This is a genomic window from Micromonospora sp. MH99 (genome assembly GCF_021442385.1).
Taxonomy (GTDB): domain Bacteria; phylum Actinomycetota; class Actinomycetes; order Mycobacteriales; family Micromonosporaceae; genus Micromonospora.
Genome location: NZ_MUZA01000007.1, coordinates 114,061 through 160,109 on the forward strand (window position 1 = coordinate 114,061; position 46,049 = coordinate 160,109).

Here is a 46,049-nt window from a genome sequence, read left to right on the forward strand (position 1 = left end):
GGCGGCCCGACCGGTGGGACGAGGCTGCCCGGCACCGAGCGCAGCGCGTCGTACCAGCGGGCGGCCATCTTGTCGTACCCGCCGGCGTTGGGGTGGACGCCGTCGGCGAGATCGGCCGTGCTCAACGCCTCGTGCATGTCGACCAGGTGCACCCGGCTGCCCTTCTGCGCCACGATCCCGGGGATGGCCGCGTTGTACGTCCGCACCCGGGCCTCCAGATTCGGGTCGGACTCCGGGACGATGGTGGCGACGAAGAGCTCGGCCTCGGGCGCGGTCGCCCTGATCTTGTCGATCAGCGCGGAGAGCCGGGCCGGCGCGTTGGCCAGGTCGTAGTTCTGGTTCATGTCGTTGGTGCCGATGTGCAACAGGACCGTCCGCGGGTCGGTGGCACGCAACCAGGTGACGATGTTGGCGTCGAGCTGGTCGATGCGCCAGCCCGAGTGGCCCTCGTGGTCGTGGTCGCCGAGGCTGGCCGGCCCGTTGAACTGCGAGCCGACGAAGTCGACTGTGTAGCCGCCGCCGGCCAACCGCTGCCACAGGTTGACGCGGTACCCACCGGGCACGTTGAAGCCGTCGGTGATCGAGTCGCCGAGCGGCAGCACGCGTACCCCGCCGTTCGACTCGGCCTGGACGGGTGCGACCTGGGCCAGCGCCAGTACGGCACCCAGTGCGAGCCCGAAGACCGCGGCGGCGGCCCGTCGTGCGTTCCCTCGCATGGTTGATCCCTCTCCTCGTGGGTCGTTCGGGACCGTCGTGGCACGCCGTCCGCCCCAACGGCGACCACATCCGAACCGATCCATCGATGATCGACTATCAGCCAGGTGCGCCGGACCCGGCCCGGCACGGCCACGAGCCGAACGCCGTGGTGGCTGCGCCGAACGGTTTCCGGGGACCGGCGCCGCCACCGGACCTGTCGTACCCGTAGTCCATGATCGTGTCGTCGTAGCGGCACCGGCACCGGCCGGCGTGCGCACCATCCTGGATTCTTCTCGATGTGGGAGGCCGTGACGTGACGAACGCCGACGGAGCCGACTGGCGGCGGCGCAGCGTGGTGGCGGTGGTGCCGCCGGCCCGCCCCCGCAAGCTGGCCAAGGTGCCCTTCGTCGAGCTTGCCGACGGGCGGTTGCAGGGCGTGGTCTCCAGCGGATCGGACGTCGAGCGGGTCTACGTCTCGTCGGTCGCCGCCGGCACCCACGCCTACCAGTGCAGCACCAACAACAACCGGCCCTGCGGCGGCCTGCGCGGCATCCCGTGCAAGCACCTGCACGCGCTCGCCGACGAGGCCGTCCTGCAGTACGGCGTCGACCGGGTGGCCCGCTACCTGCGGGTCGACGTCGGCGACGGGGTGGCCGACGGCAGCGGGCTGCTGTCCCGGCTCGACGGCCAGCCCGAGCCGGCCTCGGCGGCGGTGGTGTTCAGCCGCTTCCTGCGTCACCTGGCCTACCTGGAGCTGCCCGTCAGCACTGTCGCGCTGCCCGAGCTGCACTGGTTCCCGGCCACCGGGGCGGGCCGCTGATGCGCGGGGCCCAGGTCGCGCGCCTGCACGCGGTCCCGGCCGGGTTGAGCGACGCGCTCGACGTGGTCGCGGGCTTCGACGACGCCCTCGCCGACGGCTTCGGTCGGATCGGCGAACGGGGCGCTGCGGCGCTCGCCGCGCTCGCCGACGCGGTGGCCGGCACCCCACTGGGTGACCCGGTGACCGCAGCGGTCGACGCGGTCACCGCCGGGTCGGTCGCCCCGGAGCACCTCGCCGCGCTCGCCGGGGCGCGCTCGGCGCTGCTCGGCGCGGCACACGACGCCCTGCTCGGGCAGCTCGACGAGGCGGTGGGCCGCACCCGGTCGCCGTGGACGACGCCGACCAGCAGGCCCGCCGAGACGCCGCCCGCGCTCGCCGGAGCGCGGGCGTGGTGGCACGAGGTGGCGGTCACCGGCTGGCGTGGCGTCGACCACGAGTTGCTCTCCGCAGCCGCCGGGGTCGTTGAGGCCAGCCTGGCCGTTCCGGAGCTGCGCCGGATCGCGGTGCTGCTCGACGGTCTCGCGGCGGAGCTGCGGGCCTGCGTGCCGGTCGCCACCATGGCGCAGGTGCCGGCCCGTCGCTGGGCCGACCTGTGGGCCCGGGGCGTCCTGCTCACCGAGGGCGCACCGTCGACCGGCGAGGCGACGGCGGTCTCCGGGCGGCTGTTGCCGCTCGGTGTGGACGTGCACAGTCACGACACCGCCGTGCAGGTCCAGCTGCACGGCGTCCTGGAGCCGGCGGACGGCGGGCCGGCGCTGCTGGTCCGCACGGCGGTCGCCGCCGCGAAGGTCGACACGATCGTCGGGCCGGCGATCTGGCGGCTGCTGTCGGCACACCCGCTGCTGCTCACCGCGCTGGCCGAGCGGCGGGCACTGGTCGTGACCGACCTGCCGCTGCGCGGCGGCGACCTGGGCTGGGTCGACGACCGGGTCCAGCTCGACGAGCCCGCCGACCCGTTCGCCACCGCCCGCGTGCTGTTGCCCGCCGCGAGCACGGCCGCTACCGACCCGCTCGACCGGCACCCGACGGGCATCGCCGAGCCGGTGCTCGTCGAGGGCCCCGCGAGCCGCGACGAGGACGGCACGCTCGGCATCGAGGTGGACGGCGAACGGGTGGCGCTCGCCGTCGACCGGCTGCCCGCCGCCGGCCCGCTGACCGCCGACCTGGTCGCCGCCGCGTCGGCCTGCCTGGGCCTCCTGCGCTGGGACGACGGCCGCTGGCTGCTCCAGCCGTTGGCGGTCCGGGCCACCGTGAAGCGGCGGACGGTGCAGGCACACAACGGCGACTGGGCGTGCGGCGTCACCGATCCGAAGGTCGCCAAGGAGGAGGCCCGGGCGGGCGATGCCGTGGCCGTGCTGCGTGAGCGCGCGGGACGGTTGCTGCGCCGATGACCGCACCGATCCCCACCGGCGGGTACGCCGACGCCAACCGCCGTCAGGTCCTCTACTGGCGGCTGCTGTCCCGCCTCTTCGACCGCGACGAGCAGCCCGGCCTGGAGTCGGCGAGCGTGGCAGTGGTCGACGACCTCGGGCTGCCCGCCGCCCTGCTGGACCCGTCGGTCTCGGTGGACACCATCGTGCAGCGCTTCCCGGCGCTCGCGGCGGAGCTGCGCGGCCTGCTCACCTCCGCCGACGCCCCGCCGGACGCCGGCGAAGCGCGGCCTTCCGCCAGCGAAGCCCCGGCCGCCGCCGGTCCGGATACCGCCGGGCCGGAGGGCGCCGAGGCGCACGCCGCCGAGCCGGAGGGCGCCGGGCCGGGTGGGTCGGAGGACGACGGCTCGACCTACCGGCCGGGTGCGGCCGAGGTGCGCCGGGCGGCGCTGGTGTCGAAGGTGCTGCTGAACGTGTTCGCCACCGGCTCCGGTCCGGTCAGCGCCACCCAACTGGCCCGCTGGCAGTCCGACGCCGGCTGGTTCGAGCAGGCCCTCGGGTGCGAGCCCGGGGAGCTGCGCCGCCAGGGCGGCGGGCTGGGCGGCACCCTGGCCGGGCTGGAGGGTGACCTGGTCCGGCGGATGCACCTGCGGGAGGTGCTCGCCGATCCCGCGCTGGCCAGTCAGCTGACCCCGAGCATGTCGCTGATCGAGCAGTTGCTGCGCGACAAGGCCAACCTGTCCGGGGTGGCGCTGGCCAACGCGAAGGCGCTGATCCGGCGCTTCGTCGACGAGGTCGCCGAGGTGCTCCGCACGCAGGTGCAACAGACAAGTGTCGGCGCACTGGACCGGTCGGTGCCGCCCAAGCGGGTGTTCCGCAACCTGGACCTCGACCGGACCATCTGGCAGAACCTGACCAACTGGAGCCCGGACGACGAGCGGCTCTACGTCGACCGGCTCTACTACCGGCACACCGCGCGGCGTACGACGCCGTCCCGGCTCATCGTCGTGGTCGACCAGTCCGGTTCGATGGTCGACGCGATGGTCAACTGCACGATCCTCGCCTCGATCTTCGCCGGGCTGCCGAAGGTCGACGTGCACCTCGTCGCGTACGACACCCGGGCACTGGACCTCACCCCGTGGGTGCACGACCCGTTCGAGGTGCTGCTGCGTACCCAGTTGGGCGGCGGCACCGACGGCACGGCGGCGCTGACGCTGGCCCGGCCCAAGATCGCCGAGCCGAAGAACACGGTGCTGGTGTGGATCTCCGACTTCTACGAGGTCAACCACCAGGCGGTGTTCGACGGGCTCCAGTCCGTGCACCGTTCCGGCGTCAAGGTCATTCCGGTCGGCTCGGTCAGCAGCTCCGGGCAGCAGAGCGTCAACCCCTGGTTCCGGCAACGCTTGAAGGACCAGGGCACCCCGGTCATCTCCGGTCACATCCGCAAGCTCGTCGTCGAGCTGAAGAACTTCCTCACCTAGGAGAGCAACCCCTCATGTCCGAGATGCTGCGCGCCCCCGCCGAGGTCACGTACGCCGACGAGCTGGACTTCCTGGAGTCGGTCGACACCGGCCCGAAGCCGTTCTCGTGGCGCCTGAGCCCGCGCATGGTCCGGCTGTTCGTCCTCGGCTCGGAGCGGGCCGACGGCCTGTCCCGCGAGATCCCGCAGAAGTGGTTCGGCGACCGCAGTTTCGTCGAACGGGCCATCGTCACCCTCGCCTCGGACCGGGGCCTGCTGCTGATCGGCGATCCCGGCACCGGCAAGAGCTGGCTGGCCGAGCTGCTGGCCGCCGCGATCTGCCGCAACTCGACACTGGTCGTGCAGGGCACCGCGGGCACGACGGAGGACCACATCAAGTATTCGTGGAACGTTTCCATGGTGATCGCCAAGGGCCAGTCCCGCGAGTCGATGATCCCCTCACCGATCATGACGGCGATGGAACGTGGCGTGGTCGGGCGTTTCGAGGAGTTGACCCGCTCCACCAGCGACGTGCAGGACGCCCTGATCTCGATCCTGTCCGAGAAGTACGTCGCCATCCCCGAACTGGACCAGGACAACATCGTCTTCGCCCAACCCGGCTTCTCGATCATCGCGACCGCCAACAGCCGGGACCGGGGCGTCAACGACCTCTCCTCGGCGCTCAAGCGGCGGTTCAACTTCGTGCGGATCCCGGTGGTGACCAACAAGCGCAGCGAGGCGGAGATCGTCCGGTTCCGCACCGAGGAGCTGCTACGCCGGCACCGCATCGAGTTGGACGTCCCGCCGACCCTCCTGGACATCCTGTTGCAGAGTTTCGCCGACCTGCGCGCCGGGGCGGCCGCAGCGACCAGCGACGACGAGAAGTTGGAGTCGGCGCTGTCCACCGCCGAGCAGATCGGTGTGCTGGAGGACGCCATCCTGCACAGCCAGTTCTTCGGCGACCGTACGCTGCGCGCGGCGACGCTCGCCGGGTCGCTGGTGGGGTCGCTGGCCCGGCGCAGTCCGGAGGACCTGGCGATCCTCAACAAGTACCTGCACGGTGTGGTGGAGCCCCGGGCCCGCAAGGACGACGACGGGTGGGCGGGCTTCCTCGACGGCGGTCGTCAGGCGATCGCGTCCCTGTCGTGACCGCGCCCACCGTCGCCGGCCCGTTCGGCGCGCTCCGCGAGCAGCTCAGCGACGCGGCGGCAGCGTTCGCGGGCTCCGCCGACGCGCTCGGCGCGATCCTCGCCGGCATGGTCGACGACGTCGACCGGGCACTCGGCGAGCGACTGGAGATCTTCCCGGTCTGCCACCACTCACCGGCCTCCGCGCTGGCCATGGTGCGCCGGTTGCGGGCCAAGCAGCCCCGGGTGATCTACCTGGAGCTGTGCGAAGATCTCCAGCCGCTGCTCGGGGAGCTGCGCAACTGCCGTCTGCCCGTCGCGGTGCAGGCGTTCGCGTCGGAGCTGTCCGGCTTTCCCGCCGACGCCGGGCCGCTCAGTGTCGTCGCGCCCGTCACCGAGGCGTCGGCGGAATACCAGGCCATCGCGTACGCGCTGGAGACCCCCGGCGTCGAGCTGGTGCTGGTGGACCGCTCCACCGACCACGTCTTCCAGTGGTCGCCGCGCGACCGACCGAGCGACGGGAGCGGCACGGCCGGGGCTACCGACGGGGGCGGCACGGCCGGTCCGACAGCCACCGGCGAGGAGTCCGGGCTGCACGGTGACGCCGTCGGGGTGGAGATCGGCGACCTGCGGCCGCGGTTCGCGGAGCTGGAGGCGTACCTGCTGCACCACGGCAAGGTGCGGCACTGGTCGGAGTGGTGGGACCAGTACGTGGAACGCCCGCTTGCCGACGCCGACCACGACACCTACCGGCAGGTGATGGTGCTGATCGGCAGCCTGTTCCGGCGGCTGCGCCCGGCCGGCGAGGATCGGCTGGACCGCGACGAGGATCGCGAGCGGTACATGTGGACGAGGATGCGCCAGCACCTCGCCACCTCCGGCGTCGATCCGGCCGACTGCCTCTACGTCTGCGGCGCGTTCCACGCCGCCAGCCGGGTCGAGCAGTTCGGGCTGGGCTCCACCGCGCCCGACTTCGAGATCACCCCGCGCACCGACACCCGCTGGCGGTACGGGCTGATCCCGTCCAGCCACTCGGCGATCGAGGCCCAGTTCGGGCTGGCACCGGGCTCGGTGTCGATCGCCGCGGCGACCTGGACGAAGGCGGTGAGCCGGCACAACCTGTCCCCGTACCGGCTGGACGGCCAGCGCACCGGAACCAGCCGGGGGCGGCGGGGCCGGGCACCGACGGCGCCTGTCCCCACCGGGCCGGTCAGTGACCGGCTCACCGGCTTCCTCGCCGCGGCGCCCGACCTGGACGGCCTGGACGAGGCGGAGCTGCGCGGCTGGTGCGTGGACATCGTCCGACTGGCCCGGCGCAACGGATACCTGGCCAGCACCGCCGACGCGATCGCCGTCTTCGAGACCTCGGTCCTGCTGGCCGGCATGCGCAACCGGGCCCGGCCCACCCCGTACGACTTCGCCGACGCGGCGGTCACCTGCATCGAGAAGGACGTGGTGCCCGGCCGGCGCGACGTCCGGCGGCTCTGCGAGATCCTGCTGGGCGGCGACCGGATCGGTCAGGTCGGCTACGACGCCCTCCCGCCGCTGGCCCGCGACGTGCTCGATCGGCTCCAGCCCCTCGGCCTGGCCCTGGAGAAGCGGACGGTGCAGCGGGCGTTGCTGGATCTGGCCGCCCAGCCGGAGCTTGGCCGCTGCTCGGACCTGCTGTGGATCCTGCGGCACCTGCTGCCCCCGGCCGCGGTCCGGCCGATCATGGGCGAGCGGCGGCTCGGGCACCGCTCGGTCCAGGAGAGCTGGGACCTGGCGCTCGGCCGCCACCAGCGGGCGCTGATCGAGCTGGGCTACGAGGGCGTGACGGTCGAGCAGGTCCTGGAGCAGCGACTGCGGCGTGCGGTACGCGGCCCCGACGCGACCGCCGCGGGTGCGCTGGCCGCGGTCGAGGACGCCATCCGGTTGCTCGACAGCCCTCGCCTGGTGGACGAGTTGGGGGCGCGCGCGGTGGACCTGCTCGCCGCCGAGCGCACCGTCGACGACGCCCCGGACGTGCTGCGCCGCATCCGGCGCCTGCTGGCCCACTACCGGGCCTCCGCGCCGACCCTCCCGAGCTGGTGCGCGGCCTTCGTGACCACCGGGTACGCGCACTACTGCACCCTGCTGCCGACCGCCATCGCCGCCGAGGAGACGGGCGTCCGGCAGGTCGGCGCGATGCTCGGCTTCCTGTTCTCGATGGAGGGTCTGGCGCTGTCGCTGGGCTGCGACCGTTCTCAGCTGGAGCTGGCGGTCGGGCAGTCGCACCCGACGGCGCCGGCGAAGGTCGCCCTGCTCTGGGCGGCCCGACACCAGCTCGGCCTGCTGCCGCTTGCCGAGTTGCGGGCCCGGTGTGCCGAGCTGCTGGCCAACCCGCTGGTGGTGCCGGCCTTCCCGCAGTATCTGGCGGGCTTCGTGCACGCGCTGGAGCCGGTGCCCACGCTGGCGCCGTTCGTCGTCGAGACGATGTCGACCGCCTTCGCCCGGCTGCCCGATCCGGTGCTGCTGCCGTGGCTGCCGACCCTGATCACGACGCTGCGGGACCAGGGGCCGGAGCTGGTCCCGTTGCTGATCCGCGAGGCGGGGCGGACCTTTCCGGAGGCGCTGCCGGAGCTGGATTCCTGGGTGCCCCCGTGGGTGGCGCCTCCGTCTCCCGCGCCTCCGTCCGCGGTGCCAGCGGCCGCCGTCTCCGTACCGCGGCGGCGCGTGGGCGTGCTGCTCGCCGCCCACCCGGAGGCGGTCGACGCGGTCGCCGCCCTGCTCGGTCACGACGGCCGGTGGCAGCCGATGCCCGACCCGCCCGTCGACCGGTCCCGGGCGTCCGCCCTGCTGACCGGGCATCCCGAGACCGCTGCGGCGGTGTCCGTTCTCCTGGGGGTGTGACCGCGTCCCGGCGCATGCCACGGCTGAGGCGTGGATGGCGGGGCGAGGCGTGAGTGCCGCGACGGCGGGTAGGCAGCGGCCCGGCGGGCTGTTGACACCCGCCGGGTGGGAGGCTCCGATGAGCACGTACCGGGATGAACAGGGCGGAAGGATTCCTCCTCCGGAGGCGGACGCCCTTGAGCAACGACAGGACGCGTTCGACGTCGGCCCGCCGGACCGGGTGTCGGGTGACGTCGACCCGGAGGCGGCCGAGGCCGATCTTGCCGAGCAGGGCGCCTTCCCGGCGGGCACGCTCGAGGAGGTGACGTCGCTGCCGGCCGACGCCAACGCGGCGGACGCCCTCGAACAGCGCCAGGAGATCCCGGCCCGCGACGAGGGTCGTCGCACCTGACCCTTCCCGTTCCCGTCCAGGTAGCCGCCCCCGCGCCAGCCGCCCGAGACGGCGTTGCGGGTGATGCCTGTGGGTCATCAAGATGACTCACAGGCATCACGCTCGCAGGAGTGCCCGGACGCAGGCGGCCGGCCCGCTCAGCCGGCGACGACCTGCCACAGCAGGAAGGCGTTGAGCGCCACGACCAGGACGGCCACCAGGGCTGCGGCGGCGGTGGTGAGCGGGTGGTTGACCAGGTTGCCCATGAGGTCGCGGCGGCGGGTGAAGGCGACCACCGGGATCAGCGCGAACGGGATGCCGAAGCTGAGGATGACCTGCGACAGCACCAGGGCGCGGGTGGGGTCGAGGCCGATGGCGAGCACGGCCAGCGCGGGTGCCAGGGTGACCAGCCGGCGCAGCAGCAGCGGCACCCGGCGGCGCAGGAAGCCCTGCATGATCACCTCACCGGCGTAGGTGCCGACGCTCGTGGAGGCGAGCCCGGAGACGAGCAGCGCGACCGCGAACCCGAACGCGGCGGCGGTGCCGATGCTCTGACCGAGGCCGGCGTGCACCCCCTGGAGGCTGTCGGCCCCCACCGGGCCGCCGCCCCGGAAGCTGGCCGCGGCGATCAGCAGCATGGCGAGGTTGACCGCGCCGGCCGCCGTCAGGGCCAGCAGCACGTCGGTGCGCTGGCCCCGAAAGAGGGTCCGACGCTCGCCGTCGTCGGTCGCGGGGATGCGGTCGCGGGTCAGCGCGGAGTGCACGTAGATGACGTGCGGCATGACTGTGGCGCCGAGGATGCCGGCGGCCAGCAGCACGCTGTCGGTGCCCTGGAGTCGGGGCGCCAGGCCGGCCATGGCGGAGCCCGGATCGGCGCCGGCGGCGAGCAGGTTGGCCGCGAAGGCCAGGACGATGACGCCGAGCAGCACGGCGATGGCGATCTCGAACGCGCGGAATCCGCGCGAGCGCAGGGCGAGCACGACGAAGGCGGCGGCGCCGATGATGAGCCCGCCGGGCAGCAGCGGGATGCCGAAGAGGAGGTACAGGGCGACCGCGCCGCCGATCACCTCGGCCAGGTCGGTGGCCATCGCGACGAGTTCGGCTTGCACCCACATCATCCGGTTCACCGGGCGGGGCAGGCGCTCGCGGCACAACTCGGGCAGGCTGCGGCCGGTGGCCAGGCCCAGCTTGGCGGTGAGGGTCTGCACCAGCATGGCCATCAGGTTGGCCACGACCACGACCCAGACGAGCAGGTAGCCGTAGCGGGCGCCGGCAGCCGAGTTGGTGGCGAAGTTGCCCGGGTCGACGTACGCGACGGCGGCGACGAACGCCGGACCGAGCAGGATCAGCCGCCCGCGCACGCGACCCCGGGCGCGTGCGACCTGCAACGGCGTCGCCCTCGTCGTCGTGAGTTCGTTGGTGACCACCGAGCACCTCCCCCTGCACACGGATCGCGTGCCTGTTCCCTTCCCGGCGGGTTGGCCCGTCGGTGCCAATCGCTGGCCCCGGGGTGACAGGTGGGTCAGCCGCTTGACAGGGGCGTCGCGTCCCACCAAGCTGTCTATTAGTCCTACTGTCGTAGGACAACAGGAAGGATCATCACGAGTGATCGAGTTCGTGCTGGACAGCCGGTCGAAGGTGAACACCTACATGCAGCTCGTGCAGCAGGTGAAGCAGGCGCTGCGCGTCGGTCTGCTCACACCCGGGGACCAGCTGCCGAAGGTCCGGGACGTCGCCCAGTCACTGGCGATCAACCCGAACACGGTGCTGAAGGCGTACCGGGAGCTGGAGATCGAGGGCCTGGTCGGCGGCCGACCGGGGGTGGGCACGTTCGTCCAGCGCACCCTCGCCGGCGCGTCCCTGCCCAATCAGGCCGAGCTGCGCGACGACCTCGTGGCGTGGCTGCACCGGGCGCAGGCCGCCGGCCTCACGGCCGAGGACGTCGTCGCCCTGGTGGAGACCACGCTGCGCGCCACCCTCACCGACGACACCCCACAGAAGGAACCCGCGTGAGCGGTACGAGAGGACAGAGGATGGAGATGGTCTTGGAGGCCGACCGGCTGGGCAAGCGGTACGGCAGAACGTGGGCGTTACGGGACTGCTCGCTGCACCTTCCCGCCGGCCGGATCGCCGCGCTGGTCGGGCCCAACGGCGCGGGCAAGAGCACGTTGCTGCACCTGGCCGTCGGGCTGCTCAAGCCCGACGAGGGCGCGGTGCGGGTGTTCGGCAGATCGCCGTACGGCGACACGGACGGGCTCGCCGACATCGGGTTCGTCGCCCAGGACACCCCGCTGTACCGGGACTTCACCGCCGCCGAGCTGGTCATCGCCGGCGGCAAGCTGAACAGGCGGTGGGACGCGGCGCTGGCCCGGACCCGGTTGGCGCAGCTCGGGATACCGCCCGACAAGCCGGTCGGCAAACTCTCCGGCGGCCAACGGGCCCAGGTGGCGCTCGCCCTGGCGCTGGCCAAGCAACCCCGGTTGCTGCTGCTCGACGAGCCGGTGGCCAGCCTCGATCCGCTGGCCCGGCGGGAGTTCCTCCAGTCGCTGATGGGCAGCGTCGCGGACTCCGGGACCACGGTTCTGCTCTCCTCGCACCTGCTGGCCGACCTGGAGCGGGTCTGCGACTACCTGATCGTGCTCAACGCCGCCCAGGTGCAGCTCACCGGCTCGGTCGACGACCTGGTGGCCGCGCACCGGCAGCTCGTCGGCCCGCGGCACGACGGCGGTCCGATCGGCGGCGTCGCGCACGTGGTCCGGGCCAGCCACACCGACCGGCAGTCCACGCTGCTGGTGCGTACCGACGGCCCGGTCACCGACCCCGGCTGGACGGTGCGCGACGTGAGCCTGGAGGACGTCGTCCTGGCCTACCTGGCCGACGGCGTCGCGCAGACCAGTCACAGCGAGTGGGGGGTGGCGGCATGATCTGGCTGACCTGGCGGCAACACCGCAAGCTGGCGTTCTACACCCTCCTGGGGTTCCTGGTGCTCGCCGCCGTGCTGGTGCCGATCGGCCTGTCGATGCGGCACACCTTCGCCGACCTCGGGCTTGCGGGTTGTCTACGTCCGTCCGAGCTCAGCGACGCTGCCGCGCAGACCTGCGACGTGGGACTGCGCCGTTTCAGCGACCGGTACGACAGTTTGAACCTGGTGGCGGTACTGCTGATCACCCTGCCGGTGCTGGTCGGTCTGTTCTGGGGCGCACCGCTGGTGGCTCGCGAGGTGGAGCAGGGCACGCACCGGTTCGTCTGGACCCAGGGCATCGGCCGCACCCGCTGGGCGCTGGTGAAGTTCGGGCTGGTCGGCGGTGCCGTCGTGCTCCTCGCGGTCGGCTACGGACTGGGCATGTCGTGGTGGGTCGAACCGCTCACCCGGGCCGCGCACGAGGGCCGACTCGGTGTGATCGTCTTCGACCTGCAGGGCATCGTGCCGATCGGCTACACCCTCTTCGCCGTGGCGCTCGGCATCTTCGCCGGCACCGTCTTCAAGCGGATGCTGCCCGCCATGGGCATCACCCTGGCCGGGTACATCGGCGTACGGGCGGCGGTGGAAATGCTGGCCCGACCGCACTACCAACCAGCCAAAACCCAGACGTTCCCGATCGAGGGGGGCGGGATTCCGGAGGGCGACCGGGGCAACTGGGTTCTCGCCGTGGGAATCCGCGACGCCGACGGGACGATGGTCGCGGAGAACACCCGCATCCAGTGCCCGCCGGGCGGCAAGGGCCCGGACGGCCGAGCCTGCGGTGCCGATCTGGGCCTGGGACCGGGCGCGTACAACTGGGAGCTGTATCAGCCGGCGGACCGGTTCTGGCTGTTCCAGAGCATCGAGACGGGCATCTTCGTCGCCCTTGCCGCGCTCCTGCTCTACCTCGCCGTGCGTCGGGTCCGCCGGATCGCGTAGCCCGGACCGGCGACGGTCGAGTCGATCGTTGGCGGCTGAGCCGCACGACACGCGGATGGTCGTGCTGCTCAGCCGCCAACGATCACGGATTACGCCGACTGGCCCACCACACCGACGTTCAGCGGATCGGCCAACAACTTGTCGAAGGCCAACTCGGCCGCCCCGATCAGGACGGCGTCGCGGCCGAGAGCCGCAGCCCGCAGCCGCAGGTGCTCGCGGGAGGCCGGCAGCGGCATGGCGTCCAGCCGCCGACGCACCGTGTCCGCGCCGGCGATGAAGATGTCGCGCAACGATCCACCGAAGACCACGGCGTCGGGATTGACCACGTTGACCAGGTTGGCGACGCCGAAGCCGAGCCAGTCGGCGACCTGTTCGACGGCCCGGCGGGCGGCCGGATCGCCGTCCGCCGCAGCGCGCAGCACCTCGGTCACGGCGGCGCGGTCGTCAGGGTCGCGCCCGGCGTGGCGCAGCAGCGCGGCTTCACCGATCTCGGTCTCCCAGCAGCCACGAGAGCCGCAGCCGCAGGGCAGGCCGTTCGGGTTGACGACCATGTGCCCGACCTTGCCGCTGTGACCCCGGTGGCCGATCATCAGGCGGCCGCCGACGACGATGCCGGCGCTGATGCCCAGGTCTCCGTGCAGGTAGATGAGGTCGTCGATGCCGGGAGCCACGCCCCGGATGTGTTCGGCCAGGCCCGCGATGTCGGCGAGGTCGCCGGCCACGAACCCCGGGCCGGCGGTGAGTTCGGCCTCCAGCGCCACGCTGAGGCCCTCGTCGACGCCGACGATCCGGAGACGGCCGTCCGCGTCGCGGGTGGTGTCGGTGACGGCTACCGCTCCCCCGACCAGCAGCGCGCCGGAGGCGACGCCCCGTTCCATGTCGCGAACGAGATCGGCCAGCGGGCCGACGGCGTCGACCGCCGACATGCCGCTGGGACGGGCGACCTCGCGCCGGTCGAGGATGCGGCCGCCGAGGCCGACCCGCGCGGCGCGCAGCCGGTCCGCGTCGATGCTGAGCGCGTGCGCGTAGACCCGCTCGGAGCGGGGGCTGACCACCAGGGAGGGGCGGCCGGCCCGTCGGGCGGTGGTCGGCGCCTCCTCGGTGACGAGGCCGCTGGCGGTCAGGTCGGCGGCGAGCGCGCCGATGGTGCTGCGGTTGAGGCCGAGGCGGCTGGTCAGCTCGGCCCGTGACGTCGGCCCGTGCAGGTGCACGTAGCGCAGCACGGCGCCGAGGTTCTGCCGCCGGATCTCCTCCTGGCTCGCGCCGGGGAGCGGTGGCAGCGAGGAATCAGGGTTACGACCGGCGCCGGCTGGTCTGGACCGTACGGGCGTCTCCACGGTCAGACCTCCTTACAGGATCGGTGCCGGGTGGGGCGAGGAGGCACGGACGACGATGGGTCCCGGAAGAGGAGATCCCGGGACCCATCGGCGTTGCTGCCTACCGTGTGGTGATTACTTGGTGAGCGGCGCGAGCTTCGGGTCGTTCGCGTACGCCTCGGCCGCGTTCGCCTTGGTGACGGCGACCGGCGGGAGCAGGAACGTGTCGACGACCTTGCTGCCGTTGTTGTAGGACTTGGTGTCGTTCACCTGCGGGGTGTTACCGGCCTGGAGAGCCTTGACCATGTTGATGGTCTCCTTCACCAGGTTGCGGGTGTCCTTGTTGATCGTCATGTACTGCTCGCCCTTGACGATCGACTTGACCGACTCCACCTCGGAGTCCTGGCCGGTGACGACCGGGATCGGCTTGCCGGCACCCTTGACCGAGGTCAGGATGGCGCGGGCCAGGGTGTCGTTCGGGGAGAGGACGCCGTCCAGCTCCTTGCTGCCGTAGGTCGAGGTCAGCAGCTGGTCCATGCGGGCCTGCGCACCCTCGGCCTTCCAGCCCTGGATGGCGGTCTGCTTGACGTCCTTCTGACCCGAGGCGACGACGACGTTGCCCTTGTCGATCTCCGGCTTGAGCACGTCCATCGCGCCGTTGAAGAAGACACCGGCGTTGTTGTCGTCCGGCGAACCGGAGAACAGCTCGATGTTGTACGGGCCGTTCGGCTTCTTGGCCTTCATGCCGTCCAGCAGGGCCTGGCCCTGGAGCTGGCCGACCTTGAAGTTGTCGAACGCGACGTAGTAGTCGAGGTCCGGCGTGTTGGTGATCAGCCGGTCGTACGCGATCACCTTGGCGCCGGCGGCGTGCGCCGCGGCGACCTGGGTCGCCAGCTGCGCGGCGTCGGTCGCGCCGATGACGATGACCTTGGCGCCCTTGGTGGTCATGGCGGTGATCTGGGCCTGCTGGTCGGCGACGGTGGTCGACGCGCCGGCGTACTGCACGTCAGCCTGGAAACCGGCCTCCTTGAGACCGTTGGTGAACAGGTCACCGGCGAGGACCCAGTTCTCCGAGGTCTTGGCCGGGAGGGCCACACCGATCAGGGAGTTGGCCGCGAAGCCCTTGGCTGCTTCGCCGCTGGAGCCACTGTCGCCGTCGCGGCCGGAACCGCAGCCGGCGAGGGCCAGCATGGCGGCGGCGCTGACCGCGACCACCGACGTGCCGAAGAATTTACGCATGGTGAGGACTTGCCTTTCTGGAAGGTGGAACCGGGTGGAGAGAGTCGGTGGCCGTCAGCCGGACACCGCTGCCTTGGCGGGCTCGCGCTCCGCGTCCGGCGGTGAGGCGGGTGGGGCGGAGTCGTCGCGGCGGAACGGCCGCATCAGGCTCCCGATGATGGAGAAGCGCCCCTGGCTCTTGTTGTAGACGTCGATCGCGACGGCCAGCAGCAGGACCAGGCCCTTGATGATCTGGACCTTGTCGGTGCCCACGCCCTGGAGCTGAAGGCCGTTGTTCAGCACGGCCATCACGAGACCACCGACGATCGAGCCGCTGATGGTGCCGATACCGCCGGCGACTGCCGCGCCGCCGATGAAGACCGCGGCGATGGCGTCCAGTTCCCAGCCGTTGCCGTCCTGCGGGCCGGAGGCCTGCGAACGGGCCACGAAGATCATGCCGGCCAGCGCGGCCAGGACGGACATGTTCATCATGACGAAGAAGTTGACCCGCTTGAGCTTCACGCCGGACAGCTCGGCCGCCCGGGAGTTGCCGCCCACCGCGTAGATGTGCCGGCCGCCTGCCGTGTTGCGGGTGTAGAAGGAGTACGCGATGACCAGCGCCACCAGGATGATGCCCGAGATCGGGAAGCTGGTGCCGACGCGACCGCTGGCGAAACGCAGCGCCGCGAAGGCGATGACCCCGACCATGACTGCCATCCGCAGGATCGAGATCCACATCGGCGCCGGGTCGGCGTCCATGGCCCGACGGGTGTTGCGGGCCCGGATCTCGCGCCACACCACCGCCACCGCGGCGGCCAGACCGAGCAGCAGCGTCGCGTTGTTGTAACCGGTGTTCGGGCCGAACTCGGGCAGGAAGCCGGAGCCGATCTCCCGGAAGCCCTCCGGCACCGGGATGCTCTGCGCGTTGCCGATGAACTGGTTGCCACCGCGGAACAGCAGCATGCCGGCCAGGGTGACGATGAACGCCGGCACCCCGATGTACGCCACCCAGAAGCCCTGCCACGCGCCGATCACCGCGCCGATGGCGAGGCCGAACACGATGGCTGCGGGCCAGGGCAGGTTCCACTCGGTCATCGACTTGGCGACCAGGATGCCGGTGAAGGCCGCGACCGAGCCGACCGAGAGGTCGATGTGCCCGGCGACGATCACCATGAGCATGCCGATGGCCAGGATCAGGATGTACGAGTTCTGCTGGAACAGCGCGATCAGGTTGTCCGACCGCAGCGTCAGCCCGTTGGTCCAGATCTGGAAGATCAGGACGATCGCCACCAGGGTGAAGATCATCCCGAACTGGCGGGCGTTGGAGGTCGTGCCTCCAAACAGGTTCTTCTGAAGGTCTTTGATACGGCTCATCGGGAGGCCAACTTCTTCGTCGAGGTCATCTGCTTCATGAGGGTCTCCGGGTCCGCGTCCGCCCGAGCGATCTCGCCCGTGATGGCGCCCTCGAACACGGTGTAGATGCGGTCGCAGAGCCCGATCAGCTCAGGCAGCTCCGAGGAGATGACGATGACGCCCTTCCCCTGGTCGGCGAGCCGCTGGATGATGCCGTAGATCTCGTACTTGGCGCCCACGTCGATGCCGCGGGTCGGCTCGTCGAGGATCAGCAGGTCCGGGTCGCTGAACATCCACTTGGCCAGGACGACCTTCTGCTGGTTGCCGCCGGAGAGCTTGGAGACGCCCTCGTCGACAGTCGGGGCCTTGGTCCGCAACTCCTTGCGGTACGCCTCGGCCGCCTGGTACTCCTCGACCTCGTTCAGCACGCCGTGGTGCGAGATCTTGGACAGCTTGGCGGCCACCGTCGACGTCTTGATGTCGTCGAGCAGGTTGAGGCCGAGCGCCTTACGGTCCTCGCTGACGTACGCGAGCCCGTTGTCGATGGCGTCCGCCACCGACTTCAGCACGATCTCCTTGCCGTCCTTGATGATGGTGCCCGACTCGTACACCCCGTAGGAGCGGCCGAAGACACTCATCGCGAGTTCCGTGCGGCCCGCGCCCATCAGGCCGGCGAAGCCGACGATCTCGCCGCGGCGCACCACGAAGCTCTCGTTCTTGCAGACCTGCCGGTCGGCGGAGATCGGGTGCCGGACGTTCCAGTCGCGGACCTCGAAGAAGACCTCGCCGATCTTCGGGGTGTGGTCCGGGAACCGACTGCTCAGCTCGCGGCCGACCATGCCCCGCACGATCCGGTCCTCGTCGACCCCGTCCGCCTTGACGTCGAGGGTCTCCACGGTCCGGCCGTCGCGCAGGATGGTGATCTGGTCGGCGATCGCCTCGATCTCGTTCAGCTTGTGCGAGATCATGATCGAGGTGATGCCGCGCGAGCGGAATCCACGCAGCAGGTCCAGCAGGTGCTTGGAGTCCGCCTCGTTCAGCGCCGCCGTCGGCTCGTCCAGGATGAGCAGCTTCACGTCCTTGGCGAACGCCTTGGCGATCTCCACGAGCTGCTGCTTGCCGACACCGATGTCCTTGATCAGGGTGTCCGGGTCCTCCTGGAGGCCGACCCGGGCCATCAGGTCCAGCGCCATCCGGTTGGCGGCCTTCCAGTCGATCGCGCCGTGCTTGCGCGGCTCGTTGCCGAGGAAGATGTTCTCGGCGATCGACATGCCCGGGATGAGCGCGAGCTCCTGGTGGATGATCACGATTCCGGCGTTCTCACTGGCCCGGATGTCGGAGAACCTGCTCTCCGACCCCTGGTAGATGATCTGGCCGTCGTAGCTTCCGTACGGGTAGACCCCGCTGAGGACCTTCATCAGCGTGGACTTGCCCGCACCGTTCTCGCCGCAGATGGCATGGATCTCGCCGGCGCGAACCTTCAGGTTGACGTCGGAGAGGGCCTTGACTCCGGGGAACTCCTTGGTGATGGAGCGCATCTCAAGGAGGGTGGGCACGTCGTTCATCGCTCGTACCACCTCGCCAACGTCATCGTTGCCTCCGGAAGGTTGAACCTTCACTTGGTTTTGTTGTTGACGGCAACGTATTGCGGCGAACAGGCCATCCGCAAGGCGAGGGCCTGTTGAAAATGTAACAATCCGGCAATATAGACGAAGCAGAGTATTCGCCCGTCACAGCCGTCCCCGCAGTACCTCCTGGCACCATCGCCTGTCGGTGGCAACGTTGTCAAATGCCGGGCCGAACGATGATCAGCTCCGGTCGCTGCCACCAGGCCCGCCACCAGGCACGATCCGCGTCGGCCGGGCGAAGGGCGACCTACCCGCGAGTACGAAACTATCGAGCGATCGTGATCGCGCGGCGCAGCCGGCACCGCCTCGGAGACGCGACGACCACCATCGGCGGCCGATGTGACCCACGCCTCCCCTGGCGGCCCGGATCGACGACGGTGATCTCGGCACGCGCGCCACCAGGAGGCGGATCAACGCTGAACGTCCCTTAAGTGTGGATCGAGCCCCGAAGGGCACGATGACCCGCCGGCCGGTCAACTCGGGCGCAGCACCGCCTTGATCACCCCGTTCTCCCGCCGGTCGAAGCTGCGGTACAGCTCCGGCGCGTCGGCGAGGGTGCCGTGATGGGTCACGATCACGCTGGGCCGGGCGCGACCGGCGACGACCAGGTCGCGCAGCAGCACCGTGTAGCGGCGGTCGTGCGTACGGCCGAACCGGACCTGGACGCCTTTGCTGAACAGCGTCCCCCACGGCGCGACCAGCTCCTCGCTCGTGCTCGCGCCCGGCCGGGGATGCAGGTCCTTCTCGGGGTAGACGCCTGCGACGCCGATCGAGCCGGCGGGGTTGACCAGCCGGGCCACGTCGGCGATGACCTGGTTCGGACGCTCCTGGTCGGGGCGCTCGCGGTCGCGCGCCTGGAACCCGACCGCGTCGATGACCCGGTCGATCCCGCCCAGCTTCTCCTCGCCGAGCGGCAGACCGGCCCGCGCGCGGTCGGCGCGGATCTGTTCGACCGGGTCGCCGCGGCGGAAGTCGACCGGAACGGCCCCGATCTCACCGGCCTTGTCGAGCCGGGCGTCGACACCGTCGACGCAGTAGACGACCCGCGCACCCCGCAGCAGCGCCGAGTACGCGCCGAGCAGACCGACGGTGCCGGCGCCGAACACGGCAACGGTGTCGCCGGCCTGGACCCCGGCGAGGGTGGCCGCGGCGTGCCAACCGGTGACGAACGCGTCGGCGAGCAGCACGAAGTCGTCCTCGTACGCGTCACCCGGCTCTCCCGGCACCGGCACGCAGTTCGCGTCGGCCCACGGCACGCGCAGCAGGTCGGCCTGGGCGCCCCGGTACGGGCCCATCCCGGCGTAGCCGTACGCGGCGCCCGGCCCCTCGGCCCGGGCCCGCAGGCAGGCCGCCGAGAGCCCGCGGGCGCACATCACGCAGGTGCCGCAGAACAGGTGGGTGGGGATCACCACGCGGGTGCCCGGACGCACGGTCTGCACCGCCGAGCCGACCTCCTGCACCACGCCCAGCGGTTCGTGGCCGAGCACCAGCCCGGGGTCGGCGCCGGTGCGCCCGTCGTACATGTGCAGGTCGGTGCCGCACAGCGCGCTGGAGGTGATCCGCACGAGCGCGTCGGTCTCCGCCTCCAGCGTCGCGTCGGGCACCTCCCGCACCTCGACGGTCCGGACGTCCGCGTAGACGACGGCTCTCATCGGATCCCCCTGTTCGGCACGGAACGACGGGTCTTCCCAGGACCGGGCCGTCCATGCCCGCACGGTGCTTGCCGACCGCCCCGGTCGGTCAGCGGGTGATCCGTTCGCGCAGCCGCGCGACACCGTCGCCGGACAACTCGCCGAGGACGGCGGGCCGGCCGGTGAGCGCGAGCATCACGGCCTCGGCCGCGCCCTGGACCGCCCTCCCCCGCCCCGACGCCCAGCCGATGTCGGTCGCCTCGAACCGCAACCCGTCGGTGAGGCCCCGGGGGACGAAGAACCCGATCGCGCGACGGTGCACCAGGAAGTCGAGCGACGTCGCGAGCCGGTCCGGACGCAGGTCGTGCGGCAGGCCCAGCGGGCGGCGGATGTCCTGCCCGTGCACCTGAAGGTCGGTGAGCTGACCGACATATCCGACGCGCGGCGCCCGGAACGGCGTCTCGGCGTTCTCGCGCAGCAGCGCCGAGATCTGCCCGGCGGGCCGACGGGCGACCATCTCGGCAAGCTGGGCGTTCGCCGTGTGCAGGTTGAACCGGCTGCGCAGGATGATCGGCAGGAACCAGCGGCGACGCGCCGCGAACGGGGCGACCAGGTGCGCGGCCACCTGCCGGACGGTCCAGGCTCCGCACAGACTCGGCGCATCGAGTTGCTCCGGCGTGAGCGAGTCGACCAGATCGGCGGCACGTCGCCGCTCATCGCTGATCATGGCCATGATCTCGGTGGCCGTCGGACCTGGCACACCATCGGACATCGCGGTCATCGGCGTCCTCCCCGTGGGACACAGCTACCACCATGACAGGTAGACGTCCGTCAGTATGCCGCGCGCGGGCACGCCGGACTGCCCCCACGAGGGCGAGCGAAGGCGTCATGGGCGATCAGCGGTCCACACCGGACCTGTCGCCAGCGGGGACGATCGGCGCACCTGGTGAACCGACGCGCGGTGGACCAGCGGCGCATCGCCTTCGTCGAGGCGTCCCACCTCGACCGGGACGCCGCGCCTGCGCTGCTGACGCGCCTCGGGGTCAGACGGCCTGCGGCACCGACGCCGGGCGGTGCTTGATCTCCTCCATGAACGCGAAGCGGGCGGTCAGCTCGGCGAGCGTCAGCCCGGCCCGCCAGGCCGAGGCCACCTGGGCGACCTGGAGGAGGTCCATGCAGTCACCGCGCGCGAGCACCTCACCCGCGGACCGGACGTCGATCATGAAGTATCGGGCCTGCGAACCCAGCCCGATGCAGACCACGCCCTGATCGGAGTGCAGCTCCGCGCAGGTGAATTGGGCCCGCCCCTGCTCGGGGGCGGTCACCCGCCCGATGTCGAGCTGGTGGCGGGCAGCGGTCTCGATGAGCGCGGGGGCGAGGCCACCCCGCTCGACCAGGTCCGGGTAGAGGCGCACACCCAGCGCCGTCGACGCGTCGCTCATGACTGACTCCCACTTCCTTGTGACAGAGACCAGCAGCACGCAGGTTACGGGGAGGTTTCCTGCGGACCTCGTCATCCTGTCCCGCGTGGACGCTCCACGGCAATAGGAAGGGTCGATTCGACAGCTATCGAGGGGTGCGATCCGCCGGGTAACGGACCCGCCGTCGCATTGGAAACACTCTTGACAGTAACCCGTTAAATCGACATGCTTCGTCATAGAGAGCGCTCTCTGTCTCTCCGGCGCCGCCACCTCCGCCACCTGAACCGAGGAGCCTCCCGTGTTCACAACCCGTCCCGCACCCCGCCTGCGGCCCCTCGCCCTCGCGGCGGTCGCCCTCGTCACCACCCTCGCCTCCCTCACCCTCCCGGGGCAGTCCGACCGGGCCGAGGCCGCCATCGGCCCGATCACCTGGCAGGACGAGTTCAACGCCCCCGCCGGCACACCTGTCGACCAGAGCAGATGGCGCTTCGACATCGGCGGTGGCGGCTGGGGCAACAACGAGCGGCAGTACTACACCAACAGCACCAGCAACGCGGTGCACGACGGCCAGGGCAACCTCGTCATCACCGCCCGCCGGGAGAACCCGGCCAACTACCAGTGCCACTACGGTCGCTGCGAGTACACCTCGGCCCGGCTGCTGAGCGCGGCGACCTTCACCCAGACGTACGGCCGCTTCGAGGCCCGCATCAAGATTCCGCGCGGCCAGGGCATCTGGCCGGCGTTCTGGATGCTCGGCACCGGCGGCGGGTGGCCCGACGCCGGCGAGATCGACGTCATGGAGAACATCGGCCGGGAGCCGAACACCGTCTACGGCACGGTGCACGGGCCCGGCTACTCCGGCAGCGGCGGCATCACCGGCAGCCGGACGATCGGCAGCCCGCTCGCCGACGGCTTCCACGACTACCGGGTGGACTGGGAGCCGAACGCGATCACCTGGTACCTGGACGGGGTGCAGTACCACCGGGTCGATCCCGCCCGGCTCGGCGGGAACCGGTGGGTGTTCGACCACCCGTTCTTCATGATCCTCAACGTGGCGGTCGGCGGTAACTGGCCCGGCTACCCGGACGGCTCCACGCAGTTCCCGCAGCAGATGCTCGTCGACTACGTCCGGGTGTCGAGCTACACCTCCGGCGGCGGCGACCCGGCGCCCGGCACCACCCGGATCAGGGGGGCGCAGAGCGGGCGCTGCATCGACATCCCGAGCGCCAACCCGGTCGAGGGGGCCAAGCTGCAGATCTGGGACTGCAACACGACCGCGGCGCAGGCGTGGACGTTCGCCTCCGACGGCACCGTCCGCGCGATGGGCAAGTGCATGGACCCGGCCTGGGCCGGCACCGCCAACGGCACCGAGGTCAACCTGGTCAGCTGCAACGGCAATCCGGCCCAGCGCTTCACGCTCAACGGCGCGGGCGACCTGGTCAATCTCAGCGCCAACAAGTGCGTGGACGTGCGGGAGGCCAACCCCAACAACGGCGGCAAGCTGCACCTGTGGGACTGCCTCGGCGCGGCCAACCAGAAGTGGTCCCGCTTCTGACGAGGCCGGCACCAGCGGTGGGTCGTCCGGGAACCGCTCCGGACGGCCCACCGCCGCGTGCGACAGCAGCGTTCACCAGCCCGGCCTGATTCGGTCGATGGACCGGGCAGCCGCATCCCGCCCGCTATGTTCGTTTTAATCCGAATATAGCCGTTACGGGAGTGAGCCCATGTCGCACCACCTTGACACCCCCCTCGCCGCCCAGGGCGGCCAGCTCTACATCGACGACCTGTTCGTCTTCAATGGCGACCGCGCCACCGTGTTCATCATGGACGTCAACAGCTCGGTGACCAGGGCCGACATCAAGCGCGGCTTCCACGCCGAGGCCCGCTACGAGTTCAAGATTCACTTCAACGGCTCCGACATGGAGGAGCTGACCTACCGATTCGCCTTCGGCGAGCCGGACGGCAACGCCACGCAGACCCTGGAGCTGTACGAACTCACCGGCGCGGACGCCCGCGACGACGCCGCCATGGGAACCCCCATCGCCCAGGGCAGGACCGGCGAGGTGACGACCGGGCAGCGCGTCCGGATCTGGGCGGGCCGGATCACCGACCCGTTCTACATCGACCTCGACGAGCTCGCCACGATCAACGGCGCGGTCAAGAACGGCGCACGGGTGGACCGCTCGGCGTGGCGGGCGGACCAGGCCAAGAACAGCTTCGCCGGCACCACCGTCGAGTCGATAGTCCTGGAGGTCTCGCACGACGAGCCGCTGCTGCGCGAGGGCACCGAGATCGGCGTCTGGTGCCGGACCCTGCTGGCCACCGACGCGGGCGGATGGCGGCAGATCAACCGTGCGGGCCACCCCATGATGTGGCCCGTCTTCTGGCCCCACGACACCGACTTCTCCGACCCGGCGAACGTCCGGCACCCCAGCCAGGACCTGTCCGAGGACGGGGAGGAGATCGCCAAGGCCGTCGCCGGGGTCGTCGCCGCGAACGGCACCGCGCCGGACCCGCAGGCGTACGGCTGGAGCGTCGCCCGGGTGCTCTACCCCGATGTGCTGTCGTACACGGTCGGCACGGCAGCCAACTACGGCTTCGCGGTCCACAACGGCCGCACCATGGCCGACAACGCGCCCGAGGTGATGTTCTCCCTGGTCCTCAACACCGGCACCACCTCGGGCCTCACGCCCGAGGTCACGAAGGCCGCCCGCGCCGACACGTTCCCGTACGTGGTGCCGGCCTGACCGCGACAAAAGGCCAGGTCACAGGCGTGTCCCGGGTGATGTTGAGGCTTTTGCCGGTTTTCGGGGTTTTTGCGTAGATACGCTCTGAACCGCATCCCATGGGCGATTCAGGACGAAGGAGACTTGATGCGCAGGAAACTTCTGGCGGGCGTGGCCGGCATCGCCGCCGCCCTCGCTCTCGCAGCGCCGGCCGCCGCCGACACGACCGGCGAAACGGTCGTCACCCTCACCGTCGACGCCGCCGGTGGCCTCTCGATCACGGTGCCCGCGACGGCGAACATCGGGCACGGCGTGGAAGGCTCGAGCGTCTCAGGTCAGCTCGGGCCGGTCACGGTGCTGGACCAGCGGGGGTCGCTCACCCCCAACTGGACCGCCACCGTCATCTCCACCGACTTCGTCACCGGTGGCGGCACCTCGGGAGAGACGATCCCGAACATCAACGTCCAGTACTGGTCGGGCCCCGCGACGGCCACGGCCGGCGGCGGCACCTTCACGCCCGGTCAGCCGACCTCGGCCCAGCAGGTGATCATCAACGTCCCGCAGACGGCGATGACCCACACCGGCGGCACGGGCAACAACTTCGCCACCTGGAACCCGACGCTGGTGGTGAACGTACCGGTCGGCACCGTCCAGGGTGTCTACACCGGGACGGTGACACATTCGGTGTTCTGAGCCGCTCGGCCGGCTGGCGCTGCTGGCCTCGGTCGCCCTCGTGGCGCTCGGGGTTCCGGCGGCGCCAGCCGCTGCCGTGCGGGAGCACCGACAGGATCCCGCCGACGACGCCGCGATCAGCATTCGCATGCTGGACATTCCCGCGAGTCGGGCGCAGGATCCCCGCGCGCAGGTCTACATCGTGGACCACCTGAAGCCGGGGACGACCATCGAACGCCGGGTCGAGGTGCAGAACACCTCGGACGAGACGCAGAAGATCGAGTTCTACTCCGGCGGGGCGTCGATCGAGAACAACGCCTTCACCGTGCCCGACGGCCGCACGGGCAACGAGCTCAGTGGCTGGATCCGACTGGAAACCGCCAGGATGGAGCTGGACCCGGGCGAACGCCGGCCGGTCGGGGTCGAGATCGCCGTGCCGAGGAAGGCGTCCGAGAGCGAACGGTACGCCGCGATCTGGGCGCAGGTCACCAGCGCGAAGGAACGCACCGGCAATGTCACCCAGATCCACCGGGTGGGCATCCGGGTCTACCTCGACATCGGCCCGGGCGGTGAGCCGCCGACGGACTTCCGCATCGGCGCGCTCGCCGCGGAGCCCGGTATCGGGAAGTTTCCCGTGGTCACCGCGCAGGTAACCAACACCGGTCGCCGCGCCCTGGACATGACCGGAACCCTGACGCTGAGCAAGGCGGCGGTCCGGGCCGGGCCGTTCAAGGTGACCAACGGCGTGACCATCTTGCCCGGCGAGACCGGCCAGGTCCGGATCGACGTCAATCAGGACCTCCCCGCGGGGACCTGGGACGTGCGGGCACAGCTCGCCAGCGGCACTGTGGAACGCACCGCGACCGGGACGGTCGTCCTGCCCGTCGCGGCGCCGATGGCCGTCTCGACGTCCGCGGGGCCCGGCCTGCTGCCGTACGCGGGCGGCGGGATCGCACTGTTGGTGCTGATCACCGTCGGTGGTTGGTATCTCGTGCGCCGGCAACGAACCCGCCTGGCCTGAGGTCCCCCACCCTCCGACGACTGCCCGACCCTTCCCTCTCGGGAAGGGCCGGGCAGCGTCGTTGCGCAGGTCGGTGGCCCCTGGTGGCGGCGGCGCCCGGTGCTAGATGACCGAGTGCGTCACGACCGCCGTGTAGTCGCCGACCACCAGCCCGGGCGGGAGCGCAACCAGCAGCGTCGGGTTCCAGGTGGCGGAGTTCGGGTCGCCGCTTCGGCCGGACCACCCGGCGGCCGTACGCGGGGTGTCCAGCACCGCGCCGGGCTGCGGGAGGAAGGTTCCGTCGCCGGTGGTGGCGAGGGCCGCACCGGAGGCGTACGTGACGCTGCTGCTCGGGATGGTCTCGCCACCCGAGCCGGACCCCGTGGTGAAGTTCGTGGTCGAGACGACGCTGACCCACCGTCCGGAGAAGGGACCGCGGTCGTCGCTCACGGTCACCGGGCCGAGCTGCCCCGAGACGCCTGTCGCGTCCGACGTGACGGTGCCGAGCGGGGAGATCGCCGGGACGCTGATGGAGAGCCCGCCGAGCGGGTTGATGACCAGGTCGACAGGTCGGGTGGCCGACTGGTTGTCCGAGTCGGTCACCCGCACCGTGAACGGGAACGTCCCGGACGCGGTGGGCGTGCCGGAGAGCAGACCGCTGAACGGGTCGAGGGTCAGCCCGGCGGGCAGGCTCCCGGCGCTCACCGACCAGACGAAGGGGCTCGTTCCGCCAGCCACGGTGAGCTGGTACTGGTACGGCACGTACGCCTTGCCGGGCGGCGGCGGCGCGAAGGTCAGCGTCGGCGGCGGGTTGACCGTCACCGCCGCGGACGCTGCCGACTGCCCGCCGGTGCCCGCCGCGTTGATCGCGGCCACCCGGAAGGTGTACGTCGCGCCGCCGGTCAGTCCGGTGACGGTCTGGGTCGTGGCGGTCCCGGTGAAGGTCTGCGGCGTCTGCGCCACACCGTTGAGGTACGGCGTGACCGTGTAACCGGTGATCGGCGAACCGCCGTTGGCCGGGGTCGTCCAGCTCAGCGTGGCCGCGGTGGTCCCCGCGGTGACCGAGGTGATCGTCGGTGCGCCCGGCAGGGTGTACGGGACGACCGCCGCCGAGGCCGGACTGGCCGCGCCGGTGCCGTACGCGTTCACCGCCGCCACGCGGAAGGCGTACGACGAGCCGGCGGTCAGCCCGGTCACGGTGCGGCTGGTGGTGGAGGCGTCGAAGGAGAGGGTCGGCTGGTTGACGCCGTCCCGGATCGGGGTGATCAGGTACGTCGTGATCGGGCTTCCGTTGCTCGCCGGCGCGGTCCAGCTCACGGTGGCGCTGGTGATGCCCGCGACCGCAGTGGGTGTGGCGGGAGTGCCGGGCGCGGACGCGTAGACGTAGCTGGCCGATCCCGCGGAGCCGCGGGTGACGACGCTGACGGTGACCGTGGCGGCGCTGGAGCGGGCGGGCATGGAGGAGATGCCGATTGTGCCGTCGGAGTTCACGGTGAAGCAGCCGGCGGCCGGGCCGGACGTGCACGGCAGCAGCAGCACCGACGTACCGGCCTGCTGTTCGGCGGCCGTGCCGATGGTGATCGCGGTCGCTGCGGTGAGGCCGCTTCCGCCGACGGTGACCGCGATGCCCCCGGCGATCGAACTCTGCGCCGGGGTGACGGTCACGCCGCTCGGTGCGGTGGCCGGCGCGACGGGCGTGGTGGCGGAGGAGTAGCCCGGGTTGGCGTCGATCGAGGACGAGGTCGCCACCGTGGCGGTCTGGATCAGCGCCGGCGTCACCCCGGTTCCGGTCACGGTCGCGGCAACTGTGATCGGCGGCAGCGAGGTCCCGCCGGGGAACGGACCGTTGCTGTTGGTGCAGCTGATGGTCTGCCCGGATGGTGCGCCGCAGACCCAGCCGGAGCCGAACGCCCCGCGCGGCACGACACCTGTGGGCACGGTCTGGGTGACCGAGATCGGCGCCGTCTCGGTGGCCCCGGCGTCGACCCCCGCGGTGATCGAGTAGGTGACGGGATCGCCGGGCTGCGGGCTCGGGCCGACCGCGCTGGCCTGCGACACGTTCAGGTCCGGCACCGGGTTGAAGGTGACCGCGCGGGCGTTGTCGAGCTCGTGGAAGTCGGTGACCGAGCCGGTCGAGCCCACCCAGCCGAAGGCGAGTTGCCGGGGAAAGCCGCTGGCGTTGAGCCAGGTCGGTGACGGGTACAGGCTCGGCGACACGACCGGGAGGCTCCCGGCCAGCGTCCGCGCCGATCCTCCGATCGGTGTGAACCGCACCCGGTACTCACCGGCCGGCACGGTGATCCCGGTGTCGGTCGTGTACGGGGACGAGGTCGTGTTGGCGACCACCTCGACCGGCACCACCGAGGCGGCGCGGGTGGTGGCACGCAGCGTCAGCGGGGGCGACGAGGTGGTGGTGGCGGTGCTGTTGATCGCGCAGTAGCCGACACCGTTACGGCCCGGCCCGCGGATCACGACCTGGCCGGGCACCCGATTGTTGGTGGTGGAGATGTACGGCGGATTCGTGCAGCCGGAGCCCTGGTAGAGGCTGTTGCTGAAGTTGCCGAAGACGTCCAGCCCGACGCCCAGGTAGCCGTTGGACAGACCCACCGAGGCGCCGTTGAACGCCGCCGAGTAGCCGAGGGATCCGCCCGGCTGGCCGATGACCGCCGGGGACAGCGGGTTGGCCGGATCGACGGCGGCCAGCGCGAACGCCATGCCGTCCGCTCCCGGGCTGGAGCCGCCGTACTGGTAGGTGTTGAACGAGACGTGCAGGCCCTGCGAGGTGGGCACGCTCACCGCGCCGAACACCCCGCCCTGGCGGGTAGCCGTGGCCGGGGTGAGGCGCAGCTTGCCCGCGCCCTGCGGGTCGGTGGACGTGGTGCAGCTCAGCAGGGGGCCGTTTGTCGAGTTGCCGGCCGCGCTCAGGCAGGCGGTGTTGGTCGCGGTGGGGGTGGGGACGCCCGGCACCGTCACGGGGCCGATGCCGTTCGCGGTGTTGTTGTGGAACGGTTGGTCGAACAGGACCGACCCGACCGCCCACGCGGAAGGCGGTGCGAGCGCGAGGGTTCCCGCGGTGACGGCGACCACCAGAGCCGCAGCGCTCACGGGACGACGCCGCCGACCCCGAAACGTCATGTCCACTCCCAGCTTTCACTTCAGCCCCGAAGTGGACTATATCCCCCCAAATCACCCACCTGCGGTGGACGGCGATAAAGCTGGGGACGACGCGCGCAAAGCGGACCGACCTCCTCGGTCAAGCCGAAGAGGTCGGTCCGCAGGCGGTGCGGCGGTCAGCCCGCGATCTCCCGTGGGTCGCGGCTGCGCGGGTACGTGTTCTTCTCACCGATCGTGCCGTCCTGCTTCTTGATCACATGCTCGACGCCCCGGTCGGCTGCCATGTCGCGCCCCTGCGCCTGCGCGTCGGCCTTGGAGTCGTGCGTGCTGCTGGCCCGGTCGTTACCCTCCGGACGGTTCTTCCACTGCCCGTCTTCCTGGTACGTGTCGACGTCACCCTTGGCCATCGCCAACTCCTCCCCTGCGTCTGAACTGTCACCAGGATCAGTGCCCCGAGCCGTGCCGGGTAAACCGCGGTCCTCAGGAGACGGTCGGGCAGTTGTCGCTCACCCGCCGGAGTATCTGTTCGCGTTCGTCCGTGGTGATGCCCGACGGCGTGCCGCCGAAGTGGGTCTCGACCTTGTCCCAGCCGCGTCGCTGCTCGTAGTGCAGGTGCGGAGCGCCGGAGTCCCCCGTGCTGCCGAGCTTTCCGATCTGCTCACCCTGGGCGACCTTCTGCCCGACCTTGACCAGTGGCGGTTCGAGCATGTGCAGGTACTGCGTCTCCCACTTGCCGCCGTGATCGATCTTCACCCAGTAGCCACCACCGCGACCGCGTGGGCCTTGCGGATTCTCCGGCGTACGGCCACCCAGCGAACCGTTGATGCCCGCCACGGTGACCGTGCCGCCGTAGGACGCGAGCACCGGACGCCCCCACGCCTCGCCCTCGATGGGGAACAGGTCGACGTCGAAGTCGTCGTGCCCGGGGTAGGTGCTGAGCTGCCACGTCTCGCCGCAGGCGACCGGCATCTGAAAGAGCGGGCGGGGACCGGCCGGGCGCAGCAGCGGCACGACCACCACGGCGACGCCGGCCACGGCCGCCGCGACGACGAGCGCGAGAAGCACGGGGATCGCCCCTCGGCGGCTGCGGCGGTGGCTGCGGGCTGGGGTCGGGCGGCCGGTCGTCACCGGCCCGAGCATGGCAGACGCCGGCAACGCTCCGGCCATGGGTGGCCCCGCTTCGCGTTGCAGTCGAATCGTAAAAGCGTTATCGTCTTTGCAATGCACTTGCATTGGAACCATTGCGGGAGGCGACCATGACCGGCACGAGGACGCCGACCAGCGCGAGAGTGGGACCGCTGGTGCGCCGGGCGGCGGTGGCCGAGGCCGCGATGTGGCGCAGCCTCTACCTGTGGGCACGGCGCCGTCCACTGCCGTTGGGGCCCGGCGACGAGCCGTTCGGCTACCTCGGCGTGGTCAAGCCGATCCTCGGCATCTTCATCGCCCTGTCGGTGGTCGAGATCCCGATCTTCGACCTGATCGTCACCCACGTGGTGCCGTGGCGGCCGGCCCGCTGGATCGTGCTCGGCCTGGGCGTCTGGGGCGTGCTCTGGATGCTCGGCCTCTGGGCCGGCATGACCATCCATCCCCACGTCGTGGGTGACAGGGGTCTGCGGGTGCGGGTCAACTCGGGCATCGACATCTGGATCCCCTGGACGGACGTCGAGGCGCTGCGCAAGCGCCACCGCTCACTGCCGTCCAGCAGGTCCGTCCAGATCGAGCAGGAGGGTGACCGCCGCGTCCTGCACCTCTCGGTCGGCAGCCAGACGAGCATCGACGTCCTGCTACGCCGGCCGACGACGTTCGACCTGCCCACGGGCCGGTCGGCGCCGATGGACGAGCTGCGGCTGTACGCCGACGACCCCGACGGACTGCTGCGCAGCGCCCGGGGCACACCCGCGGGCGACACCGCCCGCCACTAGCGTCGTCGGGGTGTGCCAACGACCCACTGTGAAACGATCGAGGTCATGCCCAGGAAGGTCGATCACCAGCAGCGACGCACCCTCATCGCGGACGCGTTGATGCGGGTCGCCGCCGATCAGGGCCTGGAGGCGGTCAGCCTGCGTCACGTGGCCACCGAGGCGGGCGTGTCCGCCGGGATGGTCCAGCACTACTTCCGCACCAAGGACGAGATGATGGCGTTCGCGTTGAGCGTGGTCCGCGAGCGCAGTCAGGTCCGGGTCGCCGACGCGGTGGCGGGCCTGGGCGAGAACCCCTCCCCCCGGCTGCTGCTGCGCACGATGATCGCCGCGCTCCTGCCGCTCGACGAGCACACCCGCGACGACGGTCGGGTGGCGCTCGCGTTCCTCGCGTACACGGCGGTGCGACCGTCGGCCGCGGCCAGCCTCCGCGAGGACACCGCGCAGCTCGCCGCGTTCATCGCCAGCGTCCTGCCCAGCAACGACGCGGCCGCGGCGGCCGGCCTGCTGGCGCTGATGGAGGGGCTGGGCGTGTACCTGCTCGGTGGCCAGTACACCGCCGAGCAGGCCCTGGACGCCTTGGACGCCCACCTGGACCTGCTCTTCGGCGCACCGACCACCTCCTGAGCGACGACGCCGCTACCTCAACAACGCGGCACGTTCGGGATGTACCCGTCGTAGCCGGTGAGCAGGTACGCGTCGGACACGTAGCGGTTCGTGCCGATCCGGTCCCAGACGGAGGTGGTGCCGTACGGGCCGGTGACCGTGCTGCCGACGGCCTGGCAGTAGACGGACACCGTGGCGCCGTCGGCGACCGAGCCGACGACCGGATAGCTGGCTCCCGGGCCGGAGCGCACGTTCAGGGTGCTCGCGCTGGTGGTCACCGTGCCCGAGCCGATGCCGGTGATCCCGTTCACCAGTTGCAGGTAGTAGGTCCAGTTCCAGTTCGGGCCGGGGTCGGTGTGGGTGGCGCCGGGCACCTCGACGTGGCCGATGATGTGCGCCCGGTCCCTGGGGATGCCGTACCTGGTGGTGAGGCTGCGGGTCAGCGCGGCCGACCCGCGGTACATGGCGTCGGTGAACCAGGCCGGATTGTCGACGTACCCCTCGTGCTCGATCCCGATCGACTGGGTGTTGTAGGTCCAGTTGCCGGCGTGCCAGGCGATGTCCTTCTCCCGCACCGACTGGGTGACCGCGCCGTCCGAGGATCGGACCGTGTAGTGCGCGCTGGCCTGGGCGGCCGGGTTCTGGAACCAGCTGACAGTCCCGGCGTACGAGCCCTGCGCCAGGTGGATGACGACGCGGTCGACGGGGTGGCTGCCCGGCCGGCTGGCCACCGTGTAGTTGCTCGTGCTGGCCGGCGCCCACGCCGCCGGCCCGTAGTCGGTGCTGAGGGTGCCGACCCCGCCGAGCACCGCGGCCCGCTCCAGGGCGCCCCGACGCGGCGCGACCGGCCGGCCGGCCACCGCCTCGCCGCGCGTCGCGGCGAATCCGACGCGCAGCAGGTCGTAGACGGTGTCCGCGTAGAGCCGGGCGACCGACGGGTCGCTGGCGCCGCCGTACCGGACGACCGGCGCGTACCACAGGTTCACGTCGTCGCGGGCCGTGGCGGTGAGGCCGGCCTGATCGGCGTACGAGCGCAGCACGGCTGCCGCCCCGAGGACGTTCGCCGCGGGTTCGGTGCGGAGCACGCCCGGACCGAGTCGGGTGAGGGTGACCGCCTCGTCCAGGGTGCGGTTGGCGGCCAGGTGCATGAGCCCGTACCCGCCGGACGTGCTCGCCGTGCCCGCGCGCGGGTCCAGCCGCGACTCGGCGTACCCGAGGGCCACCAGCAGGTCGCGGGGAACGTCGTACCGCACGGCGGCGGTGTCGAACGCGGCGGTCAGCGGGGCGACCGACGCCGCGCCGGGGTCGGCGGCGGCCGGTGACGCGACCGCGACGACGCTGGTCAGGGCGGTGGTCAGGGTGAGCAGGAGCCGGCCTCGGTGGGAGGTGCGAACGGACATGGGCACTCCTTCCGGTAGCTGCGGTTGGCGGCCGGTGGGCCGCCAACCGCAGGGGTCGAACCGTCAGCACCAGCCGTTGATCGGACCGTTCACACCAGTGGACAGGTAGGCGTCGGACACCCAACTGCCGTCGCTCAACCGGTTCCAGAGCGCGGTGGTGCCGTACCGCCCGGTGTGCGAGGTGCCGTTGGCGGAGCAGGAGATGGTGACCGTGGCGCCGTCGGCCACCGAGCCGAGCGAGCCGTAGCCGGTCCCCGGACCGGCCCGGCGAGTCAGCACCCCACCGCCGTTCGCGTCGACAACGCCCTGGTTGAAGCCGAGCGCACCGTAGTTGTAGAGGCCACCGCCGACACCGGCATAGGCCGAGCCGTGCCGCGCCCCGCCCTGGTACGCGGTGCCGCTGCTGGCCAGCACCCACTTGCCGATGTCGTGGCCGGCGATCGGCACGTACGCGCTGTTCTGCCGCAGCCCGAAGTGGACGTGCCGGCCGTAGGCGGCCCCACCGCAGGTCACGTCGGTGCCGGTGTTGCCCAGCACGGCGCCCTGGCCGACGCCGGCGCCGTTGACGGAGATGCTGTTCCACAGGTGGTAGTAGTCGGTCGAGTAGCCCCGGTCGTGGATGACCCGGATCCACCCCTGACACATCGTGTACGCCGTGCCGGCCCGGGCGGCGCGGACCACCTGGTCGCCGCCGGCCAGGTCGACCGAGCTGTACGGGGACTCCGTTCCGCCCCAGCCGTGCGGGCCGCTGGTGAGCGTCCACGTCTGGCCCACACCGAACGGCAGGGCCATCCCGGTCCGGTAGTCGCCGCCCGCGTACATCGGGGTCGGCGTGGTGGTGAGCACGTCCCTCTCCTGGCTGGTCACCAGTGGCGACTCGGCGGCCAGTTCACCGAAGGCGGCCTCGCCGTCGAAGGCGATCCGCCAGCCGGCGGCCCCGGACCGGGCGATGAAGATCGACCCGGTCGGGTGGGCGTCCTCCTGTCGGGGCGCGAGAGCGACGGCGGTGCCGAACGCCCACCGGCCGCTGGTGCGGCTGACGGTGATCCGCGTGTCGGGCCGCGCGCCGGCCGTGGACAGCTCGGCGGAACCGAGCAGCTTGGCGGTCACCGCGTCGGTGAGCGCGGGGGTGACGGCCGCGGCGACGGCGCTGGGGGCCGCCCCGATCAGGCTCGTGACCAGCAACAGGGTCGCGGCTGCGCCGCCGACCAGTCGTCGACCGTGTCTCATCGTGGCCTCACTCTCGGATGTGGTTCCGGGCCGTCGGTTTCCGCCGCGGGTGTCTCCTTCAGGGATGACAACCGAGAGACAACCGTCGATATTGACGCTGATTGTTATGTAGCAAATCGTCGAAGTCAACGAGCACATCGAAGGTTTTCTACATCCCTGGATTCCCGCCGCGCCGGCCGCCGCCGGACCGCGCGCCGCCCGCGGACGAGGATTGCGCCATCGGGACGGCCGTGGCACTGTGCGGAACGCCGGTACCGGAAGGGGACGAGCGCGGATGTTGACTCTGCACAGGGTGTCGGTCGGCTACGGCGACACGCCCGCCGTCCTGCGGGACGTGTCGGTGACGGTCCGTCCGGGTCGGGTGCTGGCGTTGACCGGTTCGTCGGGTGCCGGCAAGACCACCCTGCTCAACACGATGGCCGGCCTGCTGCGCCCCCGAGAGGGCACCGTGACTGTCGACGGGCAGGCGCTCCGCGACCGCGATCACGGGGTCGCGCACCGCATCGTCCTCGTCCCGCAGGACAACGGTCTGGCCCCGATCCTGACCGCGACCGAGAACCTGCAGGTCGCACTGGTCGCCAGCGGCGTGGCAGCGCCGGAGGCCCGCCAGCAGACCGCCGCGATGTTGGATCGGCTGGGCCTCTCCGGCCAGGCCGACCAACTGGTCGAGGAGCTGTCCGGCGGCCAGCAGCAGCGTACGGCCATCGCTCGCGGCCTGGCGCTGCGCGGCGGCGTGCTGCTGGCCGACGAGGTGACAAGCGAACTGGACGCGGGCAATCGGCAACGGGTGCTGGATCTGCTGCACGACGAGGCACGCCGGGGTGCGGCAGTCGTGTTCGCCACCCACGACCCGGAGGTGGCCGCCGCCTGCGAGGCGGAGCTTCACCTCGTCGAGGGCAGGGCCGAGATCGTCCGCGATTGAGGAACGTTCCGTAACCGGCAGGTCTCGGTCCACCCGCAGGGGACAGTGACGGCAGGGCTTCGCCGATACCATCGCCGTCAATGCTGACCATCATCTGGGCAGCGCTCGCGGCCCGCCGGGCGCAGGCCACCGCCGTGCTCCTGCTCGCGTTGCTCGCGAGTGCCGCCGCCGCGGCCGCACCGAGCTACACCGCCGCGGCAGGGCAGGCCCTGTGGCGCTACGAACTGTCCACCGCGCCGCCGAACGAACTCCTGGTGCGACTGGCCGAGCCCGTCGAATATCCGGGGATGCCCGGCGATCCCAGCAGGTCGGTGTTCGCCGGCGAGGTCCGGGGGTTGACGCCGGCCGGGTTCGACGTCGTCCTGGGCGCCCAGAGCGGCGGTGTCGCCGCCGGCCGCGCCGGCACTGTCACGTCGAACCTGACCTATCGGGCGGGGATCTGCGAACGGGTCGCCGTGACCGGCGCCTGCCCCCGGGCCATCCCGAGGGGTCAGGTCCCCGAGGTCATGGTCAGCACGCACACCGCGGAGCGGCTCGGGGTCGCCGTCGGGGATCAGTTCACGTTCGGCAAGGTGCCGGTGCGGGTGGTCGGCGTCTACCAACCGCTGGACGTGAAGGATCCGTTCTGGCTCGGCGCGGAGTTCATCCGGCCACCCGCTGCGGACTCGCCCAGCGGGCCGATCCCGGGTAGCGCCGAGGACTCCATCTTCACCGCCGAGTCCGCACCCCTCGTTGACGATGAGGTGATCCTGTCCCGGTCGACCGCCGATCTCTACGCCACCGAGCGGTTGTTGGACGGCCGATCGGTGGCGGACCTGCAGGCGACGCTCGCGGTGCTCAAGCGCGACGGGGGCCGAGCGGGTTACGGAGCCGGCACCAGCCTGCCCAGTCTGCTGGATCGCGTCACCCTGCAACGCGGGCAACTGGCCGACGGCGTGGCGCTGGGCGCGGGGCTGCTCGTCCTGCTCTGCTGGCTCGTCCTCTTCGTCGCTGTCGGTTCGGCGGCGGACCAGCGGCGACCGGAGCAGGGCCTCCTCCTGCTCCGCGGCGTGCAGCGTCGACGACTGTGGGCACTGGCGATCGGTGAGCACGCCGTACCCGTTCTGGTCGCGATCCCCCTCGGCTGCCTGGCCGGTCTGGGCGCTGCCACCCTGCTCGCCGCGCACACTCTCCCGGCGCACGCCGACGTCACGGTGGACCGGACCACCATCGGATTCGCCACCATCGGCGCCGTCGGCGCGCTCGCCGCGGTGCTGCTGGCCCAGGCCCGGATGATGTCCGCGCCGGTCGTCGACCTGCTGCGCCGGGTGCCGGCACGGGTACGGGGGTGGCGCGCGACCATCGGCGACGTCGTAGCGGTGTCCATCGCCGTGGCCGCCGTGGTGCAGTTGCGCTCCGGCGGATCGCCCAGTGGCCTGGCGCTGGTGGCGCCGATCGCCGGAGCGCTCGCCGCAGGTGTGCTGCTGGCGCGGGTCGCGATGCTTGCCGGGGCCGCGGTGGGTGCGGCGCTGCTCGCGCGCGGCCGGACGGCTGTCGGCCTCGCACTGGTGCAGGTGGCCCGGCAACCACGCTTCCGGCCCCTGATCGCCCTGCTCACCGTGGCCGTCGCGATGCTCGCCTTCACCGTCGCGACGAGTGAGGTCGCCTCGGCCGCCTACCGCGACCGGGCCGTCGTCGAGGTCGGCGCGCCCCGCGTCGTCGAGGTGGACGCGACGTCGCGGTCACACCTGCTGACCGCCGTGCGGGCGGTTGATCCCGAGGGCAGATTCGCGATGGCCGCAGTGGTGTCGGGTTCGTCAGCCGCGTCCAGTACACCGCTGTTGGCAGTGGACTCCGGTCGACTGGCGACGGTGGCCGCGTCGCATCCGGCCTACGGCACGCCCCTGGCGGACATCGCCCGAGACATCCACCCGCCCGCACCGGGGACACCTGTGCGGCTGCGAGGTCGCCAGCTCATCATGGCGCTCTCCGCCGACTTCGACGCCGAGATCTTCGGCGCGTATCGAGTCCGCCTCGCGATCACGATCTCCGGACGCAGCGGCACCCGGGTGGTCCTTGCCCGCCCCGACATCGGGCCCGGCCGGAACAACTACGACCTCCAGGTGCCGGAGTGCGCGCAGGAATGTCGGCTGGTCAAGATCGAAATCGACGCTCCCGTGGTGGAACGACCGCTCAAGGTCCAGTTCGAGGAGCTGCGCACGGCCGACGCCGACGGCCGGGGCGAGTCGGTCGTGCTGACCGGCGCACAGTTCGCCGATCTGCAACGGTGGCGGCTGCTCGATACGGATGACACGTCGCTCAGCGTCGCGAGCGGAGCGAAAGCCGCGTTGGTCCTCGATGTCAGCGAAGGCCGGCGGGCGAGGCCGGCCGGTGTCGCTGTGCTCGATTCGCCGTTCCCGCTGCCCGGCTACCTGACCCGGTCGAAGGGGACGATGCTCGGCGGCCTTCACCCGTACGACGGTGTCGACGGGACACCGAGCAACGGTTGGGTTCGCGGTCTGGTCGACCGCCTGCCGCGGCTCGGTGGGGCCGGTCTCATCGTCGACCTGGAGTACGCGGACCGACTCGCCGTCGCGAGTCAGAACGGCAGCGAGGAGGTCTGGTTGGCGCGTTCGGCTCCCCCGGACATCCTCGACCGGCTTCGCGCACAGGGCCTGGTCGTGCGGAGTGACCGGACGATCACCCAGGTACGACAGGGTTTCGATCGGCAGGGGGCGGCGTTGGCCCTGCGCTTCAACGTGTTCGCCGCGCTGGCCGGGGTGCTGATCGGAGCGGCTGGCATGGTGGCGACGGCCTCCGCCGACCACCGCGCCCGGGTGGCCATGCTGGTGGATCTGCGCCGGCAGGGGTTGCCGCCACGCACCGTGCGTGGCGGTTACGGGTGGCCTGTCGTGTTCGCGGTGGGGTCGGGCGCACTCGTCACCCTGATGATCTGGCCCCTCACCCGGGGCGGGCAGCGTCTGTTCAGTGACGGCCGCTCACCGGTCCCGCTACCCGAGTGGCCGGACGTCGGCCGGCTGCTGTTGTTCGCGGTGCCGGCCGTCATCCTGTTCGCCCTCACGGCGCTCGTGCTCGGCCGGATCGTCGCCGCCTCGGTGCGCCGCCGGAGCGGTCGATGACCGCCGCGCGGCAGGACGCTCCGGAGACCGCCGCCGAGCCGGCCGGGGGTGTGGCAGTCACCTGTCACCGGCTGATCCACATCTACCCCACCGCCACCGGCGACGTCGTCGCCCTCTCCGGCGTGGACCTGACCATCGCGGCCGGCGAGATGCTCGCGCTTGTGGGCCCGTCCGGCTCCGGCAAGTCCACGCTGGTGGCGATCCTCGGTGGGCTCATGCAACCCTCCGCAGGGCGGGTCCACGTGGGCGACCACGAGCTGTCCCGACTCTCGGCCAGGGGCCTGGCCGCCCTGCGCGGGGCAACTGTCGGCACGGTGCTCCAGGGCGCCGAACGCAACCTGCTGCCGTACCTGTCGCTGTCCCGCAACATCTGGTTGGCGCAGCGACCCGCGGCACGCCTCGCCGGACGTCGGCTCGACCCACCGGAGGCGATCCTGGAACTGGTCGGTCTCGCCGGCGCAGGCGCGCGGCGGGTGAGCGACCTGACCCCCGGGCAGCGCCAGCGGGCCGCTCTGGCGCAGGGGCTCGCCGCCGGGCCCGGCCTGCTCCTGGTCGACGAGCCCACGAGCCAGCTCGACGTGGCCGGTCGCGACGACGTGCTCGCGGCGCTGGCCACGGTCAACGCCGAGCGGGGCACCACAGTGGTCGTGGTGACCCACGACGGCGAGGTGGGTGCCCGGCTGGGCCGGGCGGTCACCATCCGCGACGGCCGGGTCGGCGCCGAAGGGCGTGACGGCCGGGACTTCGCCGTGGTGGCAGGTGACGGCACGATCCAGTTGCCGCCCGAGACGTCGGCTGCCTTCCCGGCCGGGACGTTGTTCGAGGTCGACCACACCGACCAGACGATCACTCTGCGCGCGCTGGCCAACCCGTCGTCCCCCGGTGGAGACGACGGGGTGGCCAGCCCTGGCGGCGAGCCCGACCACGCGCGGTAAACAGGCCCGGGCGGCTCAGTTCACCCGGGCGGCGGCCCGCGCCTTGCGCTGACGCAGCTCGTCGGCGGTCATCAGCCAGGTGGAGTTGGTCGCCCCGAGACCGAGGAGCACCTGGTCGAAGGCGTTGCCGTCGTTGTCGTCCGTGTAGCAGAGACTCACCTCGCCCCACGGGGACGCGGCGACGGCCAGGTGTTCCTGCCGACCCGTCGTGGTCTGGCTCAGCGCCTGCGCCGGCAGCCGACCCGTGGACGTGCCGTCGGGATTGAGGCCGCGCGCCCAAACGTCCGGGTTGGCGCCGGACACCGTCCAGCCCACCACCACGTCGTCCTCGTCGTCGATGCCCACTCCGGGGGCGACGGCCCCGGTCCCGGTGGACACCTGGACCTCGCCGTGACGGGCGGCGCCGGCAGCGGTGAACGAGCGCGCCCACACGCCCCGGGTGCCGGTGTGGTCCGACTCCCAGCCGACGGTGAAGTCACCGGCGAACGTCGCCGCGACCGACGCCCGCTGCTGCTGCCCGCCGCTCTGGGCGTTGGCCGTGCGCCGGGACAGCACCACCGCGCCGTTCGACCGGGCCAGCCGGGTCAACCCGATGTTGTACGAGCCGTTGGCGTCGGCGTCCTCGTCCCACACCACCAGCGCCTCGCCGGATGCGGACACCGCCACGTCGGGGCGATGGTGCGAGCCGGTCGTCTGCGAGGCCGTCACCTCGTACGCCCTGGTGGTGGCGGCGGTGAAGCCGGCGGCCTTGACTGTGGCTCCAGCGGTGCCCTGCACGTCCTCCCAGACGACTGTGAAGCCGACGCCGGCGGTGGTGGGGGCGCCATCGGGGTCGAGGGCCACCTTCGGCCAGATCTGCTGCCCGGCGTCGCTGGCGTTGGCCTGCCCCGAGCCGAGGATCGCACCGGCAGGTGACACCACCCGGTACTGGATGTTGTAGACGCCGTTGCCGTCACCGTCGGCGGCCCAGACGACCACGGCGTTGCCCCGGTCGTCGATGCCGACGTCCGGGCTGATGTGCCGCCAGGCGGCCCCGCTGGTGCCGCCGGTGGAGAGCTTCAGCTCGTAGCCGGGTGTGCCGTCGCGGAACAGGCGCACGTAGATCTCGCTGTGGGTGTCGTCCTCGGGGGCGGTGCTGTCCCGGTCGTCCTCCCAGGCGACCGCGACCTGACCGTTGCGGTTCATGGCGATGGCGGGCAGGTCCTGGTCGCCGGTCGCCACGCTGTTGGCGGTGGTCCAGGTGATCGCCTCGGCGGTCATGGCGGTCGGGGCGGGCGCCACGACGGTCGGGGCCAGCAGGGACGCGGCGAGCAGCGTCGTGAGTGCGGTCATGGGGTGCTCCTTCTACCCGGCCTGCAGGCCGGGCTGGCCGTCGAGGATGACGAACGAGCGCACCGTCGACGCGGGCGCGTCGTGCTCGGTCACCGTGTTGACCGCCCGGAAGTCCGCGCGGACCTGGCTGCGACCGATCGTGGTACGGACGTAGCCGCGCCGGTCGGAGTAGAACTTCAGGTGCGGGTTGGTGGCCGCGTTCGGGATGGTCGTGCTGCCGGTGCCGTTGCCGGTCGAGGTGATCGACGTGCAGACCAGTTCGGCGCCGATCGTGGCCGACGACGGGTTGGCGTAGTCGGCCTTCAGCTCGTTGGCCCAGGACCTGTGCACGTCCCCGGTGAGGACGAGCGGGTTGCGCACCCCACGCTGCTGCCAGCCGGTCTGGATGCGGCTGCGGGAGGCCCGGTAGCCGTCCCAGGCGTCCATGCTCGCGGCCCCGCTCGCCTCGAACTGGCGGGCGAAGAACACCTGCTGGCCGAGGATGTCCCAGGTGCCGTAGTGCTGGGCCAGCCCGTCGAGCAGCCACGCTTCCTGGGTCGCGCCGGTCAGCGACCGGGAGGTCAGGTCGGCGTCCGCGCAGACCTTCCAGCCGTCACCGCAGGCCTGGTCGTCGCGGAACTGCCGGGTGTCGAGCATGTGGAAGGTGGCGAGCTGCCCCCAGCGGACCCGTCGGTAGAGCGGGATGCTGTTGCCGCTCGGCGCGGAGGCCGGCCGCAGCGGCATGTTCTCGTAGTAGGCCCGGTACGCGGCGGTGCGCCGGGCGGTCCACTGGGCCTCGGTCAGCGTCGGGCTGCTGTCGGCGCGGACCATGTTCGCGTAGTTGTTCTCCACCTCGTGGTCGTCCGGCACGACGAGCCAGGGCGCGGCAGCGTGCGCCGCCTGCAGGTCCGGGTCGGACTTGTAGAGGGCGTACCGGCGGCGGTAGTCGGCCAGCGACACGATCTCCGCGCCGACGTGCTGGCGTACCGCGGCGGTGTTGACGCCGCCCTCGTAGATGTAGTCGCCGAGGTGCAGGATCAGACCCGGGTTCTCCTCGGCCATCCGCCGGTAGGCGGTGTAGTAGCCGGCCTCGTAGTGGGCGCAGGACGCGAACGCCATGACCAGGTCGCGGCCGAAGGTGCCCGGGGCGGGCGCCGTTCGCGTACGTCCCACCGGGGAGATCTGCCCCTGGGCCCGGAACCGGTAGTGGTAGTCGGAGTCGGCGGCGAGGCCGCCCGCGACGACGTGCACCGAGTGGGCGTCGGCGTAGCGGGCGACCACCGATCCGGACGCGACAAGTGACGAGAAGCGGTCCGTCGTGGACACCTGCCACTCGACAGTCACGTCGGCGTTGGCCATGCCGCCCTGCCCGTCGGCGTTGAGCGGCGAGGGTGCCAGCCGGGTCCACAGGACCACGCTGTCGGGGGCCGGGTCGCCTGACGCCACACCGAGTTTGAAGGGGTACGGCACCGCGGCGCGGGCACCCTGCCCGGGTGTCAACGCGGCGGCGACGGCAGCGAGTCCACTGAGGACGATGATGCGACGGCTCAGCCCTGTCATGGTCAATACCCTCGGGGCCGTCGATGAATGGCGAAGGCTGTGGCGTGGAAGCCAAGGTGACGGAACGTTTACCGCGGCATGGCGGTCAGGTGTCCTGGCCGCCCGAGGTTCGCGGCCGGGCCGTCAGGTCAGCGGCGACGGCGACTCGGCGCCGGGGATGAGCAGCCTCGGCGTACCGGACCCGTCGGCCGGGACGCTGAACACGTCGGGGCGACCGTCGCTCTGGCGCAGTGTGTAGGCCAATGTGGCGTCGTCGAGCCAGGCCGCCTGATCGTCGACGCTCGTGGTCTCCGCCGTCGCGGTGACCCGTCCGGACGCCAGGTCGAGGACGGACAGCCGCCAGCCCTTCGTCGGGTCGGCGTCGATCGCCTCCTTGAAGGCGATCCGGGTGCCGTCGGGCGACAGCGACGGACACTCCACGTTCGTCCGCATCGTCTCGACGGTCCGGGCGGCCACGTCGCCGCGCACCAGATACCGCTCACCGCCGGTGGCCATTGTCGCGTAGAAGTGGTTGTCGTCGGCGGTGAAGGTGACGCCCCAGTAGTTGACGTCGGGGCTGCGGTAGCCGCGGCCGTCCCGCGTGATCGCGAACTCCTCCAGCGACGTCACGGTGGCGCCGGTGACGGTGTCGAGGATGCCGGTGCGGGTGGAGAAGCCACTCGCCGTGTAGGAGTCGCCCCCGACGAACGTCGTCCAGGAGACCATCCGGCCGGAGGCCGAGACCCGGGCCCGGTTGGGCAGGCCGGGCACGCTGAGCGTCCGCTTCTGGTGCAGCGCCGCGTCGAGCACCACGACCTGGTACGACCATGCGGTCTCGGGCCGCAGGCAGACGCCGGTGCCGGCCGCCGCGTACACCCGCAGGCATTCCAGACCCGAGACGGTACGCGGCCCGGCGGGATCGGCGGTCGCGACGCTGGAGACGTACCGGTCGGTGATGGCCAGGAGGCGCGGTCCCGGCGCCAGGGTGACAGCCTGGTCCCCGGCGGCGGCCGGCGGTGGGGTCCGGGCCGGCTCGGCGGCGATGGCGGCGTAGCCGGCCGCCACGCTGGCCAACAGGACCGCGCTGGCGGCCACCACCCCGAGCTTGGCCCGGGTCGACATCGCGCTCATGGGGACACCTTCCGAGGAGCGGGGCGGAACGGGGAGGCCAGCAGAAGGACGGTGACGACCAGGACGCCGACGACTGCCACCGCCGCCACCCGGACCGCCGTCTGCGGCCCCCACGCCTGCCAGGCCAGCCCGAACAGGACCGACGAGACGAGGTACGCCAGCGCCTGCCCGGTCTGGACCAGGGCGATCCCGGTGGTCCGCAGCCGTGGTGGCAGCACCGGTCCGGCGAGCGCGATGAGGACGCCGTCGGTGGCCGCGTAGAACGCGCCGTACAGCGCGAGTGTCAGCGCGAGCGCCGGCCAGCCGTGCGCCGGCCCGGACAGCAGCAGGTAGGTCGCGCCGAGGGCCACGTAGCCGCCCACCACCACCGGCAACCGCCCGATCCGGTCGGCGAGCACACCGAGCGGCGCGGCGAGCACCAGGTAGGCCAGGCTGGTGCCCACGGCCAGCAGCGGGAACCACCGCAGACCAAGGTCCTCCCGGCGCTGGAGCACCAGGTAGACGAAGCCGTCGCCGATGGTGGCCAGGCCGAGCATCGTCGCGGCCAGCAGCAGCCGACGGGTGGGCCGGCTGCGCAGCAGGCCGAACGCCTCGCGGACCGAGACCCGGGGTTCGTCCGGCCCGTCGGCCGCCGTGCCGGTCGGTCGCTCCCGGACGAACAGCACGAGTACGACGACGGCCAGGGCGGCGAGGCAGAAGCTGGTGACGAAGACCGCGTCGTACGACTGCCCGACGACCAGCAGGACGGCGAACGCGGCGAGCGGCCCGAGGAACGCCCCGACGCTGTCCATCGCCCGGTGCACCCCGAACGCACGGCCCAGTGCCTCGGGCGGGGTGGAGAGCGTGATGAGCGCGTCGCGGGGCGCGCTGCGCACACCCTTGCCGAGCCGGTCGACGGTGATGACGGCGCCGATCGCCGGCACCGACCGGCCGGCGAGCAGCAGGCCGAGCTTGGCGACGGCGGAGAGCGCGTAGCCGACGCCGGCGACCAGTTTGCGTCGGCGGAACCGGTCGGCGACGAAGCCGCCGACGACCCGCAGCAGCGCGGTGGCGCCCGTGTGGACCCCGTCGAGCACGCCGAAGGCCACCGGGCTGAGTTGCAGGCCCAGCACCAGGTAGAGCGGGAGGACGGCGGCCACCATCTCGGCCGAGATGTCGGTGATCAGGCTGACCGTGCCGAGCGCGACCACGTTGCCGCTGACCAGCGCGAGCCGGCGGCGTCGTGGCCCGGCGTCGGGCGGGTCGCTGACCGGCCGGGAGACGGACGACAGGTACACGTGCATCTCCTCTGATCGTGGGCGACGGTCAGCCATCGTGACGATCCGATCGGGGGCGTCACAAGGGACCGCGAGGGGCGGACAGGCATGCGGCGGGTGAACATCGGACAAACATCGAGATGTTTCGCTGCTTGAGCGTACTGTTCACCTGGCGGCAGTCCGCCGGTTCATCGACCTTCCTACATTCCTTGCGCTTTCCACCCGCAACGAAGGGGTCCTGGATGGACATTCGAATCGCCCGCCCACCGGTCACGATCGGGACTGTCGCGGTGCTCGTCGCCGCCACCGCCGCCGTCGTCCTGACCGGCTCGGGCACGGCCTCCGCGGCGAGCGTGACGTTCACGCCGGTCGCCGACACCTACGTCCAGAGCGACACGGCGTCCACCAACTACGGCACGTCCACGCAGGTCGTGGTCGACAACTCACCCGCACGGCGGATGTTCCTGCGCTTCACGGTGAGCGGTGTCAGCGGCACGGTGACCAGCGCCAAGCTGCGGCTGCGCACGATCAGCGGCAACAGCGGTAGCGACGCCGGCGGCACGTTCCGGACGATGTCCAACACCACCTGGTCGGAGACCGGCACGACCTGGAGCAACCAGCCGACGATCGACGGCGCCACCCTCGGGTCGCTCGGCGCGGTCGCCGGCAACACCTGGTACGAGGTCGACGTCACCTCCGCGGTCACCGGCAACGGCACCTTCAGCTTCGGCGCGACCTCGACCAGCGGCGACGGCGCCTACTACGACACGCGCGAGAGTGGAGGCGACGCTCCGCAGCTGGTGGTCACGACGGGCACCACGACACCTCCGTCAGGCGATCCGGTCCTCGTCGGGGCCGGTGACATCGCCACCTCCGGCTCCGGTGACACCGCCACGGCCGCGCTGCTCGACGGCATCTCCGGCACCGTCTTCACGACCGGCGACAACGTCTACGACAGTGGCACCGCGTCCCAGTTCGCCAGCTACTACGAGCCCACCTGGGGCCGGCACAAGGCGCGCACCCGCCCGTCACCGGGAAACCACGACTACAACACGTCCGGCGCGACCGGCTACTACAACTACTTCGGCACGTCCGCCGGCCCGAGCGGCCGCGGGTACTACTCCTTCGACCTCGGCAACTGGCACATCGTGTCGCTGAACTCGAACATCAGCATGTCGGCCGGGTCGACGCAGGAGCAGTGGCTGCGTGCCGACCTGGCGGCCAGCAGCAAGCCGTGCACGTTGGCGTACTGGCATCACCCGCTGTTCACGTCCAGCTCCAACCACGCGCCGTCGACCTCGACGCGCCCGCTGTACCAGGCGCTCTACGACTACAACGCCGACGTCGTGGTCTGGGGCCACAACCACGTGTACGAGCGGTTCGGCCCGATGAACCCGTCCGGTGGCTACGACGCCAGCCGCGGGATGCGCAGCTTCGTGGCCGGGATGGGCGGCGCCGACCACTACGGCTTCGGCACCATCCAGCCCAACAGCGAGGCCCGCAACAGCTCGGCGTTCGGGGTCCTGAAGTTCACCCTGCACTCCGGCAGCTACGACTGGCAGTTCGTGCCGGTCGCCGGTCAGACCTACAACGACAGCGGCACCGGCGCCTGCCACTGACCGAGTGGTCCCGCCGCACCGGCAGCGGTGCGGCGGGATCACCCCTCGCAGCGACGCGCGACAGTGCGGCACCCGCAACACCCGCACCTCCCCCACGCAATGCCCGCAGCACCCCGCAGCACTGCGCGGCACTGCGCGGCACTGCGCGGCAGCTCATCGCTGCCACAAAGCGGCAACTCGGCACGGCGGGCCGGCGGCACGGCAGCACGGTCGCCCGGTGGCACGGCGGCGCTGGACGGTCCGGCAGCACGGCAGCACGGCAGCACGGCGGCCCGGCAGCACGGCGGCCCGGCAGCACGGCAGCAACTCGGCGCCGCGGCCTGCGGCGCTGATCGGCACAACGGCACGGCGACCTGCCGCGCTGTCGAG

Annotated in this window: 37 protein-coding genes (1 of these 37 running past the window's edge); 19 read left to right on the plus strand and 18 right to left on the minus strand. The window is 71.6% G+C overall.

Going from position 1 to position 46,049, the window contains the following annotated elements:
- Positions 1–716: the 5' portion of a ricin-type beta-trefoil lectin domain protein gene (locus B0E54_RS06095; protein ID WP_234582266.1), read on the minus strand. It extends 394 nt beyond the left edge of the window; the window shows 716 of its 1,110 coding nt (coding positions 1–716); its start codon is at positions 714–716; its stop codon lies off the left edge, out of view.
- 332 nt (positions 717–1,048) lie between these two features.
- Here B0E54_RS06095 and B0E54_RS06100 point away from each other — a divergent pair, with 332 nt between their 5' ends.
- The 6 genes from B0E54_RS06100 to B0E54_RS06125 all read left to right on the plus strand — a co-directional run bounded on the left by B0E54_RS06100 (position 1,049) and on the right by B0E54_RS06125 (position 8,734).
- Positions 1,049–1,516 carry a hypothetical protein gene (locus B0E54_RS06100; RefSeq protein WP_234582301.1) on the plus strand — a complete coding sequence of 156 codons (468 nt, stop codon included), beginning with the start codon at positions 1,049–1,051 and terminating at the stop codon, positions 1,514–1,516.
- Complete coding sequence (locus B0E54_RS06105) at positions 1,516–2,907, plus strand: hypothetical protein (RefSeq protein WP_234582267.1); 1,392 nt, start codon at positions 1,516–1,518, stop codon at positions 2,905–2,907. Before B0E54_RS06100 ends, B0E54_RS06105 begins: the two co-directional genes overlap by 1 nt.
- Positions 2,904–4,367, plus strand: coding sequence for a VWA domain-containing protein (locus B0E54_RS06110; protein WP_234582268.1), 1,464 nt, complete (start codon positions 2,904–2,906; stop codon positions 4,365–4,367). Before B0E54_RS06105 ends, B0E54_RS06110 begins: the two co-directional genes overlap by 4 nt.
- Before the next feature lie 14 nt (positions 4,368–4,381).
- Positions 4,382–5,494 carry an AAA family ATPase gene (locus B0E54_RS06115; protein ID WP_234582269.1) on the plus strand — a complete coding sequence of 371 codons (1,113 nt, stop codon included), beginning with the start codon at positions 4,382–4,384 and terminating at the stop codon, positions 5,492–5,494.
- Positions 5,491–8,343, plus strand: coding sequence for a DUF5682 family protein (locus B0E54_RS06120; protein ID WP_234582270.1), 2,853 nt, complete (start codon positions 5,491–5,493; stop codon positions 8,341–8,343). Before B0E54_RS06115 ends, B0E54_RS06120 begins: the two co-directional genes overlap by 4 nt.
- A gap of 118 nt (positions 8,344–8,461) precedes the next feature.
- Complete coding sequence (locus tag B0E54_RS06125) at positions 8,462–8,734, plus strand: hypothetical protein (RefSeq protein ID WP_234582271.1); 273 nt, start codon at positions 8,462–8,464, stop codon at positions 8,732–8,734.
- 137 nt (positions 8,735–8,871) lie between these two features.
- On the opposite strand, the gene B0E54_RS06130 is transcribed toward B0E54_RS06125, so the two are convergent.
- Positions 8,872–10,140, minus strand: coding sequence for an Nramp family divalent metal transporter (locus B0E54_RS06130; RefSeq protein ID WP_234582272.1), 1,269 nt, complete (start codon positions 10,138–10,140; stop codon positions 8,872–8,874).
- Between the two features lie 178 nt (positions 10,141–10,318).
- Here B0E54_RS06130 and B0E54_RS06135 point away from each other — a divergent pair, with 178 nt between their 5' ends.
- The 3 genes from B0E54_RS06135 to B0E54_RS06145 are packed head-to-tail and all read left to right on the plus strand — an operon-like array spanning position 10,319 to position 12,614.
- Positions 10,319–10,726 carry a GntR family transcriptional regulator gene (locus B0E54_RS06135; RefSeq protein WP_234582273.1) on the plus strand — a complete coding sequence of 136 codons (408 nt, stop codon included), beginning with the start codon at positions 10,319–10,321 and terminating at the stop codon, positions 10,724–10,726.
- 20 nt (positions 10,727–10,746) lie between these two features.
- Positions 10,747–11,637, plus strand: coding sequence for an ABC transporter ATP-binding protein (locus B0E54_RS06140; RefSeq protein WP_234582274.1), 891 nt, complete (start codon positions 10,747–10,749; stop codon positions 11,635–11,637).
- The gene (locus tag B0E54_RS06145) at positions 11,634–12,614 is read left to right on the plus strand and encodes an ABC transporter permease (RefSeq protein WP_234582275.1); all 981 of its coding nucleotides are present in this window, start codon (positions 11,634–11,636) and stop codon (positions 12,612–12,614) included. Before B0E54_RS06140 ends, B0E54_RS06145 begins: the two co-directional genes overlap by 4 nt.
- 89 nt (positions 12,615–12,703) lie before the next feature.
- On the opposite strand, the gene B0E54_RS06150 is transcribed toward B0E54_RS06145, so the two are convergent.
- From B0E54_RS06150 to B0E54_RS06180, 7 genes are all read right to left on the minus strand, one after another.
- On the minus strand, positions 12,704–13,951 hold the full coding sequence (locus B0E54_RS06150; RefSeq protein ID WP_374109247.1) for an ROK family protein: 1,248 nt from the start codon (positions 13,949–13,951) through the stop codon (positions 12,704–12,706).
- 114 nt (positions 13,952–14,065) lie between these two features.
- A complete protein-coding gene (locus B0E54_RS06155) occupies positions 14,066–15,169 on the minus strand; it encodes a sugar-binding protein (RefSeq protein ID WP_234582276.1) in 1,104 nt (367 codons plus the stop codon).
- A 54-nt stretch (positions 15,170–15,223) separates the two neighbouring features.
- Positions 15,224–16,522 (minus strand): multiple monosaccharide ABC transporter permease, encoded by a 1,299-nt coding sequence (gene mmsB, locus B0E54_RS06160; RefSeq protein WP_234582277.1) that lies wholly within the window; start codon positions 16,520–16,522, stop codon positions 15,224–15,226.
- The gene (gene mmsA / locus B0E54_RS06165; RefSeq protein WP_234582278.1) at positions 16,519–18,066 is read right to left on the minus strand and encodes a multiple monosaccharide ABC transporter ATP-binding protein; all 1,548 of its coding nucleotides are present in this window, start codon (positions 18,064–18,066) and stop codon (positions 16,519–16,521) included. Before mmsA ends, mmsB begins: the two co-directional genes overlap by 4 nt.
- A gap of 536 nt (positions 18,067–18,602) precedes the next feature.
- On the minus strand, positions 18,603–19,781 hold the full coding sequence (locus B0E54_RS06170) for a glutathione-independent formaldehyde dehydrogenase (RefSeq protein WP_234582279.1): 1,179 nt from the start codon (positions 19,779–19,781) through the stop codon (positions 18,603–18,605).
- A gap of 88 nt (positions 19,782–19,869) precedes the next feature.
- Positions 19,870–20,541 carry a maleylpyruvate isomerase family mycothiol-dependent enzyme gene (locus B0E54_RS06175; protein ID WP_234582280.1) on the minus strand — a complete coding sequence of 224 codons (672 nt, stop codon included), beginning with the start codon at positions 20,539–20,541 and terminating at the stop codon, positions 19,870–19,872.
- 262 nt (positions 20,542–20,803) lie between these two features.
- On the minus strand, positions 20,804–21,202 hold the full coding sequence (locus B0E54_RS06180) for a hypothetical protein (protein WP_234582281.1): 399 nt from the start codon (positions 21,200–21,202) through the stop codon (positions 20,804–20,806).
- A 277-nt stretch (positions 21,203–21,479) separates the two neighbouring features.
- On the opposite strand from B0E54_RS06180, the gene B0E54_RS06185 reads away from it, so the two are divergent.
- The 4 genes from B0E54_RS06185 (at position 21,480) to B0E54_RS06200 (ending at position 25,600) form a co-directional block, all read left to right on the plus strand.
- Positions 21,480–22,736: a glycoside hydrolase family 16 protein gene (locus tag B0E54_RS06185; RefSeq protein ID WP_234582282.1), complete on the plus strand. Its 1,257-nt coding sequence runs from the start codon at positions 21,480–21,482 to the stop codon at positions 22,734–22,736.
- A gap of 169 nt (positions 22,737–22,905) precedes the next feature.
- Positions 22,906–23,928 carry a DUF4331 family protein gene (locus tag B0E54_RS06190; RefSeq protein ID WP_234582283.1) on the plus strand — a complete coding sequence of 341 codons (1,023 nt, stop codon included), beginning with the start codon at positions 22,906–22,908 and terminating at the stop codon, positions 23,926–23,928.
- A 126-nt stretch (positions 23,929–24,054) separates the two neighbouring features.
- Positions 24,055–24,600, plus strand: a complete 546-nt coding sequence (locus tag B0E54_RS06195; RefSeq protein ID WP_234582284.1) for a hypothetical protein — start codon at positions 24,055–24,057, stop codon at positions 24,598–24,600.
- A 127-nt stretch (positions 24,601–24,727) separates the two neighbouring features.
- Positions 24,728–25,600 carry a DUF916 domain-containing protein gene (locus B0E54_RS06200; RefSeq protein WP_234582285.1) on the plus strand — a complete coding sequence of 291 codons (873 nt, stop codon included), beginning with the start codon at positions 24,728–24,730 and terminating at the stop codon, positions 25,598–25,600.
- Positions 25,601–25,702: 102 nt separating this feature from the next.
- On the opposite strand, the gene B0E54_RS06205 is transcribed toward B0E54_RS06200, so the two are convergent.
- The 3 genes from B0E54_RS06205 to B0E54_RS06215 form a co-directional block, all read right to left on the minus strand.
- Positions 25,703–28,684: a fibronectin type III domain-containing protein gene (locus tag B0E54_RS06205; protein ID WP_234582286.1), complete on the minus strand. Its 2,982-nt coding sequence runs from the start codon at positions 28,682–28,684 to the stop codon at positions 25,703–25,705.
- A gap of 185 nt (positions 28,685–28,869) precedes the next feature.
- On the minus strand, positions 28,870–29,100 hold the full coding sequence (locus tag B0E54_RS06210; RefSeq protein ID WP_234582287.1) for a DUF2188 domain-containing protein: 231 nt from the start codon (positions 29,098–29,100) through the stop codon (positions 28,870–28,872).
- A 73-nt stretch (positions 29,101–29,173) separates the two neighbouring features.
- The gene (locus B0E54_RS06215) at positions 29,174–29,860 is read right to left on the minus strand and encodes a M23 family metallopeptidase (RefSeq protein WP_374109248.1); all 687 of its coding nucleotides are present in this window, start codon (positions 29,858–29,860) and stop codon (positions 29,174–29,176) included.
- Positions 29,861–29,949: 89 nt separating this feature from the next.
- On the opposite strand from B0E54_RS06215, the gene B0E54_RS06220 reads away from it, so the two are divergent.
- Both B0E54_RS06220 and B0E54_RS06225 read left to right on the plus strand, forming a co-directional pair.
- Positions 29,950–30,615, plus strand: coding sequence for a hypothetical protein (locus B0E54_RS06220; protein WP_234582288.1), 666 nt, complete (start codon positions 29,950–29,952; stop codon positions 30,613–30,615).
- 45 nt (positions 30,616–30,660) lie between these two features.
- Positions 30,661–31,239 (plus strand): TetR/AcrR family transcriptional regulator, encoded by a 579-nt coding sequence (locus B0E54_RS06225; RefSeq protein ID WP_234582289.1) that lies wholly within the window; start codon positions 30,661–30,663, stop codon positions 31,237–31,239.
- Between the two features lie 17 nt (positions 31,240–31,256).
- On the opposite strand, the gene B0E54_RS06230 is transcribed toward B0E54_RS06225, so the two are convergent.
- Both B0E54_RS06230 and B0E54_RS06235 read right to left on the minus strand, forming a co-directional pair.
- Complete coding sequence (locus B0E54_RS06230; RefSeq protein ID WP_234582290.1) at positions 31,257–32,618, minus strand: N-acetylmuramoyl-L-alanine amidase; 1,362 nt, start codon at positions 32,616–32,618, stop codon at positions 31,257–31,259.
- A 63-nt stretch (positions 32,619–32,681) separates the two neighbouring features.
- Positions 32,682–33,848, minus strand: a complete 1,167-nt coding sequence (locus B0E54_RS06235) for a peptidoglycan DD-metalloendopeptidase family protein (protein ID WP_234582291.1) — start codon at positions 33,846–33,848, stop codon at positions 32,682–32,684.
- 274 nt (positions 33,849–34,122) lie between these two features.
- On the opposite strand from B0E54_RS06235, the gene B0E54_RS06240 reads away from it, so the two are divergent.
- The 3 genes from B0E54_RS06240 to B0E54_RS06250 all read left to right on the plus strand — a co-directional run bounded on the left by B0E54_RS06240 (position 34,123) and on the right by B0E54_RS06250 (position 38,824).
- The gene (locus tag B0E54_RS06240) at positions 34,123–34,770 is read left to right on the plus strand and encodes an ABC transporter ATP-binding protein (RefSeq protein ID WP_234582292.1); all 648 of its coding nucleotides are present in this window, start codon (positions 34,123–34,125) and stop codon (positions 34,768–34,770) included.
- A gap of 80 nt (positions 34,771–34,850) precedes the next feature.
- Positions 34,851–37,889, plus strand: a complete 3,039-nt coding sequence (locus tag B0E54_RS06245) for an FtsX-like permease family protein (RefSeq protein WP_234582293.1) — start codon at positions 34,851–34,853, stop codon at positions 37,887–37,889.
- The gene (locus tag B0E54_RS06250) at positions 37,886–38,824 is read left to right on the plus strand and encodes an ABC transporter ATP-binding protein (protein WP_234582294.1); all 939 of its coding nucleotides are present in this window, start codon (positions 37,886–37,888) and stop codon (positions 38,822–38,824) included. Before B0E54_RS06245 ends, B0E54_RS06250 begins: the two co-directional genes overlap by 4 nt.
- A 15-nt stretch (positions 38,825–38,839) precedes the next feature.
- On the opposite strand, the gene B0E54_RS06255 is transcribed toward B0E54_RS06250, so the two are convergent.
- From B0E54_RS06255 to B0E54_RS06270, 4 genes are all read right to left on the minus strand, one after another.
- Entirely contained in the window at positions 38,840–40,156 is a 1,317-nt protein-coding gene (locus tag B0E54_RS06255; protein WP_234582295.1) for a hypothetical protein, read from the minus strand.
- A 12-nt stretch (positions 40,157–40,168) separates the two neighbouring features.
- The gene (locus B0E54_RS06260; RefSeq protein WP_234582296.1) at positions 40,169–41,695 is read right to left on the minus strand and encodes an alkaline phosphatase; all 1,527 of its coding nucleotides are present in this window, start codon (positions 41,693–41,695) and stop codon (positions 40,169–40,171) included.
- Positions 41,696–41,818: 123 nt separating this feature from the next.
- Entirely contained in the window at positions 41,819–42,805 is a 987-nt protein-coding gene (locus B0E54_RS06265; RefSeq protein WP_234582297.1) for a hypothetical protein, read from the minus strand.
- Entirely contained in the window at positions 42,802–44,088 is a 1,287-nt protein-coding gene (locus tag B0E54_RS06270) for an MFS transporter (RefSeq protein ID WP_255786533.1), read from the minus strand. The genes B0E54_RS06265 and B0E54_RS06270 overlap by 4 nt, the downstream gene beginning before the upstream one ends.
- Before the next feature lie 215 nt (positions 44,089–44,303).
- Here B0E54_RS06270 and B0E54_RS06275 point away from each other — a divergent pair, with 215 nt between their 5' ends.
- Positions 44,304–45,680, plus strand: a complete 1,377-nt coding sequence (locus tag B0E54_RS06275; RefSeq protein ID WP_234582298.1) for a DNRLRE domain-containing protein — start codon at positions 44,304–44,306, stop codon at positions 45,678–45,680.
- Positions 45,681–46,049 lie beyond the last annotated feature (369 nt).

Coding starts and splice junctions, on each gene's coding strand:
- B0E54_RS06105 (WP_234582267.1), top strand. CDS start 1,516: ATGCGCGGGGCCCAGGTCGCGCGCCTGCACGCGGTCCCGGCCGGGTTG.
- B0E54_RS06110 (WP_234582268.1), top strand. CDS start 2,904: ATGACCGCACCGATCCCCACCGGCGGGTACGCCGACGCCAACCGCCGT.
- B0E54_RS06115 (WP_234582269.1), top strand. CDS start 4,382: ATGTCCGAGATGCTGCGCGCCCCCGCCGAGGTCACGTACGCCGACGAG.
- B0E54_RS06125 (WP_234582271.1), top strand. CDS start 8,462: ATGAGCACGTACCGGGATGAACAGGGCGGAAGGATTCCTCCTCCGGAG.
- B0E54_RS06140 (WP_234582274.1), top strand. CDS start 10,747: ATGGAGATGGTCTTGGAGGCCGACCGGCTGGGCAAGCGGTACGGCAGA.
- B0E54_RS06145 (WP_234582275.1), top strand. CDS start 11,634: ATGATCTGGCTGACCTGGCGGCAACACCGCAAGCTGGCGTTCTACACC.
- B0E54_RS06155 (WP_234582276.1), bottom strand. CDS start 15,169: ATGCGTAAATTCTTCGGCACGTCGGTGGTCGCGGTCAGCGCCGCCGCC.
- mmsB (WP_234582277.1), bottom strand. CDS start 16,522: ATGAGCCGTATCAAAGACCTTCAGAAGAACCTGTTTGGAGGCACGACC.
- mmsA (WP_234582278.1), bottom strand. CDS start 18,066: ATGAACGACGTGCCCACCCTCCTTGAGATGCGCTCCATCACCAAGGAG.
- B0E54_RS06170 (WP_234582279.1), bottom strand. CDS start 19,781: ATGAGAGCCGTCGTCTACGCGGACGTCCGGACCGTCGAGGTGCGGGAG.
- B0E54_RS06175 (WP_234582280.1), bottom strand. CDS start 20,541: ATGACCGCGATGTCCGATGGTGTGCCAGGTCCGACGGCCACCGAGATC.
- B0E54_RS06180 (WP_234582281.1), bottom strand. CDS start 21,202: ATGAGCGACGCGTCGACGGCGCTGGGTGTGCGCCTCTACCCGGACCTG.
- B0E54_RS06190 (WP_234582283.1), top strand. CDS start 22,906: ATGTCGCACCACCTTGACACCCCCCTCGCCGCCCAGGGCGGCCAGCTC.
- B0E54_RS06195 (WP_234582284.1), top strand. CDS start 24,055: ATGCGCAGGAAACTTCTGGCGGGCGTGGCCGGCATCGCCGCCGCCCTC.
- B0E54_RS06200 (WP_234582285.1), top strand. CDS start 24,728: ATGCTGGACATTCCCGCGAGTCGGGCGCAGGATCCCCGCGCGCAGGTC.
- B0E54_RS06210 (WP_234582287.1), bottom strand. CDS start 29,100: ATGGCCAAGGGTGACGTCGACACGTACCAGGAAGACGGGCAGTGGAAG.
- B0E54_RS06215 (WP_374109248.1), bottom strand. CDS start 29,860: ATGGCCGGAGCGTTGCCGGCGTCTGCCATGCTCGGGCCGGTGACGACC.
- B0E54_RS06220 (WP_234582288.1), top strand. CDS start 29,950: ATGACCGGCACGAGGACGCCGACCAGCGCGAGAGTGGGACCGCTGGTG.
- B0E54_RS06225 (WP_234582289.1), top strand. CDS start 30,661: ATGCCCAGGAAGGTCGATCACCAGCAGCGACGCACCCTCATCGCGGAC.
- B0E54_RS06230 (WP_234582290.1), bottom strand. CDS start 32,618: ATGTCCGTTCGCACCTCCCACCGAGGCCGGCTCCTGCTCACCCTGACC.
- B0E54_RS06235 (WP_234582291.1), bottom strand. CDS start 33,848: ATGAGACACGGTCGACGACTGGTCGGCGGCGCAGCCGCGACCCTGTTG.
- B0E54_RS06240 (WP_234582292.1), top strand. CDS start 34,123: ATGTTGACTCTGCACAGGGTGTCGGTCGGCTACGGCGACACGCCCGCC.
- B0E54_RS06245 (WP_234582293.1), top strand. CDS start 34,851: ATGCTGACCATCATCTGGGCAGCGCTCGCGGCCCGCCGGGCGCAGGCC.
- B0E54_RS06250 (WP_234582294.1), top strand. CDS start 37,886: ATGACCGCCGCGCGGCAGGACGCTCCGGAGACCGCCGCCGAGCCGGCC.
- B0E54_RS06255 (WP_234582295.1), bottom strand. CDS start 40,156: ATGACCGCACTCACGACGCTGCTCGCCGCGTCCCTGCTGGCCCCGACC.
- B0E54_RS06260 (WP_234582296.1), bottom strand. CDS start 41,695: ATGACAGGGCTGAGCCGTCGCATCATCGTCCTCAGTGGACTCGCTGCC.
- B0E54_RS06265 (WP_234582297.1), bottom strand. CDS start 42,805: ATGAGCGCGATGTCGACCCGGGCCAAGCTCGGGGTGGTGGCCGCCAGC.
- B0E54_RS06270 (WP_255786533.1), bottom strand. CDS start 44,088: ATGCACGTGTACCTGTCGTCCGTCTCCCGGCCGGTCAGCGACCCGCCC.
- B0E54_RS06275 (WP_234582298.1), top strand. CDS start 44,304: ATGGACATTCGAATCGCCCGCCCACCGGTCACGATCGGGACTGTCGCG.